The organism is Candidatus Kuenenia sp. (assembly GCF_039794105.1).
In the GTDB taxonomy this organism is placed as follows: Bacteria; Planctomycetota; Brocadiia; order Brocadiales; family Brocadiaceae; genus Kuenenia.
Genome location: NZ_JBDIWA010000018.1, coordinates 1 through 57,671, shown reverse-complemented (window position 1 = coordinate 57,671; position 57,671 = coordinate 1). Strand labels below are relative to the sequence as shown.

The following is a 57,671-nucleotide window of genomic DNA, read 5'->3' as shown; positions in this document are numbered from 1 at the left end:
TCATTCTCCTGTTAAATTGTTCTTAAAAATAATCACTTTTCTTCCAACACAATCTCAATCTCCTTTTCCTCTCCTTCTTCAAGATTCACGTTATATTTTGATTTGTAATACCCCTTCTTCTTTGAGACAATTTTATACGTGTCCACATTAAGGTTATTGAATTCAAAATAGCCTTCTTTGTTTGTATATTCTTTCACTTTAACCCCTGTGCCTTTACCCTTGCATCGTACCTTTGCTGATTCAACAGGGTCGTCATATTCATCCACTACATATCCGAATATTTTGCCTGTTAGGGTACTCGGCGTGGGTGTTGTTGATGGTATCGGGTTAACTGAAGGGGAGAGCGAAGGTACGGGCGTTGGAGGTGTTATAGCGCGTAATAGTGTAAAATCGGCCTGTGTTGTTTCTCCTGCCGTTACGGTTACTGTCTGCGATACAGACCCGTAGCCTTCCGCCAGTGCAGTCAGTAAATAACTCCCTTCCGCAACATCGTTCAACTGATAGATGCCATTAGAACCGGTTTTTGCCGAATATCCCCCTTTATCAGTAAATACAGTTGCATTTGCAACAGGCTTTCCATCCGTATCAACCACACTTCCAAATATAGTGCCTAATTCGGCTGGGGTTGGTACAGGTGTCGTGCTTGTTGCAGCCGTCCATGTACCAACAAGGACATATACATCTTCCGTATTATATGATCCACTGTAACCTGATATCTGTATATAGTATATACCGGCTTCGAGGTCGTTGTATGAAATCGTTTCCGTGCCTTTAGGATTTGCGGAATTGCTTATTTCAGTTTTCGAGGAATCATACAGATAAAGGTCATAATCATTATCCGTTGGCACAGTAAGCATCAACTGTATATCTGGATTTTTCAACTCAAACTTAAAATAATCCCTGTCTGAAAAACTGCACAATTTTCCCTCATAACTTTTTCCGGACTCTAAGGGTCCATATGCCACGTCGAAGTCATCATTAGGTTCGAAATCATCAATGCAGGACGATTCAGTCGTAAAATTCTTTTCATCTCCATAGATGGTACCTGCGCTGTTTTGCCCTGCAATACGATAATAATACTTTGTGCCTTCTGACAGGCCGCTTATGCTAATGCTTATTGACGTATCAGCCGTACCGTTAACGGTTTGTGTTGATGACAAAAGGGAATAAACACCATTTGTTGTTCCGTATTCAAACCATACGGTAGTAGATGAGTTATTGGCGTTTACCGTACCGTTTAATGTGGCAGAGCCGGTTGAAACATTTGTTGCCGAATCAGTTTCCACTGTTGGAGGATTTATTATAGGTGTTGGCGAAGGAGTGGGTTGCGGTTCGGAATAGGTAACAGTAATTGAATCGGTTGCCGTATTTCCCGCATTATCAGTTGCCGTTACCGTTATGGAGTTGCTCCCTTCAGAAAGATTTATATTTGAAACAGACCAGCTTGTTGTGCCGCTTGCAGTCCCGCTGCTTCCGGTAGCGCTGTTTGACCATGCAACGCTGTTTACCCCGCTGGTACTGTCGGATGCGCTTCCGCTCAGGCTTATGGTACTGCTTGTGGTTGAATAGGTAGCATCAGATGTCGGGCTGGTTATTGATACCGTTGGGGCAGTGGTATCTAAAGTGATGGAATCACTGGCAGTACTTGAAACATTCCCTGCGGCGTCTTTGTACCACACATACACCGTCTTTGAACCATCTCCGTTGCTTAATGTGTACGAGACGCTTGCACTGTAGCTGGTGGTTGATGATACTGATATCCAACTTGAATCGGAAGATGAGGGGGTTGTAGAGCTTGTGGATAAATAATAGCCGGTTACTCCCGTACCATCCGTTGCCGATAGGCTCAGGGTTACAGAAGTGGTTTTTGTATATATATCGCCATCGTTTATAGCTATCGAACCAGAGGGTGCGCTAGAATCAATCGTTCCCGCCTCAACAACCTCTGCGGTATCGGAAACTATGCTAATAGCACCATCCGCATCAGGATTGTCGGTAAATGAAACCGTTATAGTATCGCCAACCGCTGATTTAATACGGGTATTTACCAATGTATCGCTGGCACTTACGGCAATCGTTCCAAGGAATGACCCAGTATCGTTGCCCGTTTCAGTCAACCTCAATGTGGTGCCCGTTGAATCCGTAGTGGATTTAACGTTTACGTTGACAACATTTGCAGAAGATATCGAGGCATTTGTTTCCGGGTCATACAAGGACACAACGGCATTTCCACCATGCGCTATCTGCTCTTCTGTAATATCTAAAACAGCGCCAAAATTTTTGGTGCTTACATTTGCAGTAACGTCAGCCGCAGGGCTTGCATCCGGATACACTACCGTAATAATGCCATTGGCAACTGCTCTTACTTTGACGGGTGATGTACTATCATCGGTAGAGGAAGTAGTTTTAAATGTACCTAAAAATGTCCCTGAATTTGAACTATTTTCATCCATTGTAAGATAAATATCGCTTCCAGATGCCGGTGTTATTTTAACTGTACCTGAGTCTGCTGCGCTTGTCATATTCAGATCGTTATCAATTACAGTTATTATTATTGTGTCACCATTAAGAAAGGCTTCGTTTTTACTAAGGCGCAGATCACCAGCACCACCAGCAGTGGTTAGTGCACCAGTCTCAACACTTATTGTTTCATTTCCTAAAGCAATTTTTACATTCAAAATGTTTACTAAAAACAAAAATGAAAACAGAATTACTGTAATAATGCCCTTGCTTAAATAGCCTTTGTTTTTATCGTCCATCTTTACTGTCTCCTAAATCAATAATTTTAAATATATCACCGGAGGAAATTACTTATTTTAAGGTACGGAGGCATTTTTGGAATTAAATCACTTTTCCTCCAACACAATCTCGATTTCCTTTTCCTCTCCTTCTTCAAGATTCACGTTATATTTTGATTTGTAATACCCTTTTTGCTTCGCGGTGATTTTATATGTGTCGGCATCAAGGTTATTGAATTCAAAATAGCCTTCTTTGTTTGTATATCCTTTCACTTTAACCCCTGTGTTTTTGCCTTTACATGTTACTTTTACAGATGCAATGAAAGTGTTGTGTTCGTCCATAACATAGCCGAATATTTTGCCTTCCAATGTTGTTGGCTCTGAATAAGTAACGGTAATTGTATCCGATGCTGAATTACCAGCATTGTCTTTTGCAGTAACAGTAATTACATTTTCAACATCTACCAGTAAACCAATATTTGAAATACTCCAACTGGCAGTGCCGCTTGCCGCACCTTTTCCGCCCTGATTGTTTGACCATATTATACTTGCTATACCACTTGTCGCATCAGAGGCATTGCCCCATAAACTTACTACGCTTATTGTAGTCGAATAAGTATCGTTTGTCGTTGGACTGGTAATGGTTATTTCGGGAGGAGTTGTATCAAGTATGATAGAATCACTGTATATATCTGAAATATTGCCTGCACCATCCTTGTACCAGACATATATCGTTTTACTGCCATCGCCATCATCTAAGGTATATAAAATACTTGCAGAATAATTTGTCGTAGAACTAATACTTGTCCAACCAGAAGATGATGAAGATGGCGTAGAAGAATTTGTGGAAATATAATACCCCGTAATGCCAACATCATCTGAAGCGGACAATTTTAGTGTGACGTTTGCAGAGTTTGTGTAAGGATTTCCGTTGTTAATGCTTATTGAACCGGAGGGTTTAGTAGTGTCTGATAATGTAGTAAAAGACATTTCATCGCCATATGTTGTTCCGATTTCATTCTCTGCAACAATTTGATAATAATACGTTGTACCAGCATATAAATTATATATATCAACACTAACCGCCTGATCAGTTGACCCGCTAATTGTTTTAGTAGAAGTACTGTAATCATACAAACCAGTATATAAGCCATATTCAAACCATACAGTTGTTGAACGGTTATTTGCATTTACTGTGCCATTTAACGTCGTAGAATTTATTGTTATATCTGTTGCAGAATCTGTTGTAACAGAGGGCGGAGATGAAGAAAGATCACTGTCAAGTTTTGACACAAAGATGTCATAAGAACCACCATTAAATGAGCTATCGTAACCATCGCTCGATATGGGAAAATTAGATGAATCTGTAGAACCTGTTACATATACATTACCTGTTTTGTCAAGGGCAATAGCAGAGCCAATATAGCTTCCCAAGTAAGTGGAAGCTTTGAGGGTTGTTAAATCACTATTGAGTTTTGATACAATTACATCATTAAGAGAACCACTATAAGAAGTTTGATAAGCACCTGTAGTTGTCGGATAGTCACTTGAGTAAGAATTACCTGTTACGTAAACATTACCGCTGTTATCAACAGCAAGGGAAGATAAATTATCTTGGCGACTTCCCCCAATATATGTAGAAGCAAGAAGGGTTGTTAAATCATTGTTGAGTTTTGATATAATGCCGTCCTGATAGGTACTTTTATTAGAAGTTTGATAAGCACCTGTAGTCGTTGGATAGTCACTTGAATGAGAATAGCCGGTTACATAAACATTACCACTATCATCAATTACAAGGGAAGTTCCGTAATCATTACCATTGCCTCCCAAATAGGTAGACGCAAGGAGATTCGTTAATTCACTATTGAGTTTTGATATAATAATTTCCTGATCTCCATTAAAAAAATTTTGATAGGCATCTGTAGTGGTTGGGTAATCACCTGAAGAACTTTGACCAGTTATATAAACATTACCACTACCATCAAGGCTAATAGAATAGCCTTCATCACTGCTATACCCACCCAGATATGTCGAAGCAAGAAGGTTTGTTAATTCACTATTAAGTTTTGATATGACGACATCAGGATTATCTCCACTACTATTAAATATAGTTTGATAGGCACCTGTAGTTGTAGGATAGTCGCTTGATCGAGTGGCACCCACCACATAAACATTACCACTGCTATCAAGGGCAATAGAATAACCATAATCAATGTAACTTCCCCCAATATATGTCGAAGCAAGAAGGATTGTTAAGTCACTGTTTAGTTTTGATACAATCACACCAGAACCACTAATAGACGTTTGATAAGCATCTATAGTGGTTGGGTAATCGCTCGAATCAGAAGTACCTGCCACATAAACATTACCACTGCTATCAAAGCCAATAGAATAACCATGATCAGAGTAGCTTCCCCCAATATATGTCGAAGCAAGAAGAGTTGTTAAATCACTGTTGAGTTTTGATATAATCACATTGCCATGAGAACCATTATTAGAAATTTGATAGGCACTTGTAGTGCTTAGGTAATCACTTGAATAACTTTGCCCCGTTACATAAACATTACCGCTGCTATCAAAGGCAATTGCATTTGCGTAATCTTTGTTTGTTCCTCCCAAAAACGTAGAAGCCAGCAAAGGGTCAATTACAAGTTCCTTTGTCTTGTCATAAGAGGCCACCTTAAAACCATACTCTAATTTTGGATGCCCGATTTCAGTCGAGGACAAGTTTACGATTTTAGATTTCGGATTTGTGGTGGGTTGTATGACATGCGGGGAATCTCTTTCCACCCCCTTCACCCCCGCCTGTCTGCATGCAACGCACAGGCAGGCCAGCGGGGGACAGACATTTCCTGCGCTTTCGGTGTTGCCCACAATACTTTCCTTTGCGTTCTTTGGTACGCCTTTGCGGTGAACTACCTGTGGTACGGCATATATTTCATATTCCACCCCCACATCCACCCTTTTCCCATCTATTTCCTGATATGCCACCGGTTTGGTGAATGCTACGGGGCCGAGTTCGGTTTCTGCTACGAGTTGGCCTTGTTCGTTTACTGACAATTTTGGATTTTGAATTTTGAATTTTGGATTTTCTATTCCGCACTCCGCATTCTGCACTACGCACTCCTTTACGCCGCTTAGGTTTATTTTTATCCGGTCGGGATTTGCACCTGGTTTTACGTAAAAGAGTTTTTCTACGTTGTTTCCGTATGCCTTGAGTTTTAATTCTATGCCCTTGTAGACTTCTCCAAGATCAACCATATTATACGTGGAAATATTGGATTTCCACTTCTTTTGATCATTCCCTATGAAATAATTTACCTTTTTTGCCGACTTGTCTTCGCCTTTTATTTCCTTTACTTTTGCGCCAATAAGCGTTTCTTTTAATGCTATTCCCTGTAATTCAGAGTTTACGAGTTTTGAGTTGTGAGTTTGGGAGTTTGAGGTAGGGGAATGTAAATCGCTGATTTGTCTTGCATCGTGTATCACATCGGGCGAATGCAATTCGCCCCTACATTGTTGTATTTTATCGGGCGAATGCTTTAAAGACGCAATGCCTTGCGTCTCTACATCTGAATTATTATTTGGCAGCGCATACACAATCTCTCCGTCTTTTGTGACAAACACCGTCCCGCCGAAGGTATTGGCGTAAAAGGTTACCCGTTCATCCATCTGGCCATTATTGGCAATGAAGGGGATTTGGATGCGATGCATGTTTTGCCTGATTTGTTCCTGTGATACTGCTTCCGCCTTTTGATTACCCGAAGCTGCGTATTGGACAAGAAATACCAGTAATAACACCATTGCCGATGTAATAAATAATCCCTTTTTCATAGTTTCTGACCCTTTCTGCCTGTCGGTTGACGGGCTTTTTTGTTTTATGATATCGCCATTTTCAATGGGAGCATTCCCGATTTTTTATAACTACCTGCACAATGTAACACAAGCATCTTGCTTGTGATGTTTACACTCAAGAGGTAGAGACAGGTTTCAAACCCGTCTCTACGTTACTATTAACATCTACTGAAATTCAAATTATGTTTTGTAATGAGAAAATAATTTATCGATGTGCCCGTTTGCCCTATTCTTACTTTGAAATTCCATGCACAAATTTATGGGATCAGGTTAACAACCCAATGTCATTTAGTTAAGGTTATTTGATTAAAAACAACCCCCTGTTTCCCCCTAGTTTTTAAGGGGGATTTTTGCGGCTTCATAAACCCCGCTCAGACCGGGACGGTCTGGCTACCCTTTATCCCCCTTTTTTAAGGGGGACTTTTACGGCCGGTAGATCAACTTAATGATATCACCCTTCGGGGTTAATTATGGGTTTTTCGCATAATTTCTATAATCATTTCATCCCTTCGGGATTATTGGAATTATTCAAAGAATTAAAATGCTACGTGAATATTAACTCAACGCCTTCACCACATAACTTTAATATAATAATGGCGGTATTTTTTGTTCATATTTCTATTTCACCATTTTTTGGCTTATTCTGATTCCAGGTTTTTCAAGTAATTAAAAAGATTTGATTTAAATCTCACCCACACATTTTCAATATTTGCTATGCCTTCTTTCATACGGTCCCATTCCAATTGAAATCCATAACTATGGTAAACGACATGTCTGAACCTGCGAAAAGGCGCTAAAGCAGACGATAGCAATTCATCAAACAATTCTGGCAAAGGAGTATGCGATGGGGCACAAAACCGCTTGAACAAATCCATGTGCCAGGTATCGCCTGCGGGAAGAGGAATGGAATAAAATTTACTAATGCGTTTTAGGATATTTTCAATCCCACCATAAAATTGAGCAAGAAAAGCAGCAGCGGCAGTCTTTTCACGTGTGGTTGGTTCACGATCTGCGATGTCATTGCGCAAAGAAGTAATCTCTCGCAAAATACCTTCGATTAGCTCTATCTCAATATTAACCTCCTCTTTAAGTTCATCTGCTGTCACAGTATTATTCTCCCTTTACTTTCGATGTGTTTGGTGAATCGGGATGGTGGACTCAAAGGCACGAGATCGAGAGGCGCACGCAGTTCTTCTTCCAGCCTTGCTGCCAGTTCATAAAGTTTCCAACCGGCAACACCGTCACAGGCAATATCAATATCCCTTGCTTGCGTTGGAGTCTCTATAATGCTTCCAAAGAGAATTAATCGGGTAGCCCCGTAACTTTTTGCCAGAGAAACGATTTTTTCAATTTGTGACTGGGTAATTGGCATCTTCGAATCTCCTTAAACGGTTATATAAAATCATCGTACAAAATCAGGTTATTTTTACTTCTTTCCATACTCCCATGACTATCGTAAATATCAATCCAGCACTACACTCCGGAATCTCTGCCGTAAGATAAATAAGAGTAATTCCGGGGACAACATACTTAATTTTAGGAATCTTCGCTTTCCTCTAAAATGTAAAGGCGTCGAATCTTTTAAAATGACAATTTATTTGTTCAATTTAGAAATCAATAAATCTTTGTATTTCGTCAATAATAAACAGGCTGTCCGAGAATGTAATCAGCAAAACTTTTTTTCGTCTCTTTGCAGAGTGTTCAGGAAGGTTCTCAAAGCACTTCCGGAAACGATCCGTTGTCTGATGCATTTATAAAGACCGCCACTCTTTATCGGATTCTTTTTTTGAGCCATTTATCAAGAGACTCCTGGCTTTCTCCGGAACGTCTACCAGCTAATATGCCTTCGACGCTAATATCTTCATCAAGATCAGGCCAATGAATTCCTTCTCCATCTCCAATCAGTTCATAGTTTTCTCGTTCTGGTTTATTACCGTTCAGCAATCGAGGAAACCAAATAATGGGAACGGATATATTTCTCCCATCGTTTAAATAAACTACAAAAGAACTCTCTGTAAAAACAACTTTTTGAGCCAGACATTCATGTTCAAGCACTAAAGTACTCATTCCATTTATCCTGAAATAATTTTAATTTTCTTCTACCAATTTTTGAATCTTTATGAGATCACTATCACTAAATCCCTTAGATTTTTGTAGGCGGATTGGATTTAACCAAAATTTGGCCGTAAATCTTTCCCTTTTTACATGAATATGGGGTGGTTTATTCGCACCGCTGGAATAAAAGTAAAAACGATAAGAACCAATTATAGTAACAGTTGGCATTTATACTCAATAAGCTCACAATTTGTGATTTATAGACAATGTCGTACAAGTTCAACACGGACAAACAAGGTTTGTCCGTGCCACCCAATTAACACTTTAAAATTCACATTTTATGAGCATCTTGAGTATATTTGCACTAAGTTAATGATTTAAAAAAACTGCAACGCAATTCAAAAGATAACAGGAAATTGCTTTTCTTTTCTCCTTTGAGGCGGCATTAAAACAAAAAACGAAGAAGATTACAATTTATTAATTCTTTATAACTATTCAGCATAATCTATTAAACTACCGAGGCACAACTCGTCCTCAAACTCCTGTTTGCAAACGTAATGGCACCTGGAAGCAACTTGAACCCAACATTCTATATTGTCGATTCTGTAGTTGATTACATATCGCAGCAAAGCCGCAACCAAAAAGAGTTTCACCACAAAGGGCACAAAGAATACAGAACGCAAAGGACACAAAGAAAAACTTACAAAAAGGGGAACCACAGATTACACCGACTTCGTCGTGAGTTCAGTTGAACGATTGGCACAGATTAAAAAAATCGTCACAGGCTTACAATTGACAAATTTCACCATTAAATATTTTGCCAAAAAATGCAAAGAAATTACTGATAAGGTACTAAAAATTTCCGCCCAGCAGCCTTATAGCTGGAGCCTTTAAAAAAAAGAGAGCAAATCTTGCGCAGACGCTTATTTTCAGTTGACAACTCTTATATACAAAACTATCATCTCTGCATGTTTTCATTTGCCGGCATTAAACAATATAAAAAAATACTGCTCTTATTCTTGCTGATAGTGTCCGCAAGCAGTATTATTGCACCCATAGTAAAAGTATTTTTGGATTCATTTTTACCATCAAGTTCTTTTTTCGTTAACTTATTGGATTATGAAGATGGTCACTATAATTTTGCAAGAGTCATGCGGCGCATTATCATGGCGGTCGCCATTCTTTTCATATTTCTATTAAGAAAATCACTCATGTTTCCTTCCTTTAGCACTATTGGCTTAAAGCCCGGTAAAGGCTGCTGGCAAAAATTGCAAATTGGATTTCTCATCAGCACCGGTATGTTTATTCTCTATTTCGCTTTTTTATATTTTTACGGAATTGTTACTTTTGAAATAGAAACAATGTCTCCCGGCAGTTTGATCGGTAAAGTTTTCATCCTGATAATAATTGCCGCTGTTGTGGGCGGCGTAGAAGAGTTTATTTTCAGGGGATTTATCCTTCAAAGCATTTTAAGAGATACAAAGGTGTTATTTGCCGTTTGTTTCTGTAGTATGTTTTACGCATTACTACATTTTTTCAAGGCGAACTCACTCGTTACTCCGGGTTTTCAACCCTTTATTGGTTTTATTGTAGTATATCAATCTTTCGCCAATATTATTCTCACTATTGCAGAGACACTTCCATTAATTATTGGGCTCTTCATTGTTGGCGTGGTGCTTTCGTACACCTATTTGAAAACAAATTCATTGTACCTCTCCATTGGACTGCATGCCGGATGGATATTTTTTATAAAGGCAAACAGGCTTTTTTTTGATTTCGTTGATTCAAAATCAGGTTGGTTGTTCGGAGACCGTAAGTTAATTAACGGCATAATAGGCTGGTGTTTTTTGATCGTTACCCTTTTAATTGTACATTTTATTACAAAAAGACTGCATAATGGAAAAAACGCTGCAAGAACTTGCTGATTACGTAGGGGGAACAGTTGCCGGCGATCCCAATACCATCATAAACGGTATTATGGGCATTGATGAAGCAACTGAAGGACACATCACGTTTGTCGCCAATGAAAAATACATTAAAAAAATGAATCATACCAAGGCTTCTGCGGTGATCGTTTCGCCAAAACTTATCAACGCTAAAAAGAACCTTCTGGTCTGCAATAACCCCTATCTTGCATTTGCAAGGATAGTGGAATTGCTCATGTTTAAAAAACCGGTCTACGTGAAAGGAGTCGATCCCGCCACAAGCATTGCAAATACCGCAAAAATCGGCAAAGACGTTTCAATTCAGGCATACGTCACGATAGGAGAAAATACCTCCATTGGCGACCGCGTGGTTGTTTTTCCCGGTGTTTTTATCGGAGAAAACTGTACCATCGGCGATGACGCCGTTCTCCATGCAAATGTTGTAATCTATCCCGATACCGTAATTGGCAGGAGAGTCACTATTCACAGCAATACGGTAATCGGCAGCAGCGGCTTTGGCTATGCCCCTGACGGCCAGAGCTATTATAAAATACCACAGGCGGGCAATACTGTAATAGAAGACGACGTTGATATTGGTGCAAATACAACAATCAACAGGGCGACTCTGGGGCAAACCATCATCAGGCGGGGGACAAAAATTGACAGCCAGGTTGTCATCTCTCATAACGTTGAAATCGGAGAAGATTCTATAATCGTCTCACAGGTAGGCATTGCAGGCACCGCAAAACTCGGGAAACACGTGACCCTTGCAGGTGGCGCCGGCATTATCGGACATGTTACCGTTGGGGACAACGTTACCGTTGGCGGGCGTTCCGGAGTAGCGCAAGACCTCCCCGACAACGGAACATACCTGGGAACGCCTGCGCTTCCCATTCAAAAAATGCGGCGATGTTACGTAATCATTGAAAAATTGCCCGAAATGAAAGAACATATGAAATCACTTGATAAAAGATTAAAACTACTGGAAGAAAAATGGAAAAACTCGGATTAATTGCAGGAAACGGGAGATTCCCCATACTGTTTGCCAAAGGCGCAAAAAATAATAACGTGCCGGTTATAGCCGTTGCGATTGAAGGGGAAACTTCCCCGGAAGTCGAGCAGCACGTGGAAAAACTTTATTGGATCGGCGTCGCCCAGATTGGCAAACTTATTAAAATTTTCAAACAGGAAAATATTTCAAAAGCAGTCATGGCAGGCGGTCTTACGAAAGGCAATATGTTCTCCTCTTTGAGAAATCTTAGACTCCTTCCCGATTTAAGGACGATTAACCTCTGGTATAAAAATGTAAAGAGAAGAGACGACCAGACCCTCCTCGGAGCGGTTGCTGACGAGTTGTTGAAAGACGGCATAGAATTGCAAAGTTCAACTCTTTACGTACCTCAATTACTCGCAAAAAAAGGCATACTTACCAGAAAAAAACCCGCCGACAGAGAGATGGACGATATTTATTTCGCAGTTCCATTGGCAAAAGAAATTGCGAAACACGGCATCGGCCAGTGTATTGTTGTTAAGGAAAAAGTAGTGCTTGCGGTGGAAGCCTTTGAAGGTACCGATGAGGCAATCCGCAGAGGCGGAAAACTGGGGAGAAGCGACGTTGTTGTCATAAAAGTTTGCAAACAAAATTTTGATCCGCGATTCGATATTCCTACCGTAGGCCTTGACACCATTAAAACCCTGAAAGAATCTTCCGCCTCCGTCCTTGCCCTTGAAGCGGGCAGGACTATTATTCTCGATATTGAAGAAACCCTTGCAGAGGCTGACAAGGCAGGCATTTCCGTTATAGGCATATAGGCGCTTAGCGTTTAACAATCGACAATTTTTTGCCGGCATGTTGCATCGCATAAATTCTAAATACGAACCCCGAAATACGAAACAATACAGAGCTACAAACAGACCACCCCTAACGGGGTTATATTGTTTTTTATATATTGGATTTTCAAAAAGCTAAATTGTTACAAATGTTACCAAATACGGATAACGTTTTTGCCATTTGGATTTCGTATTTTAGAATTTGTTTCGTATTTCGTGCTTCGCATTTCTTATCTCATTCCTGTTTGGTTATGGCTATACCAGCTTAGGCGTTTTCTCTCTTTTAACAATGATGACCAAAATACGTCGTGAAAGATGTTTTCATTGCCATTTAATACTACAGGACTGTATTTGTCCCCAAAATCCTCCCCTCTGGACTGAACACAAAATAACCCTGTTAACAAGCAGAAAAGAGTCGCGAATCCCATCCAATACCGGAAGGTTGATCCGTATAATGTTGGAAAACACCACTGCTATTTTTATCGGAGAATACGGCTGGGAAAACGCGGTTGAGCGGGAAATAGCAGGAAATGATTACACGCCGGTAATCCTCTTTCCCCTGGCGCCTTCAATTAACGGCAAAAATATCATTGAGAAAAAAGGGAAGCCTCTGAATATTTTCGTGCCGGACACAAGCTGGAGAAATGCAAGAAGATGGCTCCACAAACCACTGCTTCTGAATTTACCGAAAATAGGATTAAGAGAAATTCCTGCCTCTGAATATCACCTGAGAAAACAATCTGCTAAAAATTATTTATGTACATTTCAGGCAGTAATCTCATTAATGAAGGAACTCGAAATCAAGGATTTTGACACAGCGTCTTTACAAATGAACGAAAGATTCAGACTATGGGTAAAATCGCTGGCAAAAGAAAGAGGATTAACCTTCACGAGCGATAGCATTAATTATTGAATTAGGGTATCAATAGTCAAACTGCGGAATTTTTTGCTACTGTTCAAAACAAGATGCATTAGTCATATTCAGGGGACGCCATACTTAATTATTGGCACAATCAAGTATGGATGGGGTTCATGAAGTGGCTAGAACGGTAACAATTTAGTATTTTGAAAAATTCCAACAATGTGGTGCGATGAGGTTCGTCGCACTACAAATTACAACCTCCCGTAGTGGTCAATAAATAGGGGTAATGCATTTACATTCCTCGTATAAACCTGATATGTGCTTACCTTTAGTCCCCCCCCGCTGGGGGATTCAGGGGGTTCTTTTGTGCAATAGCATCCTATCCTGTTACAAACAGGTTGCTTCCACGGAATTTGTCTGCAATACGTTTTTCAAAAAACTAAAGCGTTACGATGCTTTTAGCTATCACTATGTCATGGTTTTCTGAAATCTCCGGGAAGCAAACCAAAGAGTCAATATCCCCATAACCATAAGGGCAAGCATTTGAGGCCAGAGAATTTCTGTCCCGATTCCTTTAAGAAAGATTCCGCGAACAATTTCCAGGAAATACCGGAGAGGATTCAGATAGGTAAGCCACTGGATTGCCCTGGGCATGTTTGCTATTGGAAACATAAATCCGGAAAGTAATACTGCAGGAAAATAAAAGAAGAAGGTACTCATCATTGCCTGTTGCTGTGTCTGGCTTACGGTTGAAATGAATAGTCCGATGCCAAGCGTAGTCATGATATACAAAGCCGTAGCAAAGAAAAGGAGAAACAGGTTGCCTCTGATAGGCACTTCAAACCAGAAAACACCTATCACTGTAACCAGTATCACATCTGCAAATCCTATAAGTGCAAAAGGCACAGTCTTACCCAGGATAAATTCAATTTGTCTTATTGGGGTAACCATGATCTGTTCAATAGTCCCTATCTCTTTTTCCCGGACAACTGCCATACTGGTCAGCATCAGGGTAATTAACATGACAATGATTGCAATTACTCCGGGTACATAAAAATTTCTGCTCTCGAGGTTTTCATTAAACCATGCACGCGTTTGCATATCGACCCCAACGGGCATTTGATAAGAGCCTTTAACCTGAGTAAGGCGGGCTATAAGAATCTTTTTCGAAAACTGTGCAACAATCTTTGAGCTGTAATCAAGTATTACTCCGGCAGTATTTGAATCGGTCCCATCTACAATTAACTGCAATTGAACAGACCTGCCTGCCCTTAAATTCTCTTCAAACCCACTATTCATATGAATTACAGCCCTTACCTTACCACGGTCAACAAGCTCCCTTACACGCCTTTCGTTGCTTACATATTCGATTACCTTGAAATAGCCTGATTTGACAAAACGTGCTGTGAGTTCACGGCTGGCTACAGTATTATCAAGGTCGTAAACTGCAGTGGTAATATTCTTAACGTCTGTCGTAACAGCATATCCAAACACAAGTGTCTGGAGTACCGGCATGATGAAAATTATTCCCATCATCTTCCTGTCCCGAAACATCTGGATAAATTCTTTAATAAGGATTTGTCTTATACGTTCTATCACTTTTATTCAAGTTTTTTGTTGAAACCAACATTTGCGAGGATGACCATTACGATACCAAACAATGTCAGCAAAACTGCTTCCATGATTAAAACCTCTAACCCGACTCCTTTGAGATAGATACCTTTAAGCAGCGTCACAAAATACGTTGCGGGAATGAAATATGTCATTACCTGTATAGCCTGCGGCATATTGTCAATTGCGTACACAAAACCGGACAGAAGAAATGACGGAAGAAACGTTACAACCATGGCAAGCTGGCTGGCCAGAAGCTGTGTTCTTGCCAGAATGCTTATCACTATACCCAACGAAAGTGCACCGGCAAGGAATATGGCTGCCATAGCAAAGAGAAGTCCCGCACTGCCACGAAGTGGTACCTGAAACAAAAATTCTCCCATGAGAACTGCGATCAGAACATCAAACATTCCTATAGCGAAATAAGGAAATAGCTTTCCGAGTATGAGTTCGCTTCCCCTGACAGGCGTTGATATAAGCTGCTCCATTGTTCCCCGCTCCCATTCACGTGCAACAGTAAGAGAGGTGAGAAGCGCGGCAATTACCATCATGATCACTGCGATAAGGCCAGGGACAATGGAGTTCTTTGATTCAAGGTCGGCATTAAACCATGCCCTGGGCCTAAGGTCCACAGGTTCGCGAATCTCGAGTGATCCGCCGATGCGCTCAATCTGTCTGATAACGAGATCCCTGGAATAGTTAAAGGCAACAGTATCGACATACCCAATTGTAATAGTCGCCGTGTTTGAGTCGCTTCCGTCCACTATTAGCTGCGTAGAAACCCTACGGCCTGAGTTGATTCTCTTATCGAAATCTGTAGGTATAATAAGAGCTGCAAAAGCCTTACCTGAATCTATCGCCCTTTCGATATCATGGTAATTGCTTACTTGGGCTTTGAGCAAAAAGTAACAGGAACCGGTAAACCGGCTTATAAATTCCCTGCTCATCTCAGATTCGTTTTGGTCCCAAACAACTATCGGTACACGGTCAACATCAAGAGTAAGTGCATATCCGAAAAGCAATAACAAAATCATTGGAATAGCTATAGCCATCCCCAGACTTCGCGGATCGCGTATAATATGTAAAAACTCTTTACGGGAAATAGCCCAAAACCTGTTTAGCTTCATCGTGTTCTTTTCCGCATTTATAGTCAAACAAATAAGGTTTTCGAAAGATGAATAATAAAATTCATTGTAAGAGGGTGGCACGGACAAACTTTGTTTGTCCGTGTTATTGTGAGTCGGAGCACTTTCACTGACAAACAAGTTTGTCAGTGCCACCCCCCTCTATCGATACTTAGGGCTTGCGCACAAATAACTTGAACAATAAAATCATCTTTATGGCTTTTTGGTATGGCAAAAAAGCAATTGAGTGTACATGTTATTTAGGCGCAGGCCCTTAGATACTATATTAAATTTTTCTAAAAACAGATGCTTTTGACTATATTAAACGGAATTTTACTCCTGCGACCACCTGCAAAACCGGCAAATAAAATAAAAATCCCCTGGCGTTTAATCCGGTTCAAACCCGATCTTTAATCCCTTTTTGATGCTCACGATCGTAAGCCTCGATGAGTGAAACAAACACGTCTTCCATGGACGGAACGACTTTCTCAATACTTGTCACTGCGTAATTTTGTCCGGTAAGCAGGTCACGAATTGATTTTTCGGCTGATGCTGCATTACCTGTTACAACATGAAGCCCGTTTCCGAACAGGGTCACTTCTTTTATGTCTGGCAGTCCGCCAATCTGATCCATTGCATCCTGTGGCTTGTTACATGCCACTTCCAGGATATCCTCTTTCATGAGTTCTGTCTTGAGATATTCCGGTGACCCTATGGCAATCAGTTCCCCCCTGTAGATCAGCCCTATCCTGTCGCAATATTCGGCCTCATCCATATAGTGAGTTGTCACGAATACCGTAACGCCACTACCTGATAGTTCATATATCAGGTCCCAGAACTGGCGGCGGCTTATCGGGTCTACTCCGGAGGTGGGTTCATCAAGAAAGATTATCGAAGGCTCGTGCAAGATAGCACAACCCAGCGCCAACCTCTGCTTCCAGCCTCCTGACAAGATAGCTGTTTGAGAATGGCGGTGATCCTTAAGCCCTGCCATATCAATAATCCATTCTTTTCTTCTTTTTTTCTTCTCTGCGGGTATACAATAGATTCCACTGTAGAAATCAATGTTTTCCTCTACGGTCAGATCTTCATAAAGAGAAAACTTCTGGCTCATATATCCGATGTGTTCTTTGATTTTTTCCGGTTCGGTACGTATGTCAAACCCGCCAACTGTACCGCTTCCCCCGGTCGGGGCAAGGATTCCACATAGCATGCGTATCGTTGTAGACTTGCCTGCTCCGTTAGGCCCAAGGAATCCGAAAATCTCTCCTTTGAAAACCTCAAAGCTGATACTATTTACAGCAAAGAAATCACCGAAACGCCTCTCAAGGCCCACGACAACTACAGCTTTTTTATCATCATTTTTACCATCAATGGTGTTCATATCCATTACTTTACTCATTTTGGCTGGCAAGGACGGAGACAAAGACATCCTCAAGTGATGGTTCAATGGTACGGATACCTTTGATTCTTAATCCGGCAGTGTTCAATATTTTTTCTGTTTCCTTTGTGTCCGTATCAGGATTTTTTGTCACTATGTGTACTTTGTCTCCGAAAAGGCCGACTGAATCTGCTTTTAATTTTTCACGCAACAGGAGGCTTGCTTTCCTGGAATCAGAGGTGCGGATCTCAATTACTGACCTGTGCATCAATTTTTTCACTTCAGCGGGGGTACCGATACTAAGCAGTTTTCCTTTGTGAATAAGTCCTACCCTTGTGCATCTTTCCGCCTCATCCAGATAGGCCGTGGACACAAAGATGGTTACATTTTTTCTCAAAAGCCGGTACAGAATTCTCCAGAAATCACGGCGTGACAACGGATCTACGCCATTTGTAGGTTCATCCAGAAAGAGAACTTTGGGCGTATGAATAAGTGCACAGGCAAGTCCAAGCTTTTGTTTCATGCCGCCGGAAAGGTTACCGGCGAGTCGTTTCCTAAACGGTGTGAGATTGCTGAATTCCAGAAGTTCTTCAATTTTTTCCTTCCTTCCCTTTCGGGGAACACTGTATATATCTGCATAGAAATTTATGTTTTCTATTACTGAGAGGTCGGGGTATAGACCAAATCTCTGGCTCATATATCCAATCTCTTCTTTAATCAATTCAGCATCTTTTACTGTATGTTTCCCGGCAATCCATGCAGCGCCGTAAGTTGGCTCCATAATAGAGGTGAGAAGTCTCATAACAGTGGTCTTTCCTGCACCATCAGGACCGACAAGACCAAATATTTCTCCTTCGGCAACTCTTAGTGTAAGATTGTCTACGGCTTTCAGATCATTAAACAATTTTGTTAAATTTTCAGTTTTTATGGTATCCATAGCCATATTTCTTATTCTGTTTTCAACAGTATTTTCCCATCCGCAGGCATGCCAGGCTTGAGCTCCATCTCCGGATTATAAGCTTCTATTTTAATGCGATACACGAGTTTTACCCGTTCTTCTTTTGTCTGGACGTTCTTGGGAGTAAACTCAGCCTCTGAAGCTATGAAGGAAACATGGCCTTCATAAATCTTTTCAGGGTATGTATCCGTTGTGATGTGTACTTTTTGGCCAACTTTAATCCTTCCCAGATCTGTCTGGTTTATATATGCCCTAAGCCAGACATTATTCAGGTTGCCAATGGTTACAACTGGTGTACCGGGAGATACGTATTCACCGGGTTCTACGTTTTTGGACAGAACAATACCGGAAATCGGTGATTTAATGGTTGTGTATTCCAGCCGTGTTTTCGCCAATCCCAGTGCCGCTCTGGCCCGCTGCAGATCTGCCCTTGCCTTGTCAATTTTTTCCTTGCGAGGCCCTTTCTCAAAGAGTACGAGTCTTTTATTAACCTCACGATATCTTGCTTCTGCCGCATCGTAATCCGCTTTTACAGCTTCAAAATCACGTGTAGAAATTATTTTCCCTTCATATAGCTTTTCCTGACGTTTATAATCAGCGCTAAGCCGGTCTAAATCAACCCTTGCTCTTCTGACTACCGCTTCCCATTCCTCGATTTCCTCCGTTCTGTAACCGGTTTCCAGCTCTTCAAAGGCGGCCCTGGCAGCATTTACCTCTGCTTTGTAAAGTAAAACTTCCTGCGCTAATTCAGTACTCTCCAATCTGGCAATTATCTGGCCAGCACGAACTGTTTCTCCTTCATCAACCAGTCGTTCTTCAACCCAGCCGGAGATTCTAAAACTCACAGCAACATCGGTAACCTCAATATTCCCTGACACGCCAATTTCGTCCTTAACCCTGCCCATCCAGTTCTCAGCGTACCAATAAATTACAATCCCTATTACGATTGGTAACAGCATCAAGAGCGCTATTTTCTTTTTGACTTTCATTAAAACACTCAATTAAATAATTTCTCGGAATCGGATATATTCAATATGCTTATCACTACAGTGACATTTTATTCTTAAATCCTGATTGTAAAATCCTGATGGGAGCATTCCCGATTTTTTGTAAAAATGCCATTAGCAGGGGGAGGGGAAGGATAGTAACTCAAGCTTCCAGCTTAAGGGTAAGATACCACAAGCAGGATACTTGTGGTACAATGTACAATTAGTTAACAAAAAATCAGGAATGCTCCTGCCCAAACTATGTCCCCCGCGGGCGGGGGTGCAGGGGGTGGACCGGATTTCTCCAGAATCAAGACAAAATAACCTGCAAACAGAGAGTATATCATCGTCTAATACAACACTAACTTTTTCAAAATTAACGTCTTTATGCTTGAAAACAGTCGGCCTGTGATACTCTACTTCACGCCATACCGTATCGGGAATTATTAGACTTTTAAAATCCATTAAAATAGGAATTTTTATTTTTTTAATGCATGTTTGCGGGCAAGTGTTGTTGTAACATATTTAATTGCAATCGGATATGACAGCCACCATATGTAGTGGCAAGGCGTGCCTTGCTACTATATTAAATGTTTAGGGATTTCAATATTTTCAGTTAAGCAATGAACAAACCCACCCCTCAATCCCCTCCCAAGAGGGGACTTATCAAATTCCCCTCTTGGGAGGGGTTAGGGGTGGGTAAAAATGAATGCCGTTGGGTTTTTGCCTTTTAAAAACCCAACCTAATTTAATTTGTTCATAGAGCTTATCCGGCAATTCAGCCTCTAATACCTTCACAACACATCTCCTTTTAAATTAAATATTGATATTTTGTCAAAGCTCATTTTATTTATCATTTTATCATAAAATTAGTACATTATACGTAATTTTGATAATGATAATAGATTTCATTACGTTACAGTACCTTTAATAATCTTTATCTCTTCCTCTGCTAATCCATACAGTCTATACACAATTTCATCTATTAATTCGTCTGTTGCTTTAATTCTGGTTTTTAACGGTTCGAGGATTGACAGGCTTTCAGCAAATTGCCTTTCCAGCATTTCCTGCCTCTTTCGGTCTGATGGGTTTATGGATGTTTTGTTTTTGTTTTTCCTGAGGATTTCGAGGAGTTGATTGAAGTCGTGTTCGTGACATTCCTTTTCTATAACAACCTTTTAAATTCATCAACGGATAAATGTGCTTGTTTAATGATGTGAGACAGAGTAGACCTTTTGATAGGATTGTGCGTTGGAACTGTGAGTTTTAGTGTTCTTTCTGACGTATGCTTTTGCAGACGTATATGACTGCCTTTTTGCCGGACAATTACCCATCCATCACGATGTAAAGCATTAATAATTCAAATTCGGAATTTTTGTCATATTGCAATTTCTAAGATCTGCGCATCAGGATTATACCTCATATCATCGTCAACAGGTTCAAGATATAATTCAATGGCTTCTCTGATATTTTTTAACGCTTCCTCCTTCGTATTGCCCTCGCTTATACAACCGGGAAGTGATGGAACGATTGCCGTAAATCCGCCTTCATCGCTTGGTTCTAAAATTACTTGTATTTTCATTCTTTTATTCCTCAGTGTTTTTTTAATTAACCATGCATATTTCAATCACATTTTCATTTATTTTGATGGGTTCGCGCCAATTAACCCATCCTTGATTGAGTTAATACTTAAGTATGGCGTCCCTTAAATATCCTTATTAATAGCTTGCCAATTGAAAAATGAAGGTCCCTGCTAACTCAAGAATTGCCAATAGATTAGGTTTGGCCCCAAATGTCGCTCCCCTAACCCCTAATATATTATTGAAAATATTTTTCCAGGATAATCAACTTTTAAAACAAAATTACTTAAGAAACTCTTTACACCAAGCAGAGGAATATATAAATTTGGCATAAAATCAATCAGGACATTTTCGGTTAAGAAATTAAATGCTTTTATGCAGACAGTGTGGCTATAAGCGATAGTTATCCCATTACCGGTGCTTATTCTTTTCGGGTAGCCAGATTGTAAATTATGTCCTAAAGGCAGGGCAAATGTGGCAGGCAAAGCGCATTCATCTGCTCCGGTATCAATTAAGGCAAACACATTGATTTCTTTTTGATTTTCGGGATTAATAATAGTAATAGGAAGATAGGGCCTTGCAATATCTCCTACTCTCGAAATTATAAAAGGATAATTTTCAATCAACATAAATAGATATGAACTAAATCTTTATCTGGAACATAAAGAATGAAAGGATTTTGAATGCCTTTTTTCTGTGCTTCAGATAAAGCCTTACCTGGAGTGTCACCAACCCCAACTATAGTATTATCATCAGCACTTATAATTGCAACATATTGACCATTGTATTTGTCAGAATTAACTAATACCTTTTCCATCGTTCCCTCCATTTAAAATTATAACATAATAATATAGTTGAGTAGGGTGGATTAAGCCCCTGTGGAGTAGCACTACTATATTACTCTACAGGGCGAATTCACCCATTCAAATAAATTTATTCCTTTGGCTTTTCAAAACTCTCACGGAACGACATCACCCACAGTTTGTTATTACCGGATTCTATACAATGCAACTTTGCCTTGTCAATGTGATATTTGGCTTTTAATGGTTCGGGGATTGACAGGCTTTTGCCAAATTGAGTTCCAAGGAGTTCCAAGGAGTTCCTGTGTTTTCCGATCTGATGGGTTTATAGATATTTTGTTTCTATTCTTCTTGGGGACTTCGAGGAGATGATTGATGTCATAGAGCAATTTCTAATAACAAATTTCTGAGTTATAAGTTCTTTAATACCAATAACAGATTTTCTCGATCTTGCATTCCCGGATAACCTGTCAAGATGTAACACTTCATGCTTTCACATTTTATCCATTATTAATAGATTGCCAATTGAAATATGGAGGCCTGACCCTGCTGACTCAAGAATTGTCAATAGATTGGGTTTGACCCCAAATGTCTCTCCTACGTCAGTATCTCAACAATTCGGGAATGAAAGAAGCACTGCTTTAAGTCGATTAAAATATACCCTTCCTGGTTAAATATTTCAAGCCTTCCCTTATTTTTCTTGACAGCCTATCTCATGAGTGAAATAATCACTTACCCCACCAAACTAAGATAATTATTTATGGAGGATAAAGCACATAATAATGAACTTTTTAACGAAAATCTTTCATGTAATCACAATATTATGACAAATAAGATTATAGGGCAGGTAGAAAATGCCTTTATAAAAATAGGCTATAGCAAGAATCTGATACAGAAGGATTATAAATACGTTGATTTATTTTCCTCATGTACGCCTATTCGTACGGTAAATTATGCGCTATTTGGCCAGGAACCTTTTGATTACCGTTCTGCCTGCTTTGGTATCCAAATAGCAGCACCCAATCGTTCGACAGATGTTGTCGTCAATGAGTTAAAATCGCTTGGAGCGCCTCAGATTTTTATCATTAGCAACGGCAAAACTGAACGATGGGCCATAACGGAAAGAGAACCTCTTCTTAAAGATAAGTATGAAACTGCCTGCCTGCCTAATGTCATTGCACAAAACCTGAGAGACTGGGGACCCCAAGCTATCATACGAGCAAAATCGGGATTTGCCCGACCGGGGCCCCGTCAGTTAGATTTTGTTGATATTGGATTACTTCCTGCCTTAGACTACAAAGCTTCTCAAAAAATAGACCACTTGCTTCGGGCTGTACTTAATTATGCTGAAGAAGACTTTCAAGAACGAGATTTACTATTTGATGCACCTGCGGTTTTTCAAGTTGTCTTTAGTCTTTTGGCTGCAAAAGTACTCAAAGATCGCAATATTCCAAATTCAAAAAATATTGATTTTTCCATTCCACAAACAGCATTGCAGGCAATATATGAGCATTACGGTTTTTCTTTAACTACACCGGCTTCAAAAATTCCAGAACTAACTCTTGAGTCAATATCACAAAAAATTGGGCAGATTTTCCCGCTGAATAATATATCAGTAGATACTCTTACATACATTTATGAAAATACATTTGTCTCTCAAAAAAGCCGTCAAGAACTTGGAATTCATAGTACCCCATCTTATGTTGCTGATTACATTCTTTCGCAAATTCCGATAGAGGATTTACAAAGAGAACAGTGGCACGTCACAGACCCTATGTGCGGCCATGGTATTTTTCTTATTGCAGCAATGAGAAGAATGAAAAGCCTATTGCCAGGAGATTGGGACAGTAAACAACGGCATACATTTTTCATTAAACATTTACATGGAATAGAGATTGACCCATTTTCCGTTGAAGTAGCCCGTATGTGCCTCATGTTAGCTGATTTTCCCGAATCAAATAGCTGGGATTTACAAAGACAAGATATATTTGCCGATAATATCCTCGAAAATAGTATGGCGAAAACTATGATACTTGTAGGCAACCCACCTTTTGAAAACATCAAGGGCAAAAGACCTGAAAGACCTGAAACCCCAAAACCAGTTGAGCTTTTACACAGAACGCTTCCGATTTTACCAAACAATGCATTAATTGGTTTGGTTTTACCACGTAGTTTTTTAGATGGTTCTGACTATAGAAACGAACGAACTGCCTTGCTCAATAATTTTGAGATAATTTCTCTTACGTGCCTTCCTGACCGTGTCTTTTTATATTCTGATATGGAAACTACAGTTATTGTTGCCAGAAAACAGCAGGCACGAAAAAACTGGAATATGTTGTATAGAGAAGTTAGGGACAGCGAACGAGATGACTTTCGGATTCGACATGGTGTTACATGGGAAGACAATGTTCCACAATCTTACCTCAAAGACAAAATGCAAGGGCGTCTTGTTGTGCCATTGTTGCGTGAAATTTGGGAACGATTAGAAGGATATATTCATCTTGGTGAAATTACAGACATCCGCAAAGGTGTCGAGTATAAACTAAACTTAGAAGAAAAGCTGAATGAAATAATTCAACCGAATCCTTTTCCTGATTCAAAACCTGGCATTGTGAAGGTAACAAAAGGATTCATGCAATTCATTGCTGAAGCTACAGTTTATATGTCAACAGACAAGCAATATCGAAGATTTGAAACATCTACAGCTTGGGAACTACCGTGGGACAAACCAAAGGTTATAGTTCCTGCTTCGCGCATGTCCAGGGGACCGTGGCGATATGCAGCCGCATTAGACAAAAACGGTTGCATTGTAAGCCGAAGATTTTATAGCATTTGGCCAAAATCTAAAACCTTTGATGTTGCTATGTTAGCGGCATTGCTGAATTCGCCAATTGCAGTGGCATTTATTTATGCCCATAGCTTTCAAAAGGATATCCCAAAAAGAGTTTACACCGATATACCTATTCCCGAAATATCCTTTGATACTAAACAAATTATTGATTATCTCGTAAATCATTATTTAAAAGTGTTAAGGAAAGATGAGACAGAAGCCAAGAAAACATTACTTCTAATAGACGCTGAGATACTAAAACTATATAAACTTCCGCCACGATTGGAACGTCAACTTTTAGATATTTTTTGGGGACACCAACGCCCAGCACCCTTTGAATTTAAAGGCTACATCCCCCCGGAAATCAATGCATGGATTCCTCTTCATATTTACTTATCAGAGCAATTTAATAATGCAATACCTGATAAGATTATGGAACGAATTCCAATTATTCGTGATACTGAGTTTATAAATTATCTTAAAAAAATTGGAACAGAAGAATAAGTGAAACAGGATTACTACCTTCTTGATACAAATATTCTTGGCTATCTTGCTGAATTAAAAGTAGGTGGAAATAGTCCTGAATGCAAAGCCTTAGAAAAACATTGGAATGGATTACCGCAACCACATAATACAAGAATTTTTTTATGTCCCATAACCATTGGCGAGGTAGAATATGGGCTTCGTGTCGGGCCTTATAATAGACCGGAACAGCATGAGCAAGCGCGTCAAATATTATCTTCATTTCCTGCTTTAGACATAAATATCAATATAGCACGTGACTGCTATGCCGACCTGCGTGCAAAACTCTTCGATAAATATGCCCCAAGAGATCGAAAAGGAAAAAGTTGTAAAAAGAGGATAAGAGAATGGCGTGATCCTACTACCGATAAGGAATTGCAAATGGATGAGAATGATCTTTGGATTGCTGCTGTAGCAATGGCGCACAATCTTGTGCTTGTGACCCACGATAAAATGAATGCAATAAAAAGTATAACAAGTTCGGATTTACGATTTGAAGATTGGTTAACGTAACGGTTATTGAAAGATTATCCTCACAACTCGTTCCGAAATGCTTTATACAGTAAGGCTGGTGTGAATGTAGCTAATTCTGACTCTGTCTCATCCAGTAATCTTCTGCGTTTTTCTGCTTTTAATTTGCCAATAGCGCTATATGCATTTCATGGTTAAATTGCCAATATAAAACGCGGGGTTCAAGTTGCAAACTTGAACCCGCTTGAAGATCGACAATTAAGTATGATGTCCCCTGAATATAACACTTAAAATCAAGAATCTTCTGAATCTTAGGCAGGTTTCCAAAATAATTCATCCTTTCGCAAACGCCTCCCGTAAAACCGACTGCATCAGCATTTCGGACTGTTTCTTGCGTTCGGATACCTGTTTTTCTAATTCGTCGACCATGGACATGAGCATATCCACCCGTTCAACGATAGCTTGTTGTTCAGCAAGGGACGGAAATGGTACCGGTATAATTAATAGATTCGCCTGGCTAAGTTTGGGTTGGAAACCGCCAGTTATATAAGGCATTAAATCAATAGCGTTAATATAGCTTTTAATAAAAAAAAGGGTGGTATCATCAAGCAACCCCAACACATGCGCATGATTATTTACCCAATATTTTCCATCTGCTATGAAAGCAACCGGCGTTGATCGAGCCACTAAATTAGCACCATCTTCCCCGATGAGTAAATTTTTGCCCTCATGTGTGTACCCATCAATTTTATCGATGATTCCAGAGGCGCCGTAATAATCATATATTTTTTCTTTTCTTTCCCTTATTGACTGGGCGATTGGTTCTCGATATTCATCTTTATTAATGGATACCTCTCCAAGCCTACACCACGCCCACCCCGCAGGCAAATTAAAAGGCTTTTCAGCGTCGGAAATCGGAACAATCGGTTTATCTTTCTTAATTCTATCTTCTTTTATCAGTCGCTCTTTTTCGACCTTAATCTTCTCAAGCAGTTTCGAGGCGTGATTATATCCGCAGATCAATTTAGGGTTTTGCTTTCGCCATTCGGCTGTGAGTTTGCCTTTTATCGCTTCCCGCAATACCGCTTGGCGAAGCTGTGATAAATAGTTTAATTGGGCATTTAGCTCTATCCCAAAATCCTCTCTAAACCTTGAATGCTTTGAATATTTAGTAGCAATAATATTTTGTAATGTGATAGAGAAAAGCGGTATTTCATAATCAAGAAACTCCCACGCCCTTATCGAAGAATAATTCGTGCTGCCCTTGGCTTCTATTTGATTCTGAATGAAATCCGTTTTTATGAGAATCTCAAAATATTCCTGCGTAATTTTATTTTTATCAAGTTCGTAAAGGTAATAATGACTACTAACTATTGCACCCTCAAGATGGTTGGGAATAAATCCATATCCACCAAATTTTGCATCCATCTCTGCAACAATCAAATCGCCTGCTTTGCAAACTTGTTGTTTTTTTGTTTTAATTTGGTATCCCATCTTTTTTTCGCGCAAGACAACTCCACGACGATGAAGTTGGACACGGCAAAGGCTGTATTCCTCATCGTTATTGATTATGATGTAGCCTTTTCGATGCAGCAGGACTTCAGCTAATTTGACAGTTTTCCACTCACCCATTTTCCCGTCCCTTTTTCTTCGGAAGGCGTTTTGCCGCTTTCTGCTCAATCGCTTTTGTCGCACGATCAAAATCAGAAATATAGTCTTTGTCTCGGTCTTTTTTGTATTTATTAAATTCGCTTTCAGCCTTTTCAATTGCCTGCTCAGCACTCACCTTACCGGCATGGGTAAGGAGTTCGTGTTCACTCAGTTTCAAAAACTGGTCAAGTTTCTCTATCCAGTCATTCATCTTCATCAGCCTGCCGTTGGTTGCCTGCAATTCTGCAAAATCAAGATACAAAGACACGATAAGATTTAAGCGTTTTAACTCATCTGCATTGAGATAGTTTTTTGCAATCTTTATATCCTGTGCGGTAATGTAATTCCCTTTAAAATTGGTTAGACCCATAAGGGGTTTTGTGCTGTCTGCCCGCCTGTCAATAATCTCCGCCGCGGCGTGGCCATGAACAGCATAGTGCATCTTGTTTTGTACAGTAGCAAAAAATTCCGCAGTCAGTTTGTTATCTTTTCTATAATCAATGCTGGTGGCATAAATATCGGTTACTTTCTGATAAAAGTTTCGCTCGCTGCTACGAATATCGCGAATGCGCTGTAAAAGTTCCTGAAAATATCGCGCCTTTTCACCACCTTGTTTTAATCTTTCATCATCCAGAGCAAAACCTTTAATAATGTATTCTTTCAGCCGCTGTGTGGCCCAAATACGAAATTGTGTACCTCGTAACGACTTAACCCGGTACCCAACCGAAATAATTACATCTAAATTATAGTAATTTCTCGGTTTGGTAGAAAATTCGGAAATTCCGAATTTTCTCATGGTTGGGCCTTCGTCAAGTTCTTTTTCTTCATAAATATTTTTAATATGCTCATTAATTGTTGACTTTGATTTTTCAAATAGCTCGGCCATCTGATCCTGAGTAAGCCAGACGGTTTCATCTTCCATTTTTACCTGAATCTTTGTCTGTCCGTCTTCGGTCTGATAAATAATAAGCTGGGATTTATTTTGTGCGTTATCCATTCTCCAACTCCTTTCTTAATTGTTGAAGAAGCTCGTCGCTTTTACGAAATGATTCATGAAGCATCGTTACCAATTCCGCGCTTGAATATACATGTTTTTCCTCTAAAATATGCGGATTTTTAATGTCGAGGTTATAGCCATTTGCAGCAATCGTATCAATAGATACCTTCCATGCCAGTTCGTTTTCTTTGCGCTTCTTCCACCACTTTTTAAGATCATCAAACTCGCTTTTCTGAATCGGCTTCGTCTTGCTATATGCCTTAATACCTTCGGGCAGTTTATGTTCCCAATACCAGATTTCTTTGGTAGGCTTGCCTTTTTCAAAAAAGAGCAGGTTCGTGGCAACGCTGGCATAGGGCTGAAAGACTGAATTTGGCAAACGAACGATGGTGTGCAGATTGCAGTTTTCCAACAAGTGCTGGCGGATGCGCTGTTTTACGCCGTCTCCGGTTAGTGATCCATCCGGCAGAACGATGCCGGCACGGCCTCCGTCTCTCAAATACCGTACCATGAGCATTAAGAAAAGATGGCGCTTTCTGTTGTACGAAAGTTTTGGGGAAAGTTGGTTTCTGCCCCGTCGGTAACCGAGGCGCCAAACGGAGGATTGGCAAGGATGACGTCCACCCGGTCTTTCTGGCCGATAGAGGTGTATTCGCGGTCTAAGCTGTCAGTATAATCTACATTCGGCACTTCAATATCGTGCAAGATTAAATTGGTGACGCACAACATAAAGGGAAGCGGTTTAAATTCCATACCGTGAATGTTTTTTTCAAGCGCCCTGAGGTCATCAACCCCTTTGATGTCCTGTTTACGGATATTTTCTATCGCACTGGTTAAGAATCCGCCGGTGCCGCAGGCGGGGTCCAGCACCTTTTCTCCTAACCTGGGGTTAATCATTTCTGTAATAAACTCGGTTAAGGCACGGGGGGGTATAAAACTCTCCGTAATTTCCCGCGCTTTGAAGGTCACGCAGGATTGTTTCGTAAATATCGCCAAAGACATGACGGTCTTCGGTTTTATTGAAGTCGATCTGGTTAAGTTGATTAATGACTTGACGAATTATCGTGCCATTCTTCATGTAGTTATTGGTGCCGTCAAATATCTCGCGGATAATGAGGACACGCTTATTGCCGGAACTTACATCAAGGTTTTTCAGTTGAGCAATCAATTTTCTATCAATAAACTCCTTAAGCTCATCGCCGGTCATGCCCTCGCTTATACAACCGGGAAGTGAAGGAACGATTGCCGTAAATCCGCCTTCATCGCTTGGCTCTAAAATTACTTGTATTTTCATTTTTTTATCCCCCAGTGTTTTTTAAGCCAACCACGCATATTTCGTCCCATTATCACATTTGGATTGGCAAAAATCAGCAATTCCTATCTTTTGCTTCGACGATCTTAATTTCCTCATCTGTCAATCCATACAGTCTGTAAACAATTTCATCTATCAACTCATCTATCGCCTTACTTCTGGTTTTTAATGGTTCGAGGATTGATATGTTTTTTGTGCAATGATTTTAAAGCAGTTCCTGGGTCTTTCGATCTGATGGGTCTGTAGATACCTTGTTTCTATTCTTCTTGAGAAGTTCAGAGTTGATCAAAGATTAAGTAAGTTAGTGAAGACTGTCCTGAGTTTCTGTCCGGCAAGAGAGAGACCAACGGTGTGTAGTTTTTCAAGCAAACCCGATTCCTTGGCTTTTTCGATTTTGTAAATATTGTATTTCGCCATATCTTCCGTTCAAATCCAAAAAACTTTTATTCTTGAAATGATTAGGCGAAGAGAAGCACCTCTGACAAAAAAAGGCATTGATAGGTTTGCACCAATTAACCCATACAGCCATACATACATAATTGCAATAATTAAGTATGATGTCCCTTAAATACACCAGTTACATAACAGGTACATAAAGAAGCAGTTGATAATAAACAACTTATAGCAAAGAAGCCTCTTGATTTACTTTCCTGGTTATATAAGATTGTTGATATTTTCAATATCTTCATCGTTTGATTTCAATCTATCTTCAAGATCACTTCTAAATACATCTTTTATGATTTCTTCAAGAATTTCTCTAGCTTCATTTAAAAACTCTTTTTTATACTTGTCGGTATAGAATACTGTGTTTTACCCTCCATCATCGCTGCAAAACGCTTCAAAATCCTTGTCGATATTTGGAATAATGCCTTCGTACTTCATGTATTTCCTGATTTCAGTTAACAATTTGGCTGCGTGAACACTTCTTCTATTTTGTATATGATTGCGTGAGTTATATTTATCTTTAAAATAATGCTGCCGTCCCTTTCTAAGACACATAATTATTCTAAATAATAGTTGTCTATCATCCGGTGAATTATAAGATAAGAAATTCGGTTCTTTTATTCTGAATCGTAAAACATAAAGAAACATCCTCACGGTTTGAAAAAACTTGTTGAGGTATCTGTTGTTGCTTGCCTCTGTTTCCATAACCCTTAGTGCCTCTTTAACAAATTTTTCCGCATGGGACCTCTCCATTATATCGGGTGCATCTTCCCTTAGAGATAAAATTCGCCAGATTGCATGCATCCAATGTATGTTAAATTGAGGTTGCCTGGCTGCTACTCTAAAAAAAAGTTTAATGTCATCATCTTCTTTAAAACATCGTCCTGCACCATCTATTATATGTCTACTTATTACAATCTCCTTTTCTAGTGTTTCTCTTAAGTAATTATAGATTTTAGGAGATGCCGCACCAAAGAGCCAAGTTGCAGCAGAACAAATCACTCGCTCAATACTGCTATCCAGTTTGCCAGATACTGCTATATCTAAATCATCTCCTAGTCTTTTTGATATTTTATTGATAATTCTCTGCCCTCCAGAAGTACCGGTTTTCCCATTCTGATTAACAATCCTACATGAAATCCAGTTTCCTGAATTGCCAGAAATACTAATTGGCTTACGTAATTCATCTCTAAGGCGGTGAACATACCTATAATAATCTGGATGGTAAACGCCTTTCTGATGAAAATCATTACATATTTTTTGAAAATTATTGTTTTGGAGAATCTTAGAATCTTTTTTATCAACATGAATGATTAAAACCTTCGGTGGAAATCCTAGCTTTGGAACTGGAAGTACATCCGTATCTTCCATACTGTTATAATCCAAAAATATTCTTGCGCCTCCTAAAAATTCCTTTTCCTCTGGAACTAATTCCACCTGCGCAAGTCCACCCGCAGATGCTACACAAATATTCATATCCAGTGGCATATCCCTTAATGGTGTATATGGAAAATGAAATTGTGTTTTTTTGAACAACTTACTATCACCCTTTTTCAACAAAACGTTCAAAAATTTTCCCCCACAATTTAAACTAAATATTTTTTCAATTTTATCTTGGTGCGGTTTGCCGCCTTCAATCTCAAGCTTTTTTAATAATGGTACCCAAACTTGCTTACCCCTCTTATTTGCTAAGGTATATAATTGTGTAAGTGTATCAAGATATGCAGGTTCTCCACATGATAATCGTTTGCCATAGATGTATGCACCTTCAGAAACAATGTCTTCGTTGAGGGAAGGTGCCCAGATTTGATCGAGTTTTGCTTCCTGAGTGATTAATGCACATAATCCCCTTGATTCTAATATGTGTATGATATCTTTAAACCAAGAAACGGGATTAATAGAGGCAAGTGGGCCGCTGAGTATAACGCCCCTGAGTTTGCCGTCTTTATGATTATTTAATGAGTCCAAGACGCCTTTTTCAAGAAGCTCCTGCCACAAGTTATAAGATAAAACAGAACGTCTATGGCTACAATTTCCCTTTGTCAATTCTTCCAAGCATCGAGAAACCCTCGCCTCTAATTGCCATATTTTATCACGCAAGCTTTCTTCTGGTTCCCACAAGTCCCATTCCCAGGGATTTTCAGATTTCTTTCGATTCAACAGAATTGGTAACTTTTCTTTATTCCATGGACGCTGTGCCAGCGTTTCCCATATTACTGGGGAATTTATAAATACCTGCCATAAAGTATTTAAATCATCTTTCTCAAAGATATGCTGAATAAGCTCCATTCCCCAATCACAACCACATAAGGAAATTTCAACTTTCGGCTGCTCACGGAGTGGTATCACAAATCGTTTACCGTTATGGTATTTTTCCCTTAAACGGAATGTAGTAAATTCAAAGCAGTCTGGACCAATATGCACGACAAGGATAAAATCCTCTGGATATATCGGTTTTTCAAATTGATCCTGAACTTTATCCAACCACGCCAATGCTGCCGCAACGGGTCTCCATAAGAGATATGGTTTCTTCTCGCCCACTATTCCCAGAGATGTAATATCCTTTATCAGTGCCTCCTGTCCAAATTCATCAAGATGATTGGGTATTGCAACTACGACATAATCTGCATTTTTACCATAATCGCCTAATCGCCCGGCAATATGCTCTGCCAAAATCTTGCTAACATTAAAGGAAACTCCACTTCCTACATTCCATCGCGCAAATTTGTCTTTAGCATCAACCAATAACCTCCATGCCCATGGAACGGGGACTCGTCTCAAATGACCTTCTAAAATGCTGGCACCCGGAGGCCAGTGGAACCCGCAAGCAATATGACTTTGTTTTGCTTCATCACCTACCAGAAACTTTCCCCCATATTGTGAAGGAAGAATGGCATCCGCCAGGCAAAAGTCCTTGCTCTTTGGTGATTGAACCCCGTTAATAAAAAAACGATCCTTCATACCATCAAGGGAACATCCGATAATCTTACTCATAATACTGTCTCAGCATTTCCTCAATTGCATCACAAAGCTTATCTACAGCAGAAACCCATGTCTCTGGACCAGCAGGAACAATTAACACCGACAACTTTTCCTTATCACCATTAAAGAATTTACTGTCCTGTGCTTTTAATGAACTCGCAACTATCAACCCCTTTAATGATGGGAATTCCATGCGCCTTGCACTCAACCTATCATAATGTTGCCTCAAAGCTTTATATGCAGAAATTGCCATTTTATTGCCATCTACTTCGATACCACCCGTACCATTTACACTCCAAAAAACGAATACCTGCTTTTTAATATTGCAAGAACCCAGGGGATAAAGAACCATATAAAGATGTCCTCCAGTCCTCCCGAGATGTTTGACTATTTGATGTTTTTGAGCAATATCCGGATGAACTATTTCAAGCACCATTTTTTCACACAACATACCATTAATAACTCTAATAATCAGGAAAGGACCCGGTAAGGAATCAGGAACGATGCGGCTTCCTCGTTCTTGTTCTAATCTCAAATGGAGTGGAGCGTTATTCAGAGGTTCAAATAAGAATCCATGTTGTATTTCTTGTTTTCCCTTTTTCCTCACTCCATAATTCATGAGTGCAGCGCCTATTAATAATCGCATTATGTCCGCCCATGTCCTTGGCTGCCAGTCCCATAAACTGTCTTCCGCATGTTCACGTCTTAACAATTTTTTATACCACTCCCAGACTTTTTTGTATCGGGTATCCTGCTGAAGCGCATAATTTGGCTGAATACCATGAGGTGGTTTAGTGACATTCTCAAAGACAGTTTCTTTCAGGGAAATATTACAAATCCCTTTATAACTCTGTACGAGCATTGCCCTGGTAGAGTCACTCTTATCTGGAGGGAGTTCGCTCTGTAAGTAACGCGATGATTCAAGGTAGCACCTGGCAATGAAATCCTTCAATACCTGGTTTTCAAGGGTATTAAAGGATTCTTTCCGAACTACGGCAAGAAGCCGTTGTTTATTTCCTGCCTTTTCTTCTTTTGTTCCTCCCGGCTGCTGAACATACCACCTTAAACAGTGTGCATCGCTTTCCTGAAAACGATGAATTGGGACAAGATCACGATAACGAAATAGTATTTTTCTCGCAGATGCCACTGTTACTGGTAGGCGATTCATCATATCTTCTGTGATACGGACTATTAAAGCCTTTCTCGGTTCTTTTGTGGCATCTTTTTTTATTTCATTCAAATAGTCGAGAATAACCGACCAGGATGTTTCTGAGGTATATTCTCCCTTAAAATCAGTAGCTTTATCAAGCAGGTCATCAAAGACCTGAGACCAGGCATCAATGTGTATGGCAGTGGGAGTTTTTTGTGGAGGATTTGAACTACCAGGGATAGACTTTTGTGCGGCATCTCTTGCATTAAATTCAAAATCAAAGGTTTTATCAACAACACGAATCCTTAATTTTTTTGGCGCTGCTTGACCTGCCAGAATACCATGGGGAGTTTCATATACCTGATAACGTGTATTATCATAAGGAGTTCCTAATTGCTTGAATTGTTCCATACGTGAGGGAATATACAATTTGGCATCATGAGATATCGTCAAAACGGGACTACCATAGAATGAAAATTCAACACAGCCACCCGTTAAGTTTTTGCTCTCATCAGGTATTTCAACCGACCATGGCCATAAGTGGAGTTGGATTTCAACTTCTTCTAAAGTATTTGGCATTTTTGTGTATTGAGATGCAGTGTAGAGGCGAAGCATTTTGCCACAAATCTGCTTTAAATGTATTCATACCAACAGGTTGGCAAATGCTTCGACCCTACTTTTTCAAAAAACTAAAATTATACAAATTATTAAACACGCATATTATCCAGAGAACGTGTAACTCCCCTCCATACAAACGTTCCCATAGAATTATCTTCCTTACTTTGACGAAAGGCCTCCGCTAGTTCTTCATCCTTTAAGTCATCAATTAAGCGATATATGATGTCAAGACTTTCATTTAAGTGTGTACCACTAAAATCAATGCCCCGCAATTTAGGAATAACCTTTTGTTCTATTTGATCGGCAAATGCAATTTTATGTGTCCGTCCATCGTCTACACCTGGATAATTTGCAACATACTCACGCATTGCCTGTTGAACACGGTGTCCAAAAGGCCTTCCAACCTTTTCCAATGCATCATTTATCAGATTTATCCATTCATTGATAACGTTTAGCCAAAAGTCGTTTACAAGCGGCTTCTTTATCCATTCTTTCCATAGATTATAAGGAAGAAATTTATTCTGTGGTTGAGCCGTTGTCCGTTCGTTTTGAATTCCAGCGAGATTGTTTGGTGGTTTACCAAATCGTAAAACATTTGCCCTGTCAAGCACCTTATCTGATAATGTCTGCGTGGATTCATCCTCATTCATGGTTCCCACAAAAATGACATTTCTCCCTACCCATAACCGAAATTCACCTTTCCCATCACTTTGTGGGCCTGTTTCTAACACAAATTCTGCAATACTTCTGTTATCCACTTCAGCATCCTTAATTGCCCTGCGTAATTCCAATTTAGAAAGGAACTCACTAAAGTAGTATTCAATACGTGCAAGGTTCATCTCATCCAGTAAAACGAGTAATACTCGGTCGGCCCTTCTTTCTTCAACTTTAAACTGTTCTTTAAAGTTATACGGATCCATACGAATAAGGGCGCGAGCTAGGTCTGTCCCTTTATATTTCTTTTCCATATAATTGTAAAATCCAAAGAGATCGCGAGGGGAATCCCATCCAGGCTGTACCGAAACAACCATGTTATGCATTCCCATAGCTTCTGCGTATTTAACCGGCAATAGTGTTTTCCCGGTACCAGAAATGCCTGCTAACACGGTAATTGGACTGATGTCATTAATTTTCAGAGAAGTATGGAATGCATAAACTGTTCTTTTGGGAAAAGAAAGCCCCTGATTCTTCAAGAATTGTAGTGTGTCAGCGAGAGATTGTACCTCACTTCTATCTTTATAGTTACCTCCAGGGAAAACTTCAGCCATAAAGCATTCTGGTTTTATCTTAAAAAGATCGTCGTATGAACCTTTGTCACCAGTACCAGCACTGATGCCTGCAGGTCGTTTAATCCCCTCAAGTTCTTCCTCTGCCTGCTTAATTTCATTTTGTATCTTATTGAGCTGTTCTTGTTTAAAATTAACTCCACCTATCAACTCTTGATGCTTTATTTCATGCTGGCTAACACTCATTAAAATATTTTTGAGTTCTTGTTGTGAACGAGTTATTTTTAGTTGAAGACTTTCAAGTTCCTGACGCAATATTTCTTGCTGTTTACGTTCTACCTCAATTTTTTCTAGCTCTTTTATCATGCTATTGAGTTGATTCTGATTTTGTTCAATTTCATTCTCTAATCCAAATTTTTGAGAGGAGAAGTCGCTTAGCTTTTGCTCAAGTAAATCAAACGCCCTCGTTTTCTCCTGGTATTGTTGTTCCACATCACGCAATTTCCGTGAAACATTTTCAATCTCGTTATTTGACTTGTTAACATCATTTTGATTTTTTTCGAGCAACTTCTGACCAGCGGTGATCTCGTTTATAATCCGATCACGATCTTGGGCAAGTGTCGAGATAACATTTTGAAGACTCGTTGATTCCTTACTCAGGTCGTCAACTTTCTGCTTTTCCTCTGATAACTTAATTAGAAGGCTTGCAAGCTCCTGCTCAAGTTTATTCAATTCTACAACCTTTGCATCAGATTCAAGTAACCTTTCACGATTCATATTGAGCCAATTCTGACATTGCTTGATCTCGGCTTCAAGTATCGTTTTTCTGGCTGCCAAGTCAGCCACGTCTTCAGAGTCCTTAATCATTGCTTTAAGGCGTTTGTGATAATATACGTACATGCCACAAGCCAGCAGTACAAGTATTAAGCTCAATCCGGACATCAATCCCCAAATAGAGGTCGGTAAAAATGGGATTTCTATTGATTGAGTGGTATTTGACATCATTATTTGGGTAAAAATATGAAATGACATAATAGCATTTCTCCTTATTGTTTGGTTGCCTTTGATTCGTCATCACGTGGCAATGTATTAACAGTTTTTCTTAACCCGTCAAACTCTTTTTGGAGTTTTAAATTAACCTCTCGAAGCTCCTCAATTTTCTTAATTGCATCTGATGCTTCTCCCTTTAATTTTCTGTATGTTTCTTGCAAGCCCAATTTGTCAGAAGTAAAATTCTCCACACTACTTTCTATTTGTTTAAGGGTCGTTGCAAATCTATTTTGTATCTCTACTATAGCAACCTGTTTTTGCTGGAAACTATCTGTTTCTTTAATCATCGTATCGAGCAATTTGCTTGACTGTGCAGATGCGCTGGATAACTGTTCAATGCTCATTTTTAACGTATTTGTAGATTGATTCGCTCCACTACATAAATCATTTGTAGTGTTTTTAAGATTTATTACCTCCTGATCGAGTTTAGTAACAGAACCACGTATATTTTGAGTTGTATCATCAAGCACCGTTTGCCTTTGTTTGAGTTTATCCATTCCTTCAACCATAGTGTCGATCAATTTATTTGATTGAACAGATATGCTGGACAGTTTCTCGATGTTTGTTTTTAATGTATCGGCAGATAGATTTACTTTATTTCCCAAATTCTCAGCAACGCCTTTAAGATACGCAACCTCATGATCGAGTTTAGCAGCAGAAGAACGCATATTTTGAGTAGCATCCTCAAACGTCTGGTTAGCGCTCTTTAAATTAACCTTTGCTTCATTTTGATACTGTTCAAACTGAGTAGAGCCTGTTTTCAAATTTACAATTACATTTGAGAATTCAGTATTCATTTTCTGAAGCTCATCTTCGCGAGTCTCTAAACGGACGATTTTAACGGTAAGGGCTTTTTCTTCCTCTTGTAATTTGTTTATCCTCTCTTGCAGGGTATTTACATCAGAGGTTTGTACCATAATTTTAGATTCTAGCGCACTGGATTCATCATTCAATTTTTTCTGGAAGACAAGTGCATTGTCACATAACTTCTTTCTTTCTCTGAGTAAATTTTCCGAAGTTTTCAATTTGTTTTCATAAGATTCATTGTCTGATTTGAGCTTATTCAGTTTTTGCTCATGGTGCTTTACATCTTCCATAAACTGATTCCGTTTTATTTCTAAGGCGTTAGCATCACTTTTTAAAATATTAACTTCGCCTTGAAATTCTGCTTTTTTCCCTTCTAAATCCGATATTATCTTTTGCAATTCTGGCAACTGTTCTTTAAGCGAATTAAAGTTTTGCTTTTCAGCTTCAAAGGATGCCTTTTCTCTTTCAAGATTTATTATCTTCCAGGCTGATATGCCTTGTAAAAAGAATACAACCCCAAGAATAACCAAGAGTACCTTACCTGTGAGAAAACCACGATCCAGATATGACCCTTTGCGTTCTTTTGGTGTTTTAAGTGTGGTATCTTCATTTATTGTTGTTTCAACCATACTATTCACTCCATGCCTTTAAAATTTTATTGACACAATCGCCCAAATTCTCGCGAATTTGATATACCCAAAAACGCATAACCTTCCACTCCGCACCTTGCAATTGGATATCACGCCAAACATCATCCCTTTTCCTCGTTCCATCTGGATTACGGTGGTAGCTATCACCATCGACTTCTATATCAATTTTCTTTTTTTCATCATGAATAAGCGCCATATCAAGACGACGCCCCATTATGTGATATTGTGGTTCAGGCTGCAATCCCTTTTCTTTTAAAGCGTTATATAAAACCTTTTCCCAAGGTGACTCATGCGGATGCCAGCGTGATTGAATACCCGAACCCTTTGGAATAGTATCTCTATACGGAAGTGCAAGTTTTTCAAGATGAGGAATACCTGATTGTGAAACCCATGATTTATTTCCTACCACATGGAGTACTGCACGAGCACGACTCACGGCAACATTCATCAAATTTGCTGTCTGCCTTATAAATCCCTTGGAACCAGGTGGCATATCAGGGCCTACACACAAGCTCATAATCATAACGTCACGCTCGTCACCCTGAAAAGCGTGGGCTGTATCAACTAGCAGTTGTGCGCGCATCCTATGCTCTAAAGATATTTCCTGACATAAAGCGTCATACAAACGAATCTTTTGCTGGACAAATGGTGTTACGACACCAACGGTACCTTCGAATTGATTTTCCAGCAACAGGCTTTTCAATACATTAACAACACAAGCCACTTCTCCAGGAGCAATACACCCATGAGGACCTGCACTCTTTATCTCAGAAACTACCGCTGTCCAATGAATCCCTGGTTTCGTATTTCTAGGAATTTTTAAACGTTCAGCAGATGTAAGAACCCGAAGTGATCCTCCATAGAAGTTTTGGTTTGAATACTCTGCAATTTCAATAGTGGACCTGTATGTCTCTTTTAGCATAATAGGGTTAACCTCGTTTGTTTGAGCAAAAAGATCGTAGAGAGATGTATCCGGATAAGAGAACCTTTGTTCATTATTTACCTGAGTAAGTCCGTGACGTTTTCTAAGAAGTGCATCTCTTGATCCTTTAATTTTTGTGACGTGGGAAAGTTGTTGGGGATCTCCAACAACGCCAACCCGTTTGGCTCTGAATAAAATCGGTATAGCTGATGGTATATCACATTGACTTGCCTCATCTATTATTGCAAGATCAAAAAGGCCTCTTAAAAGTGGAAATTTTGATCCCACAGATAAATTGGTAACAGCCCATAGCGGAAAATGTCTAAGAATAAAAGGTGTATAATTTGCAAGAGCAGACTGCACGGCCTTTCGGTCTTCCTCATCAGAAACAGGCTGATCCAATCCTCTCAAAGCAGACTTGAGCGATGCAAGAGATTCACGATCGGCATCTCGTGGCAAACCCTTTCTGCGTGCAACATCTAACCGAAGGATATCCTGAACTATTTTTTCTAATTCCTCTGAGATTGATTTTATATTCTCCGTCAATGCATCAAGCACGGGCAGATTCTTTAGTTCTTCTTCGATTGGTTTTGCCTCTTTTCTCAGTGCGCAATATCTGGATGCTGCAATGAACTGTGACAAAATTTCTGATAATTCACATAATCCATCATAATCCTTATGCCGTGGAATTTCGGGCCAGTTTGGGCAACTATTTTTCATAAAATTATGAACCCGATTGGTTACTCCACGAAGAAAAATGCTTTTAAATCTTCCACGGAAACGGTCTAACAAGGATACCTTCTTTTTTACTCTCAAGTAACCGATACTATGTTCTAGTTTTTCAATAGATTTTGCGGGAAACGTATCAAATACCTTATTAAGTTCTTCTATCATGAGTAAACTCCAGCCCTCGGAAATATTTTCCATGCCATGCCCTATACTTCCGAGGCGGTCACGCAGTTGTTGAATCTTGTCTGCTTGTATACCATATTCACCGCGCTTTTGAAGCAGGCACATAACCCTGGATTGCACCCTTTGCCATCGTTCTTTTGCACCTTCGTCATAATCCATGCTCAACAATTGCTTTATTGCTTCCTCAAATCCGAAGTTAAGGGATGGGTCTTTCTTAGAATTTGCACGAGTAACAAGTGATTGCCCATTATCCAGAATAAGCCTGTCTACAACAGCATCTATCGCTTTATGATTACGACTTGAAAAGATAACGTTTTGCGCTCTTAGTCTTGCATTTGCCATCGACACGGCAACAACCTGGCTTTTCCCTGTTCCGGGAGGTCCAGTAACCACGGTTAGATTTTCAAACAGTAAAGATGCTACACACTGTCTCTGTTCCCCGTTTAATTGGTCTGTTTCAAGCACTGAACACTCATGAATACTTTCTTGTAATATGCCAGTTTCCTGAAAAGAATCAGCACCTTGTTCCCGATTTTTAAAAATATATCTCAATGCTGTTTGATCTAACTGTTCATCACTACATGAAGCGATTTGGGCAAGCTCTTTTAACAATGTCTTGGTATATCTTGTCCTGTTTCCAATCATCAATACTGCCTTATTATATATGCCACTTGCTGGCTTTTGAGGGAAATAAGACGATACGCTTTCGGGTAAAAGAGGTTCCCGTAGTTTTTCTGAAAAAAACTTTGTAACTCCGCTAGCAAGTGTTTTGAGGTCTGGTGCATCTATGAATCTGCTTCCATCACCAAAAGATTCGTCTGTTTGTCCACGATCCATTAAACCACATGCTGCCAAAAATGCCCTCTGATCTTCTGGTTGCTTTATCGCGTAACTTAACCAATCCAAATTAACCTCAGGATATGGATCATCACAAATAATCTGAAAACCATTATTAATGTGTGTCATAGTAAGCTGATAAGTAAAAATTGGTTTCATAAAAACGTTTTCTATTCCTTCTGAATCTGTTTTTGACCATAGTTGCAATGGATATCCTAATAAAAGGACTCCAGATTCACCTAACAAACTAAGATTCCTTGCAAAGCTTTGTAAATTTTTACTCAGATGAATATGACTTCTCCATATTTGGCCTACTTGTGGATACCAATAACCAGCCTTATCTAAAAATATAAATCGTTTCCCACAATCGTCTAAATAGCAAGATGCCTCACAACCTTCGTCGTTTTTAACACAATCAGCATAATAACCAAGCAGTTTACGGAATGTACCCCATGGTCCCGAAAATTCGGCTGGTTTTTGAATATCTATTTTATTCTCAGCAGGAATAGTAATGTTGTTTAATATACGACTTTTGCTGGGAGACCATGCATGTGTTATTTCTGAGGATGATAATTGCGTTGACGGAGTGGTGGTATTTGAAATGGAAGAATTTTTTTTAGTAGATGGAGAACTATTGGCTATTTTATGAACCGTGGTAACCCAACGACCTCGTTCGAGACGAACCGTACCTTCAGAGTGAAGCGTTCTCAATTCTTTTAGTACTTCGTATTCGGCTAACCTCAATGATCTGGTATGTAGTCTTGTTCGAAGCTCAGCCGAAGTAAACCCAACTGAGTTTTCTTTCAAAAGTTCCAATATTACTTCTTTTTTAATCATCTTCATTTATTAATAAGGGTTTCTAAAATAGCATCAAGCGTTTGTGCAAGATTCAGGAAACAATAACAATATCCCCCCCCTATTATTTTATACGTCCGTAATAACGAACCATCGGATTTTAGCGCTTCATCTATGGCATGCGGTGCAGGCAATACCAAAAGCATTAGGGTGGGGAGCTTCTCCCGCCCGGTTGCGCGGATGGCACTCATTACAGTTTCCGGTAAATGGCGGGTGCGGAGAGTCTGTTGCGGATGGGTGTTCGGGATTCGAATGGCATACGGTACATGAAACCATTGATACAGGAAAGTGGCAATTGGTGCAATGACGGTTTCTTGTGTTTGCGCCACCCCATGATGCCGTATGGCTTAGCGGTTTCGTGTTGGAGTGACACCGTTCACAGAAGTCTTCCAGATGGCAAACACTGCATTTCTTTCTCTCCCACGATGCAGCAAATCCATGTGTTTTTCTTCTCCATGCATTGTTGTGGTTTTTTGGTTTTTGGTCCCTGTGGCAATCGACACACCAGTTGAGGTCAACATGGCAGCGGTTACAGTAGTCTTTGTTGTAATAGAATTCATTCCCATGCTTTTGTATCCATCGCGCATCTTCATGTTTTACCCATCTTTCTTCATGATACAGCGGCATACGATTCTTTTTTATGTGTTTGTGGCAAACATCACAGGCAATGCTTTCTTCGCCTCTTTCCTTATGGCAGGGAATACAGTTTTTAAACATGTCCGGAAGTAAATCTACGGTAATTGCATCACTCTTTTCGATACCCTCATGGCATGCCTTGCAGTCCACATTCTTTTCCAAATGTGTCTTATGGCTGAATTTCAGGTCTTTATATTTTTTCGGAACATTGTGCTTTACCTTGATTTTCATCCCGGGTTTCGTATGACAGTAAAGACAGGACGCCGGATTAGTGGTGTCAAATTTCTTCATATGGCATGAAAGGCACTTTGCCATTTTTGGCCACTTTGGTTCCAAATCTTCTTTGTAATTGTGGCAGATATTGCAATCGCTGAGTCCTCTTTCAATGTGTTTGGCGTGACTATAATGAATGCCGGATTCTTTACAGCCGCTCAAGAAGGCGAGAGAAGACAACGCCACGATTAAAAACAGATAATACGGTTTTCTCATAGTATTTTGTTCTATATTTTTTTAAAAACTCATGCTGTACGAAAGCAATAACTGGTGATACATTTCAGGATCAGTATCGCTGTTTTCTGTCGTCCATCGGAAACTGACGTCTGATTTTTCCGTTAACAAATATTTGATTCTCAGAAAGTAGGTTCTGATATTGATCTTTTGCTCAATATCCCGTGTATATTCATTATCAAGGATTGTCTGGAGGGTATTGCTTCCGTCAAAATTGTATTTATACAAAGAATAACTAGTGCCGCATCCGAGGTCGAACTTGTTTATTTTTTTCTCAAATTCAATTCCAACATCTGCACTGTGGTCAACGCCCTTCGCATCCCAGTATTCAACCGAGAAAGTAATCCTGGAATCTTCAAGAAGGATATTATTTGCCGTAAGGGCAATAAAACTTCTGTAGTAATCGTGATTAAATGTGTTTTCATCGTCGTTGTCGAGTACGTTACGGTAATCAAGCCCCCCGGAAATCCCAAATTTTTCCCCGAGTCCCTTATAGGCGGTGAGACTGAAGAGATCAAATGACTCAAAAGTGCCGAGTATCTGATAGAAAGGGGAAATATCATTGCTCTGTTCCGATAGCGAATGCAGGAACCGGTAATACGACAATTGCAGACTTGTATCCCAGTCTATTTTGTCCCATGACACTTTTGCGAGAAGATCCTTGGGGAGATTGTTTAAGAGAACGTACCGACCGTAAAAATGCAGGTCTTCATAGAGCCTTTGCCATACGCTGAATCCTATTTCGTCATCATTGCCGTGGTCATCATCAACAATACGAAGGTAGTCTAACGAGGCGTGGGTATCGATAAAAGGCCGGAAAGCAACGCCGCCTCCGGCAACCATATCGTCATCCGGGCTGCTGTACTGAGACGCCCTTAATCCGCCAAAAACGTGAGCTTCCACCGGGCCTACCTGCTGTTCGTATTTTGCGCCGTCAAATAAAATATTCTCAACGGAATACTGATATTGGCGGCCTAAGCGCAGTTGCGATTTTTCAAGTACAGGGTTTTTGATGTCGGCGTAAAAGTAATATATGCGTCCGTTGACACTTTTATCATATGTGTCAAGAATGTCCCTGAACGTGCCATCCTTTGGTTCATGCCCGTCTAAATCCTCGGATAATCTTCCGGAACCGGAAATGGAAACCTTGTTATTAAAAAAATCTTTCGTTTTAAAGCGCAGGCGCTGGTACATATCGTGGTCGTCGTCTCCGCCTGCCCAACGGCCTTCGTACTGGGAGCTGAAATTGCCTGAAATAAAATTATTATAGGTAAAGCCGCTTTTCTCTGTCAGCCCCGTAATTAAATTACTATCGGTTACATTTGTTGTCTGGGCGTTAATTTGGGAAGAGAGCGATACTATCAATGCCAGTGCGGCGCCTGCTGCCTTTAAAAACAAGGATTTAATCTGATTTTTAAAAGGAGTTTTATTCGTATCTAAGATGAAAAATGGATTGCAAGAGAGATGATTAATGAGGCAAAAGAGGCGCAATAAGCATCTCATTGCCTTTGTACTTAAAGTATCATCGCACGAAGGGGATGCGTGTCTGGCTGTATTTTGTATTTTTATTAAAAACGTGTTTATAACTATTGGGAATCGGATTTTCACTTGGAATGGTTAAATATTTTTTTATTTTCGGTAAGAGTTCGGTAAGAGTATGTTCTTGCCAATACGATAAAAATAAATCATGCGTTATGCGTTCAGCAGATATCAATTGCTATCTTTGCAATGTTTAGTACATTTACAGCAAAAGATACCTTTGTAATAAACGAAACGTTTGCTAAGTTACATAATGCCGTTTCCGTTTTCAACAAAAATCTTATTTTTGGTTTGTAGATAGTAAACATCTGTTCCAAAAGGAAATAGTATTGCGTTGGTGTTTTTAATACTATAGTATTTCTTTGTAAAAACCTCTTCATTTGGTAACACTTTATTTGTAAGTTTTTCTGTAACTATTCATCGTAAACATTACAGTTTGATACCAACATATTCGGGAAACTCCTGTTTCTCAAAATAAAATAAGGCGCTGCAATGAAATTTGGCAAGTTTGAAATCTATCCTGTTTCCGATGGTTACATTTATTTAGACGGCGGCGCTGTTTTTGGCATAGTGCCAAAAGTCCTGTGGCAAAAAATTCTTCCACCGGATGAAAAAAACAGGGTGCAGTTGTCTTTGCAATGTCCGTTGGTTGTTACAAAAAAATATAAAATACTGATCGATACCGGGACGGGTTCAAAACATAATGAAAAATTTTGTCAGATGTACGGGTTAGAAAAAAAGGCAACCCTTTTGGAATCGTTGTGCAGATTTGGTTACCAGCCCAGGGATATTGATATTGTCATCAATACACATCTTCACTTTGATCATGCAGGTGGGAATACTACCATCAATGAAAAGGAAGAAATTGTTCCTACATTCCCAAAGGCAACGTATTTTATTCAGAAAGGAGAGTTAGAGGTGGCCTTAAACCCAAATGAAAGGACAAAGGCTAGTTATGTTGCCGAAGACTTTTTGCCAATAGGCGGCACAAAATATCTCCACCTTGTTGACGAAGATGCCGTAGAAGTGGAAAAGGGTATTTCACTGATAAAAACAGGCGGGCATACCCGGCATCATCAATGCGTCAAAATTGAATCTGAGGGACAAACAGCGTTCTTTCTGGCGGATCTGATACCTACTGCTGCCCATTTGAATTATCCGTATATTACAAGTTATGATTTGTTCCCGTTGGAAACGCTGGAAAATAAAAAAAAGATAATAAAGCAGGCCTTTGAAGAACATTGGCTTTTGATATTTCAGCACGATCCAAAAATACGCATGGGATATCTGAAAAAAGTGGATGAGAGATTTGAGATTGAAGAGGTCAAGGTCTATTGAATAGACCTTGACCTCTTATTTTAGAGTGGATTCTTTTGTTAAACCGGCTGAGCGCCCTTTATCTGCTTCCCTTTTACAATGCCGTATGCTCCGCAAATAATTAAATAAAAGCTTAAAGCGGAAGAGAGCGCCAACTCCGGCGTGATGATAAAGTAGACAATAGCTGCGGAAAACTCCAGAATAACTGCCTTAATCCCCTGCCTTTTCCCGATTTTGCAGGTAATGTCAAAAAAGGGGATTTTGCTTATCATAAAAACGCCCAATATGAAAACAATGAACGGTAAAGAATTCACGATAATATCTGTTCCGAACCGTGTGTAGATAAAGTGATGGAGTATGCAAAGCTGTGCAACCGTTCCTCCTGCAAGTGTTGAGGGCAAACCTGTGAAAAAGTGTCTGGGTAGTTGTATCCCCTCTTCTTTTTGTGCGTTAAACCTTGCCAGACGATACGCGGTGCACATCATGAAAAACAATCCAACACCCCATGAAATAACTATAGGACTGTTATTGCACATTTTCGTCATAAGGATAGCCGGCGCAATACCAAATGCCACCAAATCTGCCATAGAATCTAATTGCGCCCCGGTTTTGCTCGCTGTATTCATCAAACGGGCAAGTTTCCCATCAAAACCATCGAGAATCATGGCAACTATTATAAGCCATGCCGCTAGTTCAAGCCTTTGATTTAAAACACACATTATTGACAGAAAACCGCACATAATATTGCCCATAGTTAACAATGTGGGTAATTTTTGTTTTATCTTCAAATCAAGGATCTCCTTTATTTACATTAAACAGTGACGATCAAATATGAATATTCGTTCGCGGTAATTGAGAAAAACAGATTAACAATTTTCAGGCATTACCACAAGGTATCTTAACAGTGTAACAAAGCTTATTCCATGCAGAACAAAAAACTCTTAATTGAAGAACATGTTTCATAAATACTTTAAAGACAGTTGGTTATAAATTGTACTGAGAACATGTAGTTTGTCGCCGTTACAGGCTTATACCAAATAAATGCAGTAAAGATACTGCATTTGTGGTATTTTATTACTGCATATGAATGGGGGTCGAAAATGTAATTGCTCATAACAATCTTTTAGGCGCTTAGCGCCTAAACATCGACAAAATTTTGTCGATATATCAAAGCGTCTAAATACGAAATTCGAATATCGAAATTCGAAACAATACCGAAACTCAAAATTCAAATGTCCAAAACAAAGACCATGGGACGTGTCCGTTTGCTGTAATCATAAAACCTGCCTGTTTCGTATTTAGTGCTTAGTATTTCGGATTTCCTTTTCGCAGCACTGTCTGCGAAAAGGTTTGGGTTCTTTTTTCTTGACACTATTCTTTTATTGTGATAATTTGTCTCAAACTCATAATTTTTGAACAGTTAGGTATATTTTATTGACGAGGAAACCGGATACTGTAAAAGATTTATGAAATATATGAAATAATGAGAGAGAATGCCGATGGGTAAATATCCTTGCTAAATCTTGAAAATAACTTACAGGAGATAACTGAATGGATGCATACAAAAAGTATTTAGCCGAATTTGTTGGTACATTTGCATTGGTTTTTATTGCTGCTGGCGCTGTGTGCGCTGATTTTTATTTGAAGCAGTCTGGCGGGCAAGGTTTTGGGCTCCTGGGAATTTCAATTGCTTATGGTGTCGTGGTAATTGCCGTTATTTATGCCATGGGCTATGTATCGGGTTCCCATATTAACCCTGCAGTAACAATATCTTTTTGGATCACGAAAAGAATGGAGCCTAACACTGCAATTATGTACATAATTTCTCAGATCGGCGGAGCTATTTTAGGCGGGTTTGCATTACGAACTATTTTTCCTGACGCATTAAGTAATATTCATTTAGGGACGAGCACATTAGCCGCAGGCGTCTCCATTGAGAGAGGCATACTGATGGAATTTATCATATCATTCCTCCTGATCTTCACCATCTATGGGACGCTCGTAGATAAAAGGGCTACTGGGGGTTTTGCCGGACTAGCGGTTGGGTTGGTAGTGTTGTTTGGCTCGCTGGTTGGCGGGACAATTAGTGGTGGGGCAATGAATCCTGTACGCGTTTTTGGCCCTGCGATTGCTTCCGGTCAATTTACCAATCATTACGTTTGGTGGATAGGCCCAATACTTGGCGGTATAGCGGCAGGCATTGTTTATGACAAGCTTTTCGCCGAACGTAAAAAATAACATGCAGTTGACGAAAGAGGTTTAAATAAGATATATAAAGGGGAAGACGGCAATAGGTAGCGCATTTACCTATTGCCGTTTTTTCATTGAAGGGTTGTGCATTTGTTTGATATCGACATAATTCTCGCCGAAATAAAGCATAAAAACAAAGAGTTTGCCGAACCTGCCGTTACAACTATTTCCAGGGAACGAACTCCTTTTCACGTATTGATATCCTGCCTTTTAAGTTTGCGGACAAAAGATCAAACCACCAGAGCAGCCTCAGAACGTCTCTTTGCGATTGCGGATAATCCTGAAGATATGAAAAAGATCCCTTTGCAAAAATTGGAAAAACTAATCTATCCGGTAGGTTTCTACCGGAGAAAAGCGGTCACTATTCAGAAAATTTGCGAAACACTTACAAAAGACTATGAAGGTAAAGTCCCCGATGAAATAGATGAGCTGTTGAAACTAAACGGCGTGGGACGAAAAACAGCAAATTTGGTAGTTTCCCTGGGATACAAAAAACCGGGGATTTGCGTTGACGTCCATGTGCATAGGATTACGAATCGTTGGGGCTACATAAAGACAAAAACTCCGGCAGAAACTGAATGTGCCCTCCGCAAAAAACTCCCCGCAAAATATTGGTTGTGTATCAATGATCTTCTCGTTACTTACGGTCAAAATATTTGTGTACCAATTTCACCGAAATGCAGTCTTTGCCCGGTAAATAGTTATTGTAAAAAAGCAGGGGTAACACGGCACAGATGAATGCGATTTCATCAATAATGCGGAAAAAGACGATATACATAAATAAGCATTGGCAATGACATTTTGATAGATTGGGGAACAATATGAGACCTCATTGGATAAGGGCAAAATTCCCGGCAGGTAAAGGTTTCACGGAAATAAGGGAGATATTGCAGGAACATCGGTTACAGACCGTGTGCGATGCGGCTCTGTGTCCCAATATCGGCGAATGCTACAATCAAAAAACGGCAACGTTTCTAATACTGGGCGGTGTATGTACCAGAAAATGCGGGTATTGTGCTGTTACAAAAGGAACCGCTGCGACACTGGATGAAGAAGAACCATACCGGGTCGCTACGGCTGTCAGGAAAATGGGATTAAAATATGTCGTTATCACATCTGTAACCAGGGATGATATCACAGACGGCGGCGCGGGCATCTTTGCACAAACGATTCAATGTGTTCGTGATTTTGTCAATGATTGCAAGGTGGAAGTATTGATTCCTGATTTTGGGGGTTCCGTTGATGCGTTATGGACGGTATTGGATGCAAGGCCTGATGTTTTAAATCATAATATAGAAACTGTTCGCCGTTTGTATCCAACAGTAAGACCAGAGGCTGATTATGAAAGATCACTGCAATTATTGCGGATTGCAAGTGAAGAGAAGCTGCTTATGCCAACAAAATCAGGGATCATGCTGGGATTGGGGGAACAGTGGGATGAAATAACAGCGGTTTTGCACGATATTAAAAATACCGGATGTGAAATAATAACGATGGGACAGTATCTTCGTCCAAATAAAAACGCCTTGCCTGTTAAACGATATTATACGCCAATGGAGTTTGAAAGACTACAACGGGAAGGAGAAAAGATGGGTTTCCGTTGTGTTGAGTCCGGCCCCCTGGTAAGAAGCTCTTACCATGCAAAGGCACAATCAGAGAGTATTTTATAGAGAAAGAAAACAGCCTTATAGTAGTATTGTGTAAAAACCTCTTTTTTTGTAACCGTTTAGCTTTTTGAAAAAACACCATGAAAAATGAATAAACAAGCACTTCCTTTATTTAAAGCGCTCACGATAGCCGGCTCCGATAGTATTGGCGGAGCGGGGATACAGGCGGACATGAAAACCATCGCAGCATTGGGAGGATATGCGGCCACTGCAATCACCGCGTTAACGGCACAAAACACGCTGGGAGTACATGCCGTCTATGAAATTCCTGCTTCCTTTGTTGCGCGGCAAATTGACGCAGTAGTATCCGATACGGGCGCCGACGTCGTCAAAACAGGCATGTTGCTCAGCAAGGATATCGTTGAAACAGTCGCCTCCAGGCTCAAACATTATGCGCTTTCACCTGTGATCGTCGATCCGGTCATGCTGTCAAAAAATGGAGCGGCGCTATTGGCTGAAGATGCCATTCCGGCCTTGATCTCTCAATTGTTCCCCTTGTCCTTCATCGTTACGCCAAATATTCCGGAGGCAGCACATATTTCCGGCGTAAGAATTCAAAATATCTCAGATGCAGAAAAGGCTGCAAAATACATACACAAACTCGGCCCCGCAAACGTACTCATAAAAGGCGGCCATGCTCTGCATTCAAGTGATATAAAGAGCAGCAATACGGTAATTGATATTTTGTACACTGGAAAATCCTTTATATATATTGAAGGCGAGTATCTCCCCGCAAAACAAGTTCATGGCACCGGATGCGTCTATGCCTCCGCAATCGCAGCGTATCTTGCGCAAGGATGCGGCATCGCAGAAGCTGTTCGGCAGGCAAAAAAATTTGTCGTCCTGTGTATTAAAAAATCATTCTCTCCGGGCAGGGGATATGATGTTATGGAACCGTCTTGTGGCATTACAATTCCCTTGAATTAGCTTGTTTAGGCTGTTATACTTTTTAAAAGTGGCAAGCCTCTCCTGATTTACATCACGATAAATATCTCTTTTAAATTCGTTGTTTGTCGGTAATTGAGGAAGCGATAGTATGCAACAAGCCGTTACCCTGGAATCAAGCGTGCTCGTATTAAACAAGTTTTTCATGGCGCTCCATGTAATCTCCGCGAAACGGGCATTCACATTGCTATGTAAGCACATTGCGGAGGTTGTTTCCGTGGATGAGGGAAAATATAATTCCTATAATTTTGAAAGCTGGAGGGATATTTCTTCGTACAAGGCCTCGCTCGGTTTAACAGACGACGATACTACGAGTTGGGTAAAAACTGTTTCCTTTTCCATTGAGGTGCCAAAGATAATCCGGCTCTTAACATACGATAAATTCCCTCAATCTTCTTTGAAATTTAACAGAAGGAACATTTTTGCCAGGGATGAAAATAAATGTCAATACTGCGGCAAACGTTTTCCGGTTTCAGAATTAAGTTTTGATCATGTTATACCAAGGGCGTATGACGGGAAAACCACATGGGAAAACGTGGTATGCGCGTGTACCGAATGCAATAAACGAAAAGGCGGCAGGACTCCTGAACAGGCGGGAATGAAGTTGACCAGAAAACCTGTAAAACCAAAACACAGCCCCGTATTGAAATTGAAACTCCGGTCTGAAAAATATGAATCGTGGAAACAATTTTTGGACGAAGCGTATTGGTCGGTTCCATTAAAATAGCCCCCCTACCAAAGCCTTCATACAATAAACTATCGCCACAGTAATTAATCCAGCTTTTGCCTTGTCCACATCTTCAATAAAAAAATATTATTTGTGTTTGATAAGGAAAGAGCTTTCCGGCATACTGCCTGAGATTCTCCGGCAAACGCTCTATCTGTTATCGAAAATATACGGGTTTTCCATAAAAACTCGTATTTTTTTTTACAGAAAAGGCATTTTGAAAACATACCGGCTGCCCGTGCCAGTAATCAGCGTCGGAAATATTACTACAGGCGGAACGGGAAAAACCCCTGTTGTTGAATACCTGGCAAAATATGCTGGAAAAAAAGGCAAAAGGGTTATTATCATAAGCCGCGGATACGCGCCAATGATGCAACAGCGAAAAGATGCGGCAAGCAGTGAAATGTACAACGATGAACACCTCTTATTTAAGGAAAATATACCCGGCATAATGAATATATTGGGAAAAGACCGGGTAAAAAGCGGCTGGGAAGCCATAAATCGCCGTCAGGCAGAGTGTTTGTTGCTGGATGATGGTTTTCAGCACTTACGGCTTTCACGGGATATGGACATTGTTCTTATTGATATGCTGGAGCCTTTTGGATACGAATACACTTTGCCCCGTGGATTATTAAGAGAACCGTTGGAAGGATTAAGAAGGTCAGATCTGTTTCTCCTGACTCATACAGACCAAATTAGCCTGGAGAAAAAACAGACAATAATCAACCGGCTGCGTGAAATTGCAAGAGATGTTCCAGTAATAGAATCCATCCACGAACCAGTGCATCTGGTTTTAGCAACCGATGAAAAATTGTTTGGTACTGAATGGTTGGCCGGAAAGAAGGTTTTTGCTTTCTGCGCAATCGGAAATCCGTTATCGTTCAGGAAAAGCCTTGAGAGTTTAGGAGCGATACTGGTTGGTTTCCGTGAATTTCCAGATCATCACGCATATACTCCTTCGGATCTGCATATTTTATACGGCGAAGCAAGATTCGCCTCTCCCGATGCAATCGTCATTACGCAAAAAGACCGTGTAAAACTAGGAAAAGACATTGCCCGCTGGACGTTACCGGTAGTAACGCTGAAGATGGAGATTTGTATTACAAAAGGAAGTGAAATTTTGCATAAAAAGTTAGATGAAAAATTAAATTGAAAGGAAAAGAATAAATGGCTCATAGGATTAATGAAGAATGTATAAATTGTGGCGCATGTGAAAGCGAATGTCCGGTAGAGGCTATTTCTGAAGCAGGAGATGTGCGGGTAATTGATGAAAGTACCTGTACTGACTGCGGAAATTGCGTCAGCGTTTGTCCTGTAGACGCAATCATTGCCCCGTAATCCAGTGGGAACTTAAGGGAACCACAGATTGCACAGACTTCGTCGTGAGCTCAGTCGAACGATTGCACAGATTAAAAACAGGGTGGCACGGACAAACAAGTTTGTCCGCGCCACCTATACCTATGTCAAATTTTTCGGGAAATAGATACTTTTAACTATAACAAAGATGAAATCCTCCTTTGCCAAGAAGGTCTCACTTAAATCCGCAAATCATACATTTAAAATATTTCTTGTTTTGTCTCATTAATGCCAGGAACAATAGATGGAAAATCAGCATCATTGTGAAATAAGGAAATACACTCCTTTAGATCTTGGAAAGATTAGTACCTATTCAATAACAGAACGACAGAATCTTTCCAATATTCAGCTTTTTGCCAAACCAACAGAACCCACTGACGGAATAAAGGCCTTTTTCGAATCTTTGCCCGAAATACTGGCTTCGGCAAATCTGCGCAAGGTTATTGATGCAATAGTCCTGGCGCGACAGAATAAGCGTCCGGTGGTAATGTCATTTGGAGCGCACGTAATCAAATGCGGTTTGTCACCGCTCATTATTGATTTGATGAAACGGAATATTATAACCGCCCTTGCCATGAATGGGGCTGCCGCTATTCACGATTACGAAATATCACTGATCGGCGCAACCTCGGAAGATGTGGCAGAAAGTCTGCGGGATGGAAGCTTTGGGATGACAAAAGAAACCCCTGAAGCATTTCAAATAGCCTCTTTAAGGGGAGCAACGGAGGGCATCGGATTGGGAAGGGCAATGGGAGAAAAAATCATTGCGGATAACAAAGCCTATACCGATCTGAGTTTATTGGCCTGGAGTGCGAAACTGGATATCCCGTCCACCGTGCATGTTGCGTTCGGCACAGACACTATTTACATGCATCCTAACATTTCAGGCAAAGACATGGGCGAATCCAGTCATATTGATTTCAGGATCCTTGCTTCAATAGTATCCGATTTGGAAGGCGGGGTATGGCTCAACGTCGGGTCCGCTGTCATCATGCCGGAGGTGTTTCTTAAAGCGCTTACCATAGCAAGAAACGTTGGGAACAAAGTGGAAAATTTTGTAACGGCAAACATGGACATGATCCAGCACTACCGCCCGCTAACTAATGTATTAAAAAGACCTACCCGTACCGGATACGCAATCACCGGACACCACGAAATCATGTTCCCCCTGCTCAGAATGGGCATTCTTTCAAAACTTGGCTCTGAAAATGAGTAAAAAAAATACCCTGTTGAAAATATACCGCAAAATGTATGATTCTCTGGGACCGCAAAAATGGTGGCCGGGAGAGACACCGTTTGAAATTATCATTGGCGCTATATTGACCCAGAATACCAATTGGTCAAATGTTGAAAAGGCTATCAATAATATAAAAAAAGTAAACAAACTTACACCAAGGGGAATACATTCGCTAAGTTTGCCGGAACTGGCGGAATTGGTACGTCCGTCAGGGTTTTTTAATGTCAAGGCTAAACGTGTTAAAACATTTGTCAACTGGCTGTTTTTAAAATACGATGGCAATCTCACCGCCATGTTTAATCAGGACTGCCGGATGCTTCGTGAAGAATTACTGAGCATAAGCGGCATCGGGCCGGAAACAGCGGATTCGATTCTGCTTTACGCAGGCAATATGCCTACTTTTGTTATAGACGCCTATACACACAGAATATTTTCGCGGCACAGCCTTATACCTGAAGAAAGCGCTTACGATGAAATGAAATCTTTTTTTGAAGACAACCTCCCTGAAGACACTGAATTATACAATGAATATCACGCCCTGATAGTGAACATCGGAAAGTTGTTTTGCAAACCCAAAAGGGCGTGTGAACAGTGCCCTCTGCTTGAGTTTTTGTAACTATTCGGCGTAAACATTACGGTCTAACATGATAGCATCAGGCGCTTATCACATCACATCCTTTGTTGCCCAATGGCGCCCATCAGCCGCAACGCTTTTTGGCGTCGGCTGGATGGGATTGTTAGTCAATAATTCCTCACGCCGCGTGTAGCGGCGCCAACTCTTCATTGCTGATTCTCGACAACCCAAGCTTTACCAATACACAGTTAATATCATCAGATGTTACATTGGATGGCGCCGTGATCTCAATACCTATAGGGTTACCGCTTTCACCAAAATCAATAATTAGTCCCTGACCCGCCTTAGCAGTTTTACGGCTTTTCTCCCCTTGCTGACGTGGTAAATACAGATATGCAGCAAGTGGCTGACCGTGACGAAATGTTACTTCAAGATATGGCTCTTTCATTTCATTCCTCCCAAACTGGATATGCAGTAATGACTACGAGTAAATTCGAAGTACTATCTGGTTCAACAATAACTTCCCAGGGATGTTGCAAGTGATGTGTCGTAATAATCCAACGTCCTTCTATTATGTCCTGGTGATACGATTTTGCATGATGTAACATCTTTCTCAGATCAATCTCATTAAATTGACGATCAATCATACGTTTTAGCACATGTGGGCATAGCTCCAATTCCCAATCCCACCAATTTGGCCATTGATTTTTTTCCAAATTCAATCGTTCTTTAAAAATTTTGCAATTCTTTGAGTTTTCTCTCTTAGGCTAACGACCCAGCTCACTTGCCCGCCGGTCACGACCGATAACATGGCCGAAGTTAATAAAGGTGACTTTGTTCAGAGACCCGCCGATGTTCGCGAGTCAAGTGCAGCCGCTTGTTAGCGATTTTTATATGATTCTGTTCAGTCGTTTCCCATTTGCTTTTCTATGGAAGATAATGTTTTTTTGCTCTCTTCCATATCCGGATTGATTTCAATAGCTTTTTTCAGGTAATCAATTGCTTTACCTATATTTTGTTGGCGTAAAGCTGCAATACCTAAATTATGGAAGGCCCAAGCCTTATCTCCATTTGTCAGTTCAAGTTGAATAGATTTTAAAAGAAAACTTTCCCCTTCGGGCACATTCCCACGCTGAATATCAATTGTTCCCATTAGGAAATATGCCAAGCCGAAGTCAGGAACTTTTTTCATGAGACCCTCTGCTATTGCATAAGCTTCATCATATTTACCATCGTTAAAAAGGTTTCTCACGTTGCCAGCCGCCTCACTATATTCTGATAAATAAGAAACACCTTTACTTGCCGCAATCCTACCATCCGGAAGCAGTTTCGGTGAAGTAAGGCTAAGTTTGCCGACCTCAGCCTTTAACTCTTCAATTTTTTGATCTTTTTCTGTTACAGTCTTTTGATATTGATCAATTTTAACAAGAAGATCGTCATTGCTTTTGACAAGACCGTCGATCCTGGCATTCTTTTTCCCAATACTTTCCTGCAGTTGGGCCACATCAGCCTTAGTACTAATATTTTGACCGACATAAGTAAGGATCGTGCCAACAGCTATAAATATGATCCCTATTATTGTTATCAAATGCATGGATTTACCTCGCTAACGTTTAAATCAGAGGCGCGGCTTTTTGCGTCCCCTGCATTTTTTTGTTGGGCGCTAACTCCACAAAATCAAATCAGATGTTGAGTATTCTGCCCCCATTTCTTTACTTGGTATATATGCCTGTAGGCACTCAAGTAGAGACTTTGAAACACCATTGCCATTTGGGTTTGATATAAAAACTTTGGGAGGATATTCACCATCCCGTCCATAATCTAAGGGGTGGTGGCACGAATCTACCAAAGGTTTGTCACCTGCAGCCCTCATTAATTGGTGCAAATGTCTAATTAACACAACCCCATCTACATTTGGAAATGTATTTTTATCTGGGTCAAAGGAGTTTGGTGTAAAAAGACCACTCTTCTCGTGGAGTAAAGCAGAAATGGGTTCGTAAATAAAATCATCCCAGACAACGACAAGGACTCCACTGAACTCAGGATTTTCTTCTTTGAAAGGCCTAAACTTACTCGCTGCACTTATAAGAAAATCCTTCAAAGGATTATCGCGAGGGTAAGTAATTCCTTTTTCGGCATCTGGTAACTGCTCAATTTCATCATTTGTGAAATTTCGAGCAGAGAGCTGGGTCGGGTTGCTTTGTCTAATTTTGATATGCGAAAGCAAGGACGGTGCTTTAACTTCAATACCAAATGTTTTGCTTCCTCCTTCAATGATCAACTCTGGGTTTTTTTTACTTGTTTGGGTTGTTGGTTCCCACTGAAAAATTGCTTCAAACGGCCACTCGTATGTTAATAATTTATGGATAACATGAAGTTCTGAAATTCTTTGTAATAACTGTTCGTAGTGTGGCTCATATTTTTCTCGCCCAGAAATGGATGCTATTGCATCAATAAATCCCTTAGCAAAACCGGGTAGTTTTTTATTACAGTCTATACATGCATTGACAATTGATTGTGCAAATGGATGATCAGAACCCCTAAGGCGATAATCAAAATGATATGCGTAGTAGTGCCAATTCGAAAAAATTTTTGATTCGAATATGTGTTGATACAAATCATCTTCGGTAAGGGTGTCTTTCATTGTTTGGTCCATTTATTTGTATTTAAAACGCCCAACCATTGATTATCACAATCAATTGCCCTGATAACTTGAGAAAAGCACTATTATCAGGTAAAATTATCATCTAAAAAATTACCTTATAATTTTACTTCATAGACAATATAGCTTAGGAGAAAAAGATGTCAATCAAAAAAGTGGGGTCAAAACCGATGGGGTCAAACCTTATCAGGCTGTCCGAGAATGCAAGTTTTCACAAATTTGCTTATAATTATTAGGGTAACAGGGTTGCAATGGCGAAAATGGACGATATAATTATAAGTAAAAATGAGAACAACAAATCCAAACCACATCAA

General features: G+C 40.0%; 48 protein-coding genes and 1 pseudogene. 17 read left to right on the top strand and 32 right to left on the bottom strand.

Going from position 1 to position 57,671, the window contains the following annotated elements; genetic code table 11:
• Nucleotides 1-32: 32 nt before the first annotated feature.
• From ABJL82_RS10260 to ABJL82_RS10235, 6 genes are all read right to left on the bottom strand, one after another.
• Complete coding sequence (locus tag ABJL82_RS10260) at nucleotides 33-2,759, bottom strand: carboxypeptidase-like regulatory domain-containing protein (RefSeq protein WP_347274636.1); 2,727 nt, start codon at nucleotides 2,757-2,759, stop codon at nucleotides 33-35.
• Between the two features lie 87 nt (nucleotides 2,760-2,846).
• Nucleotides 2,847-6,572, bottom strand: a complete 3,726-nt coding sequence (locus ABJL82_RS10255; RefSeq protein WP_347274635.1) for an SBBP repeat-containing protein — start codon at nucleotides 6,570-6,572, stop codon at nucleotides 2,847-2,849.
• Nucleotides 6,573-7,231: 659 nt separating this feature from the next.
• Nucleotides 7,232-7,699 carry a hypothetical protein gene (locus ABJL82_RS10250; protein ID WP_347274634.1) on the bottom strand — a complete coding sequence of 156 codons (468 nt, stop codon included), beginning with the start codon at nucleotides 7,697-7,699 and terminating at the stop codon, nucleotides 7,232-7,234.
• Nucleotides 7,696-7,965 carry a DNA polymerase III subunit beta gene (locus tag ABJL82_RS10245; RefSeq protein WP_347274633.1) on the bottom strand — a complete coding sequence of 90 codons (270 nt, stop codon included), beginning with the start codon at nucleotides 7,963-7,965 and terminating at the stop codon, nucleotides 7,696-7,698. The genes ABJL82_RS10250 and ABJL82_RS10245 overlap by 4 nt, the downstream gene beginning before the upstream one ends.
• Before the next feature lie 398 nt (nucleotides 7,966-8,363).
• On the bottom strand, nucleotides 8,364-8,660 hold the full coding sequence (locus ABJL82_RS10240) for a DUF2442 domain-containing protein (RefSeq protein WP_347274632.1): 297 nt from the start codon (nucleotides 8,658-8,660) through the stop codon (nucleotides 8,364-8,366).
• Nucleotides 8,661-8,681: 21 nt separating this feature from the next.
• Nucleotides 8,682-8,876, bottom strand: coding sequence for a DUF4160 domain-containing protein (locus ABJL82_RS10235; protein ID WP_347274631.1), 195 nt, complete (start codon nucleotides 8,874-8,876; stop codon nucleotides 8,682-8,684).
• A 381-nt stretch (nucleotides 8,877-9,257) separates the two neighbouring features.
• Between ABJL82_RS10235 and ABJL82_RS10230 the strand changes: the two genes are divergently transcribed.
• From ABJL82_RS10230 to ABJL82_RS10210, 5 genes are all read left to right on the top strand, one after another.
• Nucleotides 9,258-9,542 carry a hypothetical protein gene (locus ABJL82_RS10230; RefSeq protein WP_347274630.1) on the top strand — a complete coding sequence of 95 codons (285 nt, stop codon included), beginning with the start codon at nucleotides 9,258-9,260 and terminating at the stop codon, nucleotides 9,540-9,542.
• A 17-nt stretch (nucleotides 9,543-9,559) separates the two neighbouring features.
• The gene (locus ABJL82_RS10225; protein WP_347274629.1) at nucleotides 9,560-10,573 is read left to right on the top strand and encodes a CPBP family intramembrane glutamic endopeptidase; all 1,014 of its coding nucleotides are present in this window, start codon (nucleotides 9,560-9,562) and stop codon (nucleotides 10,571-10,573) included.
• Complete coding sequence (lpxD, locus tag ABJL82_RS10220) at nucleotides 10,545-11,585, top strand: UDP-3-O-(3-hydroxymyristoyl)glucosamine N-acyltransferase (protein ID WP_347274628.1); 1,041 nt, start codon at nucleotides 10,545-10,547, stop codon at nucleotides 11,583-11,585. The genes ABJL82_RS10225 and lpxD overlap by 29 nt, the downstream gene beginning before the upstream one ends.
• Nucleotides 11,567-12,385 (top strand): UDP-2,3-diacylglucosamine diphosphatase LpxI, encoded by an 819-nt coding sequence (gene lpxI / locus ABJL82_RS10215; RefSeq protein ID WP_347274627.1) that lies wholly within the window; start codon nucleotides 11,567-11,569, stop codon nucleotides 12,383-12,385. Before lpxD ends, lpxI begins: the two co-directional genes overlap by 19 nt.
• Nucleotides 12,386-12,692: 307 nt before the next feature.
• Nucleotides 12,693-13,316: a tRNA-uridine aminocarboxypropyltransferase gene (locus tag ABJL82_RS10210; RefSeq protein ID WP_347274645.1), complete on the top strand. Its 624-nt coding sequence runs from the start codon at nucleotides 12,693-12,695 to the stop codon at nucleotides 13,314-13,316.
• Nucleotides 13,317-13,733: 417 nt separating this feature from the next.
• Here ABJL82_RS10210 and ABJL82_RS10205 read toward each other — a convergent pair whose 3' ends face one another.
• From ABJL82_RS10205 to ABJL82_RS10160, 10 genes are all read right to left on the bottom strand, one after another.
• Nucleotides 13,734-14,864 carry an ABC transporter permease gene (locus ABJL82_RS10205; RefSeq protein WP_347274626.1) on the bottom strand — a complete coding sequence of 377 codons (1,131 nt, stop codon included), beginning with the start codon at nucleotides 14,862-14,864 and terminating at the stop codon, nucleotides 13,734-13,736.
• A gap of 2 nt (nucleotides 14,865-14,866) precedes the next feature.
• Nucleotides 14,867-16,003, bottom strand: a complete 1,137-nt coding sequence (locus ABJL82_RS10200; RefSeq protein ID WP_347274625.1) for an ABC transporter permease — start codon at nucleotides 16,001-16,003, stop codon at nucleotides 14,867-14,869.
• Between the two features lie 394 nt (nucleotides 16,004-16,397).
• Entirely contained in the window at nucleotides 16,398-17,402 is a 1,005-nt protein-coding gene (locus tag ABJL82_RS10195; protein WP_347274624.1) for an ABC transporter ATP-binding protein, read from the bottom strand.
• On the bottom strand, nucleotides 17,395-18,318 hold the full coding sequence (locus tag ABJL82_RS10190; protein ID WP_347274623.1) for an ABC transporter ATP-binding protein: 924 nt from the start codon (nucleotides 18,316-18,318) through the stop codon (nucleotides 17,395-17,397). Before ABJL82_RS10190 ends, ABJL82_RS10195 begins: the two co-directional genes overlap by 8 nt.
• 11 nt (nucleotides 18,319-18,329) lie before the next feature.
• On the bottom strand, nucleotides 18,330-19,328 hold the full coding sequence (locus ABJL82_RS10185; protein WP_347274622.1) for an efflux RND transporter periplasmic adaptor subunit: 999 nt from the start codon (nucleotides 19,326-19,328) through the stop codon (nucleotides 18,330-18,332).
• 908 nt (nucleotides 19,329-20,236) lie between these two features.
• A complete protein-coding gene (locus ABJL82_RS10180) occupies nucleotides 20,237-20,389 on the bottom strand; it encodes a hypothetical protein (RefSeq protein WP_347274621.1) in 153 nt (50 codons plus the stop codon).
• A 101-nt stretch (nucleotides 20,390-20,490) separates the two neighbouring features.
• Entirely contained in the window at nucleotides 20,491-20,628 is a 138-nt protein-coding gene (locus ABJL82_RS10175) for a hypothetical protein (RefSeq protein WP_347274644.1), read from the bottom strand.
• 75 nt (nucleotides 20,629-20,703) lie between these two features.
• A complete protein-coding gene (locus ABJL82_RS10170) occupies nucleotides 20,704-20,907 on the bottom strand; it encodes a type II toxin-antitoxin system HicB family antitoxin (protein ID WP_347274620.1) in 204 nt (67 codons plus the stop codon).
• Nucleotides 20,908-21,135: 228 nt separating this feature from the next.
• Entirely contained in the window at nucleotides 21,136-21,534 is a 399-nt protein-coding gene (locus ABJL82_RS10165) for a retropepsin-like aspartic protease (protein WP_347274619.1), read from the bottom strand.
• Complete coding sequence (locus ABJL82_RS10160; RefSeq protein WP_347274618.1) at nucleotides 21,528-21,722, bottom strand: DUF5678 domain-containing protein; 195 nt, start codon at nucleotides 21,720-21,722, stop codon at nucleotides 21,528-21,530. The genes ABJL82_RS10165 and ABJL82_RS10160 overlap by 7 nt, the downstream gene beginning before the upstream one ends.
• 743 nt (nucleotides 21,723-22,465) lie before the next feature.
• Here ABJL82_RS10160 and ABJL82_RS10155 point away from each other — a divergent pair.
• Together ABJL82_RS10155 and ABJL82_RS10150 are read left to right on the top strand one after the other, a co-directional pair.
• On the top strand, nucleotides 22,466-25,039 hold the full coding sequence (locus tag ABJL82_RS10155) for an N-6 DNA methylase (RefSeq protein WP_347274617.1): 2,574 nt from the start codon (nucleotides 22,466-22,468) through the stop codon (nucleotides 25,037-25,039).
• Nucleotides 25,040-25,570, top strand: a complete 531-nt coding sequence (locus tag ABJL82_RS10150) for a type II toxin-antitoxin system VapC family toxin (protein ID WP_347274616.1) — start codon at nucleotides 25,040-25,042, stop codon at nucleotides 25,568-25,570.
• Between the two features lie 291 nt (nucleotides 25,571-25,861).
• Here ABJL82_RS10150 and ABJL82_RS10145 read toward each other — a convergent pair whose 3' ends face one another.
• The 11 genes and pseudogenes from ABJL82_RS10145 to ABJL82_RS10095 all read right to left on the bottom strand — a co-directional run bounded on the left by ABJL82_RS10145 (nucleotide 25,862) and on the right by ABJL82_RS10095 (nucleotide 44,481).
• On the bottom strand, nucleotides 25,862-27,160 hold the full coding sequence (locus ABJL82_RS10145) for a restriction endonuclease subunit S (protein WP_347274615.1): 1,299 nt from the start codon (nucleotides 27,158-27,160) through the stop codon (nucleotides 25,862-25,864).
• Nucleotides 27,153-28,175, bottom strand: a complete 1,023-nt coding sequence (locus ABJL82_RS10140) for a virulence RhuM family protein (protein WP_347274614.1) — start codon at nucleotides 28,173-28,175, stop codon at nucleotides 27,153-27,155. The genes ABJL82_RS10145 and ABJL82_RS10140 overlap by 8 nt, the downstream gene beginning before the upstream one ends.
• Nucleotides 28,168-29,388 (bottom strand): annotated as a pseudogene (locus ABJL82_RS10135) (N-6 DNA methylase); the annotation flags it as partial. The gene ABJL82_RS10140 and the pseudogene ABJL82_RS10135, both read right to left, overlap by 8 nt.
• Before the next feature lie 384 nt (nucleotides 29,389-29,772).
• A complete protein-coding gene (locus ABJL82_RS10130; protein WP_347274613.1) occupies nucleotides 29,773-29,904 on the bottom strand; it encodes a hypothetical protein in 132 nt (43 codons plus the stop codon).
• A gap of 393 nt (nucleotides 29,905-30,297) precedes the next feature.
• On the bottom strand, nucleotides 30,298-32,925 hold the full coding sequence (locus tag ABJL82_RS10125; protein ID WP_347274612.1) for a hypothetical protein: 2,628 nt from the start codon (nucleotides 32,923-32,925) through the stop codon (nucleotides 30,298-30,300).
• On the bottom strand, nucleotides 32,918-34,678 hold the full coding sequence (locus tag ABJL82_RS10120; RefSeq protein WP_347274611.1) for a DUF2357 domain-containing protein: 1,761 nt from the start codon (nucleotides 34,676-34,678) through the stop codon (nucleotides 32,918-32,920). Before ABJL82_RS10120 ends, ABJL82_RS10125 begins: the two co-directional genes overlap by 8 nt.
• A 92-nt stretch (nucleotides 34,679-34,770) precedes the next feature.
• Complete coding sequence (locus ABJL82_RS10115) at nucleotides 34,771-36,939, bottom strand: hypothetical protein (RefSeq protein ID WP_347274610.1); 2,169 nt, start codon at nucleotides 36,937-36,939, stop codon at nucleotides 34,771-34,773.
• A gap of 14 nt (nucleotides 36,940-36,953) precedes the next feature.
• On the bottom strand, nucleotides 36,954-38,393 hold the full coding sequence (locus tag ABJL82_RS10110; protein ID WP_347274609.1) for a hypothetical protein: 1,440 nt from the start codon (nucleotides 38,391-38,393) through the stop codon (nucleotides 36,954-36,956).
• Between the two features lies 1 nt (nucleotide 38,394).
• Nucleotides 38,395-41,928 carry an AAA domain-containing protein gene (locus ABJL82_RS10105; RefSeq protein WP_347274608.1) on the bottom strand — a complete coding sequence of 1,178 codons (3,534 nt, stop codon included), beginning with the start codon at nucleotides 41,926-41,928 and terminating at the stop codon, nucleotides 38,395-38,397.
• A 120-nt stretch (nucleotides 41,929-42,048) separates the two neighbouring features.
• Nucleotides 42,049-43,065, bottom strand: coding sequence for a hypothetical protein (locus ABJL82_RS10100; protein WP_347274607.1), 1,017 nt, complete (start codon nucleotides 43,063-43,065; stop codon nucleotides 42,049-42,051).
• Between the two features lie 21 nt (nucleotides 43,066-43,086).
• Nucleotides 43,087-44,481 (bottom strand): hypothetical protein, encoded by a 1,395-nt coding sequence (locus ABJL82_RS10095; RefSeq protein WP_347274606.1) that lies wholly within the window; start codon nucleotides 44,479-44,481, stop codon nucleotides 43,087-43,089.
• Nucleotides 44,482-45,114: 633 nt separating this feature from the next.
• Here ABJL82_RS10095 and ABJL82_RS10090 point away from each other — a divergent pair.
• Nucleotides 45,115-45,960, top strand: coding sequence for an MBL fold metallo-hydrolase (locus ABJL82_RS10090; RefSeq protein WP_347274605.1), 846 nt, complete (start codon nucleotides 45,115-45,117; stop codon nucleotides 45,958-45,960).
• Nucleotides 45,961-45,998: 38 nt separating this feature from the next.
• Here the strand turns inward: ABJL82_RS10090 and pssA are convergent, their stop codons facing one another.
• Nucleotides 45,999-46,727 carry a CDP-diacylglycerol--serine O-phosphatidyltransferase gene (gene pssA, locus ABJL82_RS10085; RefSeq protein ID WP_347274604.1) on the bottom strand — a complete coding sequence of 243 codons (729 nt, stop codon included), beginning with the start codon at nucleotides 46,725-46,727 and terminating at the stop codon, nucleotides 45,999-46,001.
• Between the two features lie 763 nt (nucleotides 46,728-47,490).
• Between pssA and ABJL82_RS10080 the strand changes: the two genes are divergently transcribed.
• From ABJL82_RS10080 to ABJL82_RS10040, 9 genes are all read left to right on the top strand, one after another.
• The gene (locus ABJL82_RS10080) at nucleotides 47,491-48,177 is read left to right on the top strand and encodes an aquaporin (RefSeq protein ID WP_347274603.1); all 687 of its coding nucleotides are present in this window, start codon (nucleotides 47,491-47,493) and stop codon (nucleotides 48,175-48,177) included.
• Between the two features lie 102 nt (nucleotides 48,178-48,279).
• The gene (gene nth / locus ABJL82_RS10075; RefSeq protein WP_347274602.1) at nucleotides 48,280-48,927 is read left to right on the top strand and encodes an endonuclease III; all 648 of its coding nucleotides are present in this window, start codon (nucleotides 48,280-48,282) and stop codon (nucleotides 48,925-48,927) included.
• A gap of 83 nt (nucleotides 48,928-49,010) precedes the next feature.
• On the top strand, nucleotides 49,011-49,859 hold the full coding sequence (gene lipA, locus ABJL82_RS10070) for a lipoyl synthase (protein ID WP_347274601.1): 849 nt from the start codon (nucleotides 49,011-49,013) through the stop codon (nucleotides 49,857-49,859).
• 84 nt (nucleotides 49,860-49,943) lie between these two features.
• Nucleotides 49,944-50,783, top strand: a complete 840-nt coding sequence (gene thiD, locus ABJL82_RS10065) for a bifunctional hydroxymethylpyrimidine kinase/phosphomethylpyrimidine kinase (RefSeq protein ID WP_347274600.1) — start codon at nucleotides 49,944-49,946, stop codon at nucleotides 50,781-50,783.
• Between the two features lie 109 nt (nucleotides 50,784-50,892).
• Nucleotides 50,893-51,528: an HNH endonuclease gene (locus tag ABJL82_RS10060; RefSeq protein WP_347274599.1), complete on the top strand. Its 636-nt coding sequence runs from the start codon at nucleotides 50,893-50,895 to the stop codon at nucleotides 51,526-51,528.
• A gap of 97 nt (nucleotides 51,529-51,625) precedes the next feature.
• The gene (gene lpxK, locus ABJL82_RS10055) at nucleotides 51,626-52,681 is read left to right on the top strand and encodes a tetraacyldisaccharide 4'-kinase (protein WP_347274598.1); all 1,056 of its coding nucleotides are present in this window, start codon (nucleotides 51,626-51,628) and stop codon (nucleotides 52,679-52,681) included.
• Nucleotides 52,682-52,695: 14 nt separating this feature from the next.
• Entirely contained in the window at nucleotides 52,696-52,866 is a 171-nt protein-coding gene (locus tag ABJL82_RS10050; RefSeq protein WP_347274597.1) for a 4Fe-4S binding protein, read from the top strand.
• Nucleotides 52,867-53,128: 262 nt separating this feature from the next.
• Nucleotides 53,129-54,100, top strand: coding sequence for a hypothetical protein (locus ABJL82_RS10045; RefSeq protein ID WP_347274596.1), 972 nt, complete (start codon nucleotides 53,129-53,131; stop codon nucleotides 54,098-54,100).
• Nucleotides 54,093-54,737 carry an endonuclease III domain-containing protein gene (locus ABJL82_RS10040; protein WP_347274595.1) on the top strand — a complete coding sequence of 215 codons (645 nt, stop codon included), beginning with the start codon at nucleotides 54,093-54,095 and terminating at the stop codon, nucleotides 54,735-54,737. Before ABJL82_RS10045 ends, ABJL82_RS10040 begins: the two co-directional genes overlap by 8 nt.
• Before the next feature lie 136 nt (nucleotides 54,738-54,873).
• On the opposite strand, the gene ABJL82_RS10035 is transcribed toward ABJL82_RS10040, so the two are convergent.
• The 4 genes from ABJL82_RS10035 to ABJL82_RS10020 form a co-directional block, all read right to left on the bottom strand.
• Entirely contained in the window at nucleotides 54,874-55,143 is a 270-nt protein-coding gene (locus tag ABJL82_RS10035) for a DUF2283 domain-containing protein (RefSeq protein ID WP_347274594.1), read from the bottom strand.
• A gap of 1 nt (nucleotide 55,144) precedes the next feature.
• Entirely contained in the window at nucleotides 55,145-55,342 is a 198-nt protein-coding gene (locus tag ABJL82_RS10030; RefSeq protein ID WP_347274593.1) for a hypothetical protein, read from the bottom strand.
• Between the two features lie 257 nt (nucleotides 55,343-55,599).
• Entirely contained in the window at nucleotides 55,600-56,289 is a 690-nt protein-coding gene (locus ABJL82_RS10025) for a tetratricopeptide repeat protein (protein WP_347274592.1), read from the bottom strand.
• Nucleotides 56,290-56,358: 69 nt separating this feature from the next.
• Nucleotides 56,359-57,339, bottom strand: a complete 981-nt coding sequence (locus ABJL82_RS10020) for a hypothetical protein (RefSeq protein ID WP_347274591.1) — start codon at nucleotides 57,337-57,339, stop codon at nucleotides 56,359-56,361.
• Nucleotides 57,340-57,671 lie beyond the last annotated feature (332 nt).

Bases quoted from the DNA above. Each gene is read 5' to 3' on its own strand.
- ABJL82_RS10260 (WP_347274636.1), bottom strand. From the start codon at position 2,759: ATGGACGATAAAAACAAAGGCTATTTAAGCAAGGGCATTATTACAGTA.
- ABJL82_RS10255 (WP_347274635.1), bottom strand. From the start codon at position 6,572: ATGAAAAAGGGATTATTTATTACATCGGCAATGGTGTTATTACTGGTA.
- ABJL82_RS10245 (WP_347274633.1), bottom strand. From the start codon at position 7,965: ATGCCAATTACCCAGTCACAAATTGAAAAAATCGTTTCTCTGGCAAAA.
- ABJL82_RS10240 (WP_347274632.1), bottom strand. From the start codon at position 8,660: ATGAGTACTTTAGTGCTTGAACATGAATGTCTGGCTCAAAAAGTTGTT.
- ABJL82_RS10235 (WP_347274631.1), bottom strand. From the start codon at position 8,876: ATGCCAACTGTTACTATAATTGGTTCTTATCGTTTTTACTTTTATTCC.
- lpxD (WP_347274628.1), top strand. From the start codon at position 10,545: ATGGAAAAAACGCTGCAAGAACTTGCTGATTACGTAGGGGGAACAGTT.
- lpxI (WP_347274627.1), top strand. From the start codon at position 11,567: ATGGAAAAACTCGGATTAATTGCAGGAAACGGGAGATTCCCCATACTG.
- ABJL82_RS10210 (WP_347274645.1), top strand. From the start codon at position 12,693: ATGATGACCAAAATACGTCGTGAAAGATGTTTTCATTGCCATTTAATA.
- ABJL82_RS10200 (WP_347274625.1), bottom strand. From the start codon at position 16,003: ATGAAGCTAAACAGGTTTTGGGCTATTTCCCGTAAAGAGTTTTTACAT.
- ABJL82_RS10195 (WP_347274624.1), bottom strand. From the start codon at position 17,402: ATGAGTAAAGTAATGGATATGAACACCATTGATGGTAAAAATGATGAT.
- ABJL82_RS10190 (WP_347274623.1), bottom strand. From the start codon at position 18,318: ATGGATACCATAAAAACTGAAAATTTAACAAAATTGTTTAATGATCTG.
- ABJL82_RS10185 (WP_347274622.1), bottom strand. From the start codon at position 19,328: ATGAAAGTCAAAAAGAAAATAGCGCTCTTGATGCTGTTACCAATCGTA.
- ABJL82_RS10180 (WP_347274621.1), bottom strand. From the start codon at position 20,389: ATGCTGGAAAGGCAATTTGCTGAAAGCCTGTCAATCCTCGAACCGTTA.
- ABJL82_RS10170 (WP_347274620.1), bottom strand. From the start codon at position 20,907: ATGAAAATACAAGTAATTTTAGAACCAAGCGATGAAGGCGGATTTACG.
- ABJL82_RS10165 (WP_347274619.1), bottom strand. From the start codon at position 21,534: ATGTTGATTGAAAATTATCCTTTTATAATTTCGAGAGTAGGAGATATT.
- ABJL82_RS10160 (WP_347274618.1), bottom strand. From the start codon at position 21,722: ATGGAAAAGGTATTAGTTAATTCTGACAAATACAATGGTCAATATGTT.
- ABJL82_RS10155 (WP_347274617.1), top strand. From the start codon at position 22,466: ATGGAGGATAAAGCACATAATAATGAACTTTTTAACGAAAATCTTTCA.
- ABJL82_RS10145 (WP_347274615.1), bottom strand. From the start codon at position 27,160: ATGGGTGAGTGGAAAACTGTCAAATTAGCTGAAGTCCTGCTGCATCGA.
- ABJL82_RS10140 (WP_347274614.1), bottom strand. From the start codon at position 28,175: ATGGATAACGCACAAAATAAATCCCAGCTTATTATTTATCAGACCGAA.
- ABJL82_RS10130 (WP_347274613.1), bottom strand. From the start codon at position 29,904: ATGGCGAAATACAATATTTACAAAATCGAAAAAGCCAAGGAATCGGGT.
- ABJL82_RS10125 (WP_347274612.1), bottom strand. From the start codon at position 32,925: ATGAGTAAGATTATCGGATGTTCCCTTGATGGTATGAAGGATCGTTTT.
- ABJL82_RS10120 (WP_347274611.1), bottom strand. From the start codon at position 34,678: ATGCTTCGCCTCTACACTGCATCTCAATACACAAAAATGCCAAATACT.
- ABJL82_RS10115 (WP_347274610.1), bottom strand. From the start codon at position 36,939: ATGTCATTTCATATTTTTACCCAAATAATGATGTCAAATACCACTCAA.
- ABJL82_RS10110 (WP_347274609.1), bottom strand. From the start codon at position 38,393: ATGGTTGAAACAACAATAAATGAAGATACCACACTTAAAACACCAAAA.
- ABJL82_RS10105 (WP_347274608.1), bottom strand. From the start codon at position 41,928: ATGAAGATGATTAAAAAAGAAGTAATATTGGAACTTTTGAAAGAAAAC.
- ABJL82_RS10100 (WP_347274607.1), bottom strand. From the start codon at position 43,065: ATGAGAAAACCGTATTATCTGTTTTTAATCGTGGCGTTGTCTTCTCTC.
- ABJL82_RS10090 (WP_347274605.1), top strand. From the start codon at position 45,115: ATGAAATTTGGCAAGTTTGAAATCTATCCTGTTTCCGATGGTTACATT.
- ABJL82_RS10080 (WP_347274603.1), top strand. From the start codon at position 47,491: ATGGATGCATACAAAAAGTATTTAGCCGAATTTGTTGGTACATTTGCA.
- lipA (WP_347274601.1), top strand. From the start codon at position 49,011: ATGAGACCTCATTGGATAAGGGCAAAATTCCCGGCAGGTAAAGGTTTC.
- thiD (WP_347274600.1), top strand. From the start codon at position 49,944: ATGAATAAACAAGCACTTCCTTTATTTAAAGCGCTCACGATAGCCGGC.
- ABJL82_RS10060 (WP_347274599.1), top strand. From the start codon at position 50,893: ATGCAACAAGCCGTTACCCTGGAATCAAGCGTGCTCGTATTAAACAAG.
- ABJL82_RS10050 (WP_347274597.1), top strand. From the start codon at position 52,696: ATGGCTCATAGGATTAATGAAGAATGTATAAATTGTGGCGCATGTGAA.
- ABJL82_RS10045 (WP_347274596.1), top strand. From the start codon at position 53,129: ATGGAAAATCAGCATCATTGTGAAATAAGGAAATACACTCCTTTAGAT.
- ABJL82_RS10040 (WP_347274595.1), top strand. From the start codon at position 54,093: ATGAGTAAAAAAAATACCCTGTTGAAAATATACCGCAAAATGTATGAT.
- ABJL82_RS10035 (WP_347274594.1), bottom strand. From the start codon at position 55,143: ATGAAAGAGCCATATCTTGAAGTAACATTTCGTCACGGTCAGCCACTT.
- ABJL82_RS10030 (WP_347274593.1), bottom strand. From the start codon at position 55,342: ATGATTGATCGTCAATTTAATGAGATTGATCTGAGAAAGATGTTACAT.
- ABJL82_RS10025 (WP_347274592.1), bottom strand. From the start codon at position 56,289: ATGCATTTGATAACAATAATAGGGATCATATTTATAGCTGTTGGCACG.
- ABJL82_RS10020 (WP_347274591.1), bottom strand. From the start codon at position 57,339: ATGAAAGACACCCTTACCGAAGATGATTTGTATCAACACATATTCGAA.